Annotated in this window: 48 protein-coding genes and 1 pseudogene (2 of these 49 only partly in view); 18 read left to right on the top strand and 31 right to left on the bottom strand. The window is 69.4% G+C overall.

The window, feature by feature from the left end:
- The 4 genes from ACFWIW_RS20055 to ACFWIW_RS20070 form a co-directional block, all read left to right on the top strand.
- A protein-coding gene (locus ACFWIW_RS20055; RefSeq protein WP_378369803.1) for an alpha/beta fold hydrolase crosses the window boundary here: on the top strand, positions 1-16 show its end. The gene continues 854 nt to the left of window position 1, outside the view; only the last 16 of its 870 coding nucleotides appear in the window; the start codon falls outside the window, past its left edge; its stop codon occupies positions 14-16.
- A gap of 199 nt (positions 17-215) precedes the next feature.
- The gene (locus ACFWIW_RS20060) at positions 216-713 is read left to right on the top strand and encodes a hypothetical protein (protein WP_378369804.1); all 498 of its coding nucleotides are present in this window, start codon (positions 216-218) and stop codon (positions 711-713) included.
- Positions 714-860: 147 nt separating this feature from the next.
- Positions 861-1,550 carry a sigma-70 family RNA polymerase sigma factor gene (locus tag ACFWIW_RS20065; RefSeq protein WP_378369805.1) on the top strand — a complete coding sequence of 230 codons (690 nt, stop codon included), beginning with the start codon at positions 861-863 and terminating at the stop codon, positions 1,548-1,550.
- A gap of 95 nt (positions 1,551-1,645) precedes the next feature.
- A complete protein-coding gene (locus ACFWIW_RS20070; protein WP_378369806.1) occupies positions 1,646-2,416 on the top strand; it encodes an SH3 domain-containing protein in 771 nt (256 codons plus the stop codon).
- On the opposite strand, the gene ACFWIW_RS20075 is transcribed toward ACFWIW_RS20070, so the two are convergent.
- The gene (locus ACFWIW_RS20075) at positions 2,406-2,927 is read right to left on the bottom strand and encodes a hypothetical protein (protein ID WP_378369807.1); all 522 of its coding nucleotides are present in this window, start codon (positions 2,925-2,927) and stop codon (positions 2,406-2,408) included. The two genes, ACFWIW_RS20070 and ACFWIW_RS20075, sit on opposite strands and share 11 nt — an antisense overlap.
- A gap of 38 nt (positions 2,928-2,965) precedes the next feature.
- On the opposite strand from ACFWIW_RS20075, the gene ACFWIW_RS20080 reads away from it, so the two are divergent.
- Both ACFWIW_RS20080 and ACFWIW_RS20085 read left to right on the top strand, forming a co-directional pair.
- Positions 2,966-3,403 carry a MarR family winged helix-turn-helix transcriptional regulator gene (locus tag ACFWIW_RS20080; RefSeq protein WP_378369808.1) on the top strand — a complete coding sequence of 146 codons (438 nt, stop codon included), beginning with the start codon at positions 2,966-2,968 and terminating at the stop codon, positions 3,401-3,403.
- A gap of 60 nt (positions 3,404-3,463) precedes the next feature.
- Positions 3,464-4,636, top strand: coding sequence for a PucR family transcriptional regulator (locus ACFWIW_RS20085; RefSeq protein ID WP_378369809.1), 1,173 nt, complete (start codon positions 3,464-3,466; stop codon positions 4,634-4,636).
- Here ACFWIW_RS20085 and ACFWIW_RS20090 read toward each other — a convergent pair.
- Positions 4,633-5,016, bottom strand: coding sequence for a hypothetical protein (locus tag ACFWIW_RS20090; protein WP_378369810.1), 384 nt, complete (start codon positions 5,014-5,016; stop codon positions 4,633-4,635). The genes ACFWIW_RS20085 and ACFWIW_RS20090 overlap by 4 nt on opposite strands.
- A gap of 224 nt (positions 5,017-5,240) precedes the next feature.
- Here ACFWIW_RS20090 and ACFWIW_RS20095 point away from each other — a divergent pair, with 224 nt between their 5' ends.
- Positions 5,241-6,275: a DUF3068 domain-containing protein gene (locus ACFWIW_RS20095; RefSeq protein WP_378369811.1), complete on the top strand. Its 1,035-nt coding sequence runs from the start codon at positions 5,241-5,243 to the stop codon at positions 6,273-6,275.
- On the opposite strand, the gene ACFWIW_RS20100 is transcribed toward ACFWIW_RS20095, so the two are convergent.
- Complete coding sequence (locus ACFWIW_RS20100) at positions 6,269-6,967, bottom strand: methyltransferase domain-containing protein (protein ID WP_378369875.1); 699 nt, start codon at positions 6,965-6,967, stop codon at positions 6,269-6,271. The genes ACFWIW_RS20095 and ACFWIW_RS20100 overlap by 7 nt on opposite strands.
- Positions 6,968-7,130: 163 nt before the next feature.
- Between ACFWIW_RS20100 and ACFWIW_RS20105 the strand changes: the two genes are divergently transcribed.
- Complete coding sequence (locus ACFWIW_RS20105) at positions 7,131-8,363, top strand: glycosyltransferase family 4 protein (protein WP_378369876.1); 1,233 nt, start codon at positions 7,131-7,133, stop codon at positions 8,361-8,363.
- A 925-nt stretch (positions 8,364-9,288) separates the two neighbouring features.
- On the opposite strand, the gene ACFWIW_RS20110 is transcribed toward ACFWIW_RS20105, so the two are convergent.
- Entirely contained in the window at positions 9,289-9,468 is a 180-nt protein-coding gene (locus ACFWIW_RS20110) for a hypothetical protein (RefSeq protein WP_378369812.1), read from the bottom strand.
- A gap of 3 nt (positions 9,469-9,471) precedes the next feature.
- On the bottom strand, positions 9,472-11,163 hold the full coding sequence (locus tag ACFWIW_RS20115; protein WP_378369813.1) for a hypothetical protein: 1,692 nt from the start codon (positions 11,161-11,163) through the stop codon (positions 9,472-9,474).
- Positions 11,164-11,232: 69 nt separating this feature from the next.
- Here ACFWIW_RS20115 and ACFWIW_RS20120 point away from each other — a divergent pair, with 69 nt between their 5' ends.
- Both ACFWIW_RS20120 and ACFWIW_RS20125 read left to right on the top strand, forming a co-directional pair.
- Positions 11,233-12,444, top strand: a complete 1,212-nt coding sequence (locus ACFWIW_RS20120) for a lipopolysaccharide biosynthesis protein (RefSeq protein WP_378369814.1) — start codon at positions 11,233-11,235, stop codon at positions 12,442-12,444.
- Between the two features lie 121 nt (positions 12,445-12,565).
- Positions 12,566-13,507: a hypothetical protein gene (locus ACFWIW_RS20125; RefSeq protein WP_378369815.1), complete on the top strand. Its 942-nt coding sequence runs from the start codon at positions 12,566-12,568 to the stop codon at positions 13,505-13,507.
- Here ACFWIW_RS20125 and ACFWIW_RS20130 read toward each other — a convergent pair.
- The gene (locus tag ACFWIW_RS20130) at positions 13,475-17,401 is read right to left on the bottom strand and encodes an alpha-(1->3)-arabinofuranosyltransferase (protein ID WP_378369816.1); all 3,927 of its coding nucleotides are present in this window, start codon (positions 17,399-17,401) and stop codon (positions 13,475-13,477) included. The genes ACFWIW_RS20125 and ACFWIW_RS20130 overlap by 33 nt on opposite strands.
- Positions 17,402-17,441: 40 nt before the next feature.
- Here ACFWIW_RS20130 and ACFWIW_RS20135 point away from each other — a divergent pair, with 40 nt between their 5' ends.
- Positions 17,442-18,146: a class I SAM-dependent methyltransferase gene (locus ACFWIW_RS20135; RefSeq protein WP_378369817.1), complete on the top strand. Its 705-nt coding sequence runs from the start codon at positions 17,442-17,444 to the stop codon at positions 18,144-18,146.
- On the opposite strand, the gene ACFWIW_RS20140 is transcribed toward ACFWIW_RS20135, so the two are convergent.
- The 5 genes from ACFWIW_RS20140 to ACFWIW_RS20160 form a co-directional block, all read right to left on the bottom strand.
- The gene (locus ACFWIW_RS20140; RefSeq protein WP_378369818.1) at positions 18,140-19,885 is read right to left on the bottom strand and encodes a hypothetical protein; all 1,746 of its coding nucleotides are present in this window, start codon (positions 19,883-19,885) and stop codon (positions 18,140-18,142) included. The genes ACFWIW_RS20135 and ACFWIW_RS20140 overlap by 7 nt on opposite strands.
- 8 nt (positions 19,886-19,893) lie before the next feature.
- Positions 19,894-21,477, bottom strand: a complete 1,584-nt coding sequence (locus ACFWIW_RS20145; protein WP_378369819.1) for a substrate-binding domain-containing protein — start codon at positions 21,475-21,477, stop codon at positions 19,894-19,896.
- A gap of 203 nt (positions 21,478-21,680) precedes the next feature.
- On the bottom strand, positions 21,681-23,795 hold the full coding sequence (locus ACFWIW_RS20150) for an EAL domain-containing protein (RefSeq protein ID WP_378369820.1): 2,115 nt from the start codon (positions 23,793-23,795) through the stop codon (positions 21,681-21,683).
- A 100-nt stretch (positions 23,796-23,895) separates the two neighbouring features.
- Positions 23,896-24,639: a hypothetical protein gene (locus tag ACFWIW_RS20155; RefSeq protein WP_378369821.1), complete on the bottom strand. Its 744-nt coding sequence runs from the start codon at positions 24,637-24,639 to the stop codon at positions 23,896-23,898.
- Positions 24,640-24,899: 260 nt separating this feature from the next.
- The gene (locus ACFWIW_RS20160; RefSeq protein WP_378369822.1) at positions 24,900-25,388 is read right to left on the bottom strand and encodes a hypothetical protein; all 489 of its coding nucleotides are present in this window, start codon (positions 25,386-25,388) and stop codon (positions 24,900-24,902) included.
- A gap of 124 nt (positions 25,389-25,512) precedes the next feature.
- On the opposite strand from ACFWIW_RS20160, the gene ACFWIW_RS20165 reads away from it, so the two are divergent.
- Entirely contained in the window at positions 25,513-28,320 is a 2,808-nt protein-coding gene (locus ACFWIW_RS20165) for a BTAD domain-containing putative transcriptional regulator (protein WP_378369823.1), read from the top strand.
- A gap of 20 nt (positions 28,321-28,340) precedes the next feature.
- On the opposite strand, the pseudogene ACFWIW_RS20170 reads toward ACFWIW_RS20165, so the two are convergent.
- Positions 28,341-29,363: pseudogene (locus tag ACFWIW_RS20170) on the bottom strand (MFS transporter); the annotation flags it as partial.
- Positions 29,364-29,459: 96 nt separating this feature from the next.
- Here ACFWIW_RS20170 and ACFWIW_RS20175 point away from each other — a divergent pair.
- Positions 29,460-30,392 (top strand): LysR family transcriptional regulator, encoded by a 933-nt coding sequence (locus tag ACFWIW_RS20175; protein WP_378369824.1) that lies wholly within the window; start codon positions 29,460-29,462, stop codon positions 30,390-30,392.
- On the opposite strand, the gene ACFWIW_RS20180 is transcribed toward ACFWIW_RS20175, so the two are convergent.
- The 8 genes from ACFWIW_RS20180 to ACFWIW_RS20215 all read right to left on the bottom strand — a co-directional run bounded on the left by ACFWIW_RS20180 (position 30,373) and on the right by ACFWIW_RS20215 (position 41,446).
- Positions 30,373-31,170, bottom strand: coding sequence for an alpha/beta fold hydrolase (locus tag ACFWIW_RS20180; RefSeq protein WP_378369825.1), 798 nt, complete (start codon positions 31,168-31,170; stop codon positions 30,373-30,375). The genes ACFWIW_RS20175 and ACFWIW_RS20180 overlap by 20 nt on opposite strands.
- A 69-nt stretch (positions 31,171-31,239) precedes the next feature.
- Positions 31,240-32,388 carry an epoxide hydrolase family protein gene (locus tag ACFWIW_RS20185; RefSeq protein ID WP_378369826.1) on the bottom strand — a complete coding sequence of 383 codons (1,149 nt, stop codon included), beginning with the start codon at positions 32,386-32,388 and terminating at the stop codon, positions 31,240-31,242.
- Positions 32,389-32,610: 222 nt separating this feature from the next.
- Positions 32,611-34,953 (bottom strand): polysaccharide lyase 8 family protein, encoded by a 2,343-nt coding sequence (locus ACFWIW_RS20190; RefSeq protein WP_378369827.1) that lies wholly within the window; start codon positions 34,951-34,953, stop codon positions 32,611-32,613.
- Between the two features lie 106 nt (positions 34,954-35,059).
- Positions 35,060-36,520, bottom strand: a complete 1,461-nt coding sequence (locus ACFWIW_RS20195) for an aldehyde dehydrogenase (NADP(+)) (protein ID WP_378369828.1) — start codon at positions 36,518-36,520, stop codon at positions 35,060-35,062.
- Positions 36,521-36,534: 14 nt separating this feature from the next.
- Entirely contained in the window at positions 36,535-37,680 is a 1,146-nt protein-coding gene (locus ACFWIW_RS20200; protein WP_378369829.1) for a hypothetical protein, read from the bottom strand.
- Positions 37,681-37,684: 4 nt separating this feature from the next.
- A complete protein-coding gene (locus ACFWIW_RS20205) occupies positions 37,685-38,941 on the bottom strand; it encodes a glucarate dehydratase family protein (protein WP_378369830.1) in 1,257 nt (418 codons plus the stop codon).
- Positions 38,942-38,943: 2 nt separating this feature from the next.
- Positions 38,944-39,888 carry a 5-dehydro-4-deoxyglucarate dehydratase gene (locus tag ACFWIW_RS20210; RefSeq protein ID WP_378369831.1) on the bottom strand — a complete coding sequence of 315 codons (945 nt, stop codon included), beginning with the start codon at positions 39,886-39,888 and terminating at the stop codon, positions 38,944-38,946.
- A gap of 46 nt (positions 39,889-39,934) precedes the next feature.
- Positions 39,935-41,446 carry a sodium:solute symporter family protein gene (locus tag ACFWIW_RS20215; protein ID WP_378369832.1) on the bottom strand — a complete coding sequence of 504 codons (1,512 nt, stop codon included), beginning with the start codon at positions 41,444-41,446 and terminating at the stop codon, positions 39,935-39,937.
- A gap of 154 nt (positions 41,447-41,600) precedes the next feature.
- Here ACFWIW_RS20215 and ACFWIW_RS20220 point away from each other — a divergent pair, with 154 nt between their 5' ends.
- Together ACFWIW_RS20220 and ACFWIW_RS20225 are read left to right on the top strand one after the other, a co-directional pair.
- Positions 41,601-42,407: an IclR family transcriptional regulator gene (locus tag ACFWIW_RS20220; protein ID WP_378369833.1), complete on the top strand. Its 807-nt coding sequence runs from the start codon at positions 41,601-41,603 to the stop codon at positions 42,405-42,407.
- A 37-nt stretch (positions 42,408-42,444) separates the two neighbouring features.
- Positions 42,445-43,269 carry an NAD-dependent epimerase/dehydratase family protein gene (locus ACFWIW_RS20225; protein ID WP_378369834.1) on the top strand — a complete coding sequence of 275 codons (825 nt, stop codon included), beginning with the start codon at positions 42,445-42,447 and terminating at the stop codon, positions 43,267-43,269.
- A 99-nt stretch (positions 43,270-43,368) separates the two neighbouring features.
- Here the strand turns inward: ACFWIW_RS20225 and ACFWIW_RS20230 are convergent, their stop codons facing one another.
- The 3 genes from ACFWIW_RS20230 to ACFWIW_RS20240 are packed head-to-tail and all read right to left on the bottom strand — an operon-like array spanning position 43,369 to position 44,988.
- Complete coding sequence (locus tag ACFWIW_RS20230) at positions 43,369-43,857, bottom strand: HIT family protein (RefSeq protein ID WP_378369835.1); 489 nt, start codon at positions 43,855-43,857, stop codon at positions 43,369-43,371.
- Positions 43,854-44,459 (bottom strand): TMEM175 family protein, encoded by a 606-nt coding sequence (locus ACFWIW_RS20235; protein ID WP_378369836.1) that lies wholly within the window; start codon positions 44,457-44,459, stop codon positions 43,854-43,856. The genes ACFWIW_RS20230 and ACFWIW_RS20235 overlap by 4 nt, the downstream gene beginning before the upstream one ends.
- 22 nt (positions 44,460-44,481) lie before the next feature.
- A complete protein-coding gene (locus tag ACFWIW_RS20240; RefSeq protein ID WP_378369837.1) occupies positions 44,482-44,988 on the bottom strand; it encodes a DUF6790 family protein in 507 nt (168 codons plus the stop codon).
- Between the two features lie 57 nt (positions 44,989-45,045).
- Here ACFWIW_RS20240 and ACFWIW_RS20245 point away from each other — a divergent pair, with 57 nt between their 5' ends.
- The gene (locus ACFWIW_RS20245) at positions 45,046-45,480 is read left to right on the top strand and encodes a MarR family winged helix-turn-helix transcriptional regulator (protein WP_378369838.1); all 435 of its coding nucleotides are present in this window, start codon (positions 45,046-45,048) and stop codon (positions 45,478-45,480) included.
- Here ACFWIW_RS20245 and ACFWIW_RS20250 read toward each other — a convergent pair.
- The gene (locus ACFWIW_RS20250; RefSeq protein ID WP_378369839.1) at positions 45,462-46,175 is read right to left on the bottom strand and encodes a MerR family transcriptional regulator; all 714 of its coding nucleotides are present in this window, start codon (positions 46,173-46,175) and stop codon (positions 45,462-45,464) included. The genes ACFWIW_RS20245 and ACFWIW_RS20250 overlap by 19 nt on opposite strands.
- Positions 46,176-46,218: 43 nt before the next feature.
- Positions 46,219-46,827: a TetR family transcriptional regulator gene (locus ACFWIW_RS20255; RefSeq protein WP_378369840.1), complete on the bottom strand. Its 609-nt coding sequence runs from the start codon at positions 46,825-46,827 to the stop codon at positions 46,219-46,221.
- 92 nt (positions 46,828-46,919) lie between these two features.
- On the opposite strand from ACFWIW_RS20255, the gene ACFWIW_RS20260 reads away from it, so the two are divergent.
- Together ACFWIW_RS20260 and ACFWIW_RS20265 are read left to right on the top strand one after the other, a co-directional pair.
- Positions 46,920-47,996, top strand: a complete 1,077-nt coding sequence (locus ACFWIW_RS20260) for an FAD-dependent oxidoreductase (RefSeq protein WP_378369841.1) — start codon at positions 46,920-46,922, stop codon at positions 47,994-47,996.
- Positions 47,993-48,613 (top strand): DUF3159 domain-containing protein, encoded by a 621-nt coding sequence (locus tag ACFWIW_RS20265; RefSeq protein WP_378369842.1) that lies wholly within the window; start codon positions 47,993-47,995, stop codon positions 48,611-48,613. The genes ACFWIW_RS20260 and ACFWIW_RS20265 overlap by 4 nt, the downstream gene beginning before the upstream one ends.
- A gap of 40 nt (positions 48,614-48,653) precedes the next feature.
- Here the strand turns inward: ACFWIW_RS20265 and ACFWIW_RS20270 are convergent, their stop codons facing one another.
- The 6 genes from ACFWIW_RS20270 to ACFWIW_RS20295 form a co-directional block, all read right to left on the bottom strand.
- A complete protein-coding gene (locus ACFWIW_RS20270; RefSeq protein WP_378369843.1) occupies positions 48,654-49,625 on the bottom strand; it encodes a peptidylprolyl isomerase in 972 nt (323 codons plus the stop codon).
- Positions 49,626-49,685: 60 nt separating this feature from the next.
- Positions 49,686-51,977, bottom strand: coding sequence for a glycoside hydrolase family 95-like protein (locus ACFWIW_RS20275; protein ID WP_378369844.1), 2,292 nt, complete (start codon positions 51,975-51,977; stop codon positions 49,686-49,688).
- 2 nt (positions 51,978-51,979) lie between these two features.
- Entirely contained in the window at positions 51,980-54,259 is a 2,280-nt protein-coding gene (locus tag ACFWIW_RS20280; RefSeq protein ID WP_378369845.1) for a glycoside hydrolase family 95-like protein, read from the bottom strand.
- 135 nt (positions 54,260-54,394) lie between these two features.
- Complete coding sequence (locus tag ACFWIW_RS20285; RefSeq protein ID WP_378369846.1) at positions 54,395-55,057, bottom strand: tyrosine-protein phosphatase; 663 nt, start codon at positions 55,055-55,057, stop codon at positions 54,395-54,397.
- Positions 55,054-57,480, bottom strand: coding sequence for a PEP/pyruvate-binding domain-containing protein (locus ACFWIW_RS20290; RefSeq protein ID WP_378369847.1), 2,427 nt, complete (start codon positions 57,478-57,480; stop codon positions 55,054-55,056). Before ACFWIW_RS20290 ends, ACFWIW_RS20285 begins: the two co-directional genes overlap by 4 nt.
- A gap of 60 nt (positions 57,481-57,540) precedes the next feature.
- Positions 57,541-57,671, bottom strand: the 3' end of a protein-coding gene (locus ACFWIW_RS20295; protein WP_378369848.1) for a hypothetical protein. Its footprint extends 814 nt past the window's final position; only the last 131 of its 945 coding nucleotides appear in the window; the start codon falls outside the window, past its right edge — the gene reads right to left on this strand; the stop codon is at positions 57,541-57,543.

Below are 57,671 nucleotides of genomic sequence, written 5' to 3' on the forward strand. Positions count from 1 at the left end.
TCTGCTCACGCGCTAGAACGGTTTGGGCAAGGTCGTGAGTGACAATGATCGTTCTAACGGTCTTCCTCACTCACGACCCCCTCGTGGAATCCTTGCCATCGGCCTGAGCCGAACGGCCCAACTCACGCCCCCACTGGCGGCAATCGACCGCCGATCGGGTTTGGCCCTCACCCGGACGGGTATCGGGAGGCGGCACGACGAACGAGGGGCCCGACATGAAACCCACCGCCAAACGCGCGCACACCGTCGCACGCGATCTCCTTTCACTCACCAGATCGGGTGAGGCCGACCGGCTCGCCACCGCCCTGGTGTCCATCGCCACCTCCACCCGGCGAGAACCGGCGCTCGACGACGTCGTCGGGCGACTGGTCGACACGTTTTCCCTGGCGGCCAAGGATCGCCGCCGTTCGCTGCGGATCGGCGAACCGTTCACGCTGCGTCTGCGGGATCACGCGGGCATGACGGTCCGGCCCGACCGTCTCGATCCGGGAGTGGCCGCGATCGTGCGGGCCATCGCCGCCAGCGTCCGCGACGACCGGGACACCTGCGCCGACCAGATCGGGCAAGCGTGTGAGAACGCCGATCTCAACCAGCGGATCCGGGTGCTCGCGCACTGCGTGGTCTGGACGGCCGATCTCCTCGGCACCGACACGACCGCCTATCCCCCGGTGCTGTCCTGCCTCAAGGTATCGCAGCCAGGTAACAGTCCATAGTAGACATTGCGCGGTTCGGATGACTTCCGGCCCGTCGTATGGACATCCTCCGCACGGAACGGCAAGCTGGACAACCGCGCACGAAGTCCCGGCCCCCGATGACGGGCGCACCTTGGCGGCCAGTTCCCCCGAACCAGGAGTGCAGATTTGGACGAGGTAGCGCCCTCGACGGTACCCGCGGACTCCCGTGCCGCCGCCACGGCGGGGCGGCTGCCCAACCCGGACAGCAGGTTGGTCCGGGCGGCCGTGGCCGGTGACCCGGACGCGCTCCGCGACCTGACCCGTTTCCTTTCCCCGCACGTGTTCCGCTACTGCGCGAGCAGGCTGGGGACCGCCGGGACGGGCGCCTGCGACGCGCAGGACTGCGCGCAGGAGGTGTTGCAGGCGATGCTGATCGCCTTGCCCCGCTACCGATACCGGCCGGACCGGTTCCTCGCGTTCGTCCTCGGTATCGCCGGGCACAAGGTGGCCGATCTGCACCGGCGCCGTTCCCGCGAGCCGGTCGCCTCCGTACCGGAGATCGGCGACGGGCTGACGGCGTGGGCGCGCCGCGATCCGGACGAGATCGAACGGCTGGAGCACCGGTTGCAGGCCGGGGTCCTGCTGGCGAGGTTGCCGATGCCGCACCGGCAGGTGCTCGCGCTGCGGTTCGTGTTCGGGCTTTCGGCCGAGGAGACGGCGGAACGGCTCGGCCTGCCGAGCGCGGGGGCGGTCCGCGCGGCGCAGTTCCGGGCGCTCGCCCGGTTGCGGGTCCTGCTCACCGAGCGGAACGCCCGTTACGCGAACGATGTCCCGATCATCGGGCGAATCCCCGAACCGGAGCTCGTCCCGGTATAGAAAAGTCCACTTAGGACGTTGCCCTTCTTGTACGGCGCTTGTACGACGCTCCTCCATCCTGGCCCCCCAATCGGGGAAACCACTGGAGGACACAGATGAAGTTCCGATCGAGGATCGCCAGAGGCGCCGTGGGCACGATCGCGCTGGCCGGGGCGATCATGCTCGGCGGCGCGGGCGAGGCGCTCGCGGCGACGGGCACGGTGAACACCGACTCCGGGGCGGCGGTGACCGTGCGGTCGAGCCCGAGTACCAGCGCGAGTTCGGTCGGCACCGTCGCGAGCGGCACCGCCGTCACGATCGACTGCCAGACGAACGGCACGACGGTGACCGGGAAGTACGGCACCACCGACATCTGGGACTACGTGCCGTCGAAGGGCGGCTACATCAGCGACGCCTACGTCTACACCGGCTCGGACGGCCGGGTCGCCCCGGACTGCGCCGGCAGCACGCTCTCCTGTTCCACCGCCGGCACCGGCAACCCGAGGACCTGCGCCGAAGCCATCGCGTGGGCGAAGGCGCACGTGCACACCCACAACGACCCCGACTACTACCGCTGGTGCGACCGGATCAACGCGTGGGCCTACGGCTGGAACGCCAGCGGCTCGGAAACGGCCTACGTCCACTGGACCCAGATCCCCGGTTCGTTCAAGCACCCCGGTGACACCCAGGTCCCCGCGGGCGGGCTCGCCTTCTTCAGCAACGGCGGTACCGGGCACGCGATGTTCTCCATCGGCGGCGGCAAGTTCCTGTCGAACGACATCCACGGCCCCGGCAGCTTCACCGAGACCACGATCGCGGAGATCAAGAACACCTGGGGCTACACCTATCTCGGCTGGTCGCAGCCGTGGTTCAAGATCAACCACTGACCGCTCGAGTGGCTTCGAAACGCTGCCGGACGAAGGGGTCCTCGCCCGGCAGCGTTTCCTCCGCCCGCCAGGAGAAACTCGTGGCGGTCAGCTCGGAGAAGATCCACCGGCGCCGGACGCCGCCGGTGTCCGCCTCGATCTCGAAGCCGTCTTCGGTCCGTTTGCCGAGGAACGGGATCACCCAGCCGTTGCCGGGGCCGAGCCAGGTCGACCGGAACGCGTCGATCTTCTCGTCGTAGAAGCGCAGGCTCATCCCCCACTCCCCGTCCACGCCGCCGGTCCGGCTCGCCCTGGCGGGACTGATCCACACGTCGGCCACTGCACGGCCGTCCAGCGCCCAGCCGAAATGCCATTCCCCGTCGACGGTCCGGACGGTCCCGTCCTCGGCGTGGTTGTGCACCACGAGATCCCAGCTGCCGATCAGTGGCTCGAACACGCTCAGCCGTCCGGCGAGTTCGGGGCGTGGTCCGGCGGCGGTGAAAACGGCGGCGATCCGTTCGGTGACGTCCATGCGGCCAGAATGGGCACTTTGACAGTATGCTGTCAACCATGAGCGAGCTCGTCCACGACTACCGGTTGCTGATCGCCGACGTCTACGAGCTGGCGGGAGTGAGCCGCCGGATCAGCGAACGGGAAGCCGCCGGACAGGGCACGACGGTCGCCCGCTGGCACGTGCTGAGCGCGGTGTCCGAAGAACCGCTGGCCGTCCCCGCCATCGCGCGACGGCTCGGCCAGGTCCGCCAGGCCGTGCAGCGCGTCGTGGACGACCTCACCGAGGCCGGCGAACTGTGCGCGCGGCCCAATCCCGCCCATCGCCGCTCGGCCCTGTACGCCATCACCCCCGAGGGCGAACGGCTGCTGAAGCGGCTGTGGGACGCGAGCGAAACCCGGCGGCGGGACGTGCTCGACGGCAGCGGTGTCACGACCGAGGAGCTGCGCCGGGCCCGCGACACGCTGCGCAGGTTGTCAGCCGCGCTCAGCTCCTGAAAGCGCCCTTTCGTCGCATCGTGATAAAAAGCGGCCACTCCATCGGGTTAGAGTTGACGGATGGGCACCGAAGCTCTCGCTACTCCCGCACCCCGGGAGCAGCGTGTGCTCATGCAGGCGATGCTCACCCGGCTGCCCGAGTTCAGTGATCGCCTCGCCCAGCTGCTCAGCGACGAGGACGAGTTCTATCACCAGGTGGACAGCACCGCGCCGGACGAGTTGCGCAAGGTCTGCCGGGCGAATCTCGAACGGGCGCTGACCGCGCTCGTCGAGGGGCGGGGGCTGCCGCTCGACGCGGCACGCAAGACCGGACTGGCCCAAGCCAGGCAGGGCATCCCGCTGCCGTCCGTGCTCCGCGCGTTCCGCATCGGCGGGATCTTCGTCTACGAGCGGCTGCTGGAGCTGGCGGGCCCCGGCTTCATCAACCCGGCCCGCACGGTGGAGATCAATTCCAACGTGTGGAAGACCATCGACCTCTACTCCGACGCGCTGACCACCGCGTACAGCGAGGTCGCCGCCGAACTCTCCCAGGAGAAGCTCGCCCTGCTCGACGGTCTGCTGCAGGGCCGGTTCGCCACCCAGCCGGAGCTCGAAAACGCCGCGAAGGAACTCGACCTCCCGGCCGCGGGCACGTTCGTCGCCGTCGTGACCGAAGCCGTCGAGCCGGAGGAACGGCCCGGTGTCGAGGCGCTGCTGCGGGCACGGCGCTGGAAATCGGCCTGGCGGCCCGGCGCCGAGGTCGGACTCGTGGTGATCGACCGCGTCGAAGATGTCCGGCGGCTGCGTGACCTGCTGGGCACCCTGCCGCTGGCGGCGGGGATGAGCAGGCCGTTCAACGGATTCCTCGAGGTACCGGACGCGGTCCACCGGGCCCGGATCGCCCGTCGCTCACTGGCCGCGGGCGCCGCCGGTGTCGCCGTCTTCGGCGACTCGCCGGTCACCACGCTGGTCGCGAGCGCGCCGGAGATGTCGCGGGACGTGCTGCGTTCCGTGCTGACCGGGTTGCTGGTGCTGCCCAAACCCGAGCGGCAGGTCCTGCTCGACACCCTGATCGCGTGGTTCGCCGGGCACGGCTCGGCCAAGGAGGCCGCGGACCGGCTGATCGTCCACCCGAACACGGTCCGCTACCGGCTGCGCCGGGTGCAGGAGCTGACCAAACGCGACCTTTCCGACCCGGTCGACGTCGGCGAACTCTATGTCGCGCTGGAAGCGGTCCGGCTGACCGACATTTAGGCCTGCCGCTCCGGCGCCAAGTCGGCGTCGATGATCCTCGCCAGGTCCAGCAGCGTGTGCCCGAGACCGGGCCGCGCGATGAGCCGCACCGCGAGGGTGCGGCCGCGCGAGGTCGTGGCGACCGGCAGGGTCACCTCGGGATTCGCGGATCTCGTCCACTGTGGACGGCGCCCGGCGGCGGACAGGACGATGTCGGGATGCGGCGACCGCCGCCCGGGGCGCCACCGTGACCTCCTGGCGTCGAGATCACGGATCACGTTGCCGTGCAACGAAAGCAGCGCGGCCACGTCGGCGACGGCGTCCCGGAGCTCGACGTCGGTGATGGAATCCGAGTACGCGCCGATGTCCAGCGCGCGGCGATCGTTCGGGTCCTGCGGCACAGAGTTCCTTTCCACGCACCGGAAGTCGTCCGATGGTGGTCCCGATCACGTTGTTCCGGGGAACAAACATGTTTGGCTGACTGCGCCGAATGGGGGCGCCCGTACCACCTTCCGGTCGCACGGCGTGCCTGTGACCGTCGGTCACACCTTTGACGCCGACCGGTCCGCGGGCCAGTATCTGGCGACTGATTACCGATGGGTAATGTGTCTCACCAGGAGGACCGTTGCGTCGAGCGTTGAGCCTGATCTTCTTGGCCCTAGGGGTGTTCGCCGTCGCCGGCGCGGTGTTGCTGCCGACGTATGTGAAACCCGAACTCGCCAAGGTGCCGCTGAACCAGGAATCGACGTCGATCCTCGAAGGCACCGCGTCGAAGGTGCTGGCGGTGAAGACCGTGGGCGGCAAGACCGTCACGGAGATCCGTGACGACGCCAAACTGAAGGCGACCGCTCGCGTGGTGGCGAACTTCGCGCCGCCGGAGATGCGGGAGGGCACGGACGTCGCCGTCTGGCTGATGGCCGTCTCGGTCGTCGACACCAGCGACCAGACCGTCGTCAGCGCGAGCAAACGCCAGGTCTGCTTCGATCGCCGCACCGCCGAGGGCTACGTGCCGCCGGGTGGCGACCAGGAGGCGAAGTGCTCGGCCAACAGCAGCTTCGTCACCAAACTCAAGGAGAAGCCGGAAAAAGAGGGCGAGAAGCCCGAGGAAGTCCAGGAGTACAAGGCGCAGCCCGGCCTGAACTTCAAGTTCCCCTTCGGCACCGAGCAGAAGGACTACCAGGTCTACGACGACAACACCGGCCGCGCGGTGCAGGCCAGGTTCAAGGGCGTCGAAGACATCAAGGGCGTCGAGGTCTACAAGTTCGTCCAGGAGATCCCCGACACGAAGATCTCGACGAAGAAGGTTCCGGGCTCGCTCATCGGCGCCACCGGGGACTCCGTCGAAGCGGGGCAGTTCTACAAGGGCACCATCACGAGCTGGATCGAGCCGGTGACCGGGATCCAGGTCAGGCAGGAACAGCAGTCGCACCAGGAACTGCGGTCGGCCGCGAATCCCACCCCCACGGTGGTCTTCGACGGCAAGCTGGCCTTCACCGACGCGACCGTCGACGCGATGGTCAAGCAGGTCGACGAGAACAAGGGGAAGCTGGACTTCATCGGGAGCACCGGGCCGATCGTGCTCGGGATCGCCGGCGCGGCCTTCCTCGCTCTCGGGGTCTTCCTCCTGGTGAAGCGCCGCCCCGCCCCTTCCCGTCACTGACGCTTGCGCAGCACCATCACCAGATTCCACGACGCGACCTCCCGGACACCCGGGACACGCGCGATCCACTGGGCCCAGGAGGGGTGGTATCGCGGATAGACCTCCTGGAGATCGGCGAGCGGCGCGGCCTTCCCCCACCGGATGGCCGCGCCGGCCGAAAAGGCGAAAAGGCTCTCGCCGAATTTGTTCTTCGGCTCCTTCCCGTTCTTTTCGAGATAACGCCGACGGGCGTAGTGGCCACCGAGGAAATGCCACGGTGCCGTCTCGTGCCCGCCCCACGGCGAATACCACGGCGTGAACGAGGCGAAAACCGTTCCGCCGGGTTTGGTCACCCGGCACATCTCGGCCAGCATGACCTCGGGTTCGGAAACGTGTTCGAGGACGTTCGACGAATAGCAGACGTCGACGGACGCGGTGCGCACGGGCAGTTTCGTCCCGCTGCCACGCACCATGTTCTCACCGGCCTCGCCCCGTGCCGTCAGCTCGCCGACGTCGGGATCTATGCCAAGGTACGTGGCTCCGGCGGCACGGAACGCGTCGGAGAAATAGCCGGGACCGCCGCCGACGTCGACGACGGTTCGGCCGTTCAACGGAGTGTGCTGCGCCAATTGCCGGACCGAGTCCTCGGCGAGCACCGAGTAGAAACCGTCCGGATCCGTCTGTTCGGTGAGAAAAGCCCGGAACAACGTCACCGATCTGCGCAAGGTGGCGCGATGAGGCATCGTCACTGGAGCCACCGACCGATTACCGACCATCGAACCATCGCTTTCCGAGAATGATTCATCTACCGTGTACGCACCGGTAACCTAGCATTGTCGCTAACAGGTTGGGAGAACCACGATGGAAAGGCCACGTGTGCTGCTCGTCAACTGGCGCGACACCGGGCATCCGGAGGGCGGCGGCTCCGAGCGGTACGTCGAGCGGATGGCCGAGGGGCTCGCCAAGGCCGGATACCGGGTGGAGATCCAGTGCGCGGCGTACCCGGGCGCGAACGCCGGGGAATGGCGCGACGGCGTCCGCTATCGCCGCCGTGGCAACAAGTTCGGCGTGTACCTTCACGCGCTCCGGGCGATCCGGAAGGCGCACGCCGACCTCGTCGTCGACGTCCAGAACGGGATGCCGTTCTTCGCCAGGCTCGTCGCGGGCTGCCCGGTTCTCGTGCTCGTGCACCACGTCCACAAGGAGCAGTGGATCAGCGCGCTCGGCGAGACGCTGGGCCGCATCGGCTGGTGGATCGAGTCGCGGCTGGCACCGTGGCTGTTCCGCCACTGCCGCTACGTCACGGTTTCCGAGATCACCAAGGGCGAATTGGCGGGTCTGGGGATCGAAGGCTCGCGGATCACCGTGGTCCCCAACGGTTTGGACACTCCCCCGCGCGGCAAGGCCGTCCGGGAGACCGAACCGACGCTGGTCGCGGTCAGCAGGCTGGTGCCGCACAAGCGGATCGAGCACGCGATCGACGTCGTCGCCGAACTTTCCCGGCGCTGGCCGACGCTGAAGCTGGAGATCGTGGGCCAGGGGCCTTGGGAAGAGGTCTTGCGCAAGCACGCCCGCGACCGGGGCGTCGAAGACCGGGTGCGGCTGCACGGCTGGGTGGACGAGAACGAGAAACACGAGATCCTGGAACGGTCCTGGCTGCACCTGTGCCCGTCGGTCAAGGAGGGCTGGGGAATCGTCATCATGGAGGCCGCCGCGCACGGCGTGCCGTCGGTGGCCTACCGGGCGGCTGGCGGGGTGGCCGAGTCCATTGTGGAGGGTAAGACCGGTCTGCTGGCAGACGACTTCGCCGATTTCACCGCCCACGTCGGCGGGCTGCTCGCCGACCGGGTACGGCGGACCGAAATGGGCAAGGCAGGCGTCACCTGGGCGGGCCTGTTCGACTGGGAGCACAGCGTGAGCCGCTTCGAATCACTCGTGCGCGACGTGGCCGGGGTGGCCATCCCGCAGCCCAGGGTATTGACGTCGCAAGGCTTCCACGATCCCGTCGGCCAGGTCGGCCGTGGCGGCGTCGTCGAAGTCCTTGCGGCGTGCGCGCACGGTGACGGTGCTCGTCTCGCCGACGGTCACCGCGCCGAACGCCACGCCTGAGCGGCCGCTGGCGGCGGGATAGAACGCGATCGAGGTGACCGCGTCCGCCGCCGAAACGACGCCGAGATTGGAAACCAGATAGGTCGAACCGAGTCTGCCCGCCAGCAGCCGGGTGCCCAGCCGGGCGATCCGGCTGCTGCGAGCGGGGAAATCGGGCTCCGGCGGCTGTGTGGCCAGCAGCGCGCCGACTTCGGCGACCGCGGGCTTCCTGCCGAGCCGCAACCGGAAGAACGCGCTGTCGTGCAGGGGTTCCGGCGCGGCTCCGCCCCGCCACGAGGCCCCGACCGCGGCCACCACCCGTGCGGTTTCCTCGCCGTGCCGGGCGTTCCACGTCTCGGTCAGGTCCGCGGCGGCCGCGGCGAAGGCTGCGGACCCGAATCGTGAGCGAGGGAGGATCCTGGCGCTGAACACGTCACCGGGGCCGCTTTCTGCGCGTTCCGGGGTGATTCTCGCCGGAGGCGCGAAAACGGCTTCAGCAAGCCTTTGGAAGGCGGAGACGAGAAACGAGCGGTCCGCCGTGCGGGTACCGATTCCCTTGGCGGCGGACGAGATCGGGACGTCGAGGGCCAGTCCGAGGACGGCGAGCAGGCCGAGACCGTCGAGCGCGCCGTGGTGCGCGGCGATCAGCACGACCGGTTCGTCGACGCCGACCGCGACCCGGAGCAGCGGCGCGCCGCGTTCGTACGCCGCCTCGGCGAACCGATCGCGGACCGACGGAAGTTCTTCGCTCCGAACGGCTTCGACGTCCGGAGCGGCGCCGAGCCAAGGCCGTTCCTCGACCGCGACCGCCAGCCGCATGCGAGCCTTTTCCGGTGTCAGTGCCGAAGACAGCCTCGCTTCCAGGAGGATGCTCCAGGAAACGGTGGGGTCGCCGTAGAGCCCGACGACCCGGCCGGCGTGGTCGGAAGCGAGCTCGGACACCGGCTCAGCGGTTGCCGTAAATGACGTGCTCGGGGCTCGAGTTCGGGTTGAACTGCTCCTTGATCTTCGCCTGCACCTGGGGTGCGGTGTCCGGGTCGGCGGTGTTCGTCAGCGCGTAACTCCCGCCCGCGGCCGTTGCGAGCCCGATGATGACGGCGGCGGCCGCGCCGATGAGGGTGCCCAAGACCTACTCCTTCCGCGACAGGGAATTCCTGCGTCGGCTCAATGTACGCACCGGTAACTTGAGGCACAACAGTGCGGCCGCGATCGTCACCAGCGCTACTCCGTTTGCCAGCACCACGAAGACCGGTGATCGCGTCCCGGTCACGGCGGGCTCACCGGGAGTGCGGTAAAGCGTGAGCCACTCACCGGACCACACCGGTTCCGCGCCAGTCAGCAACCGCGGATCGACGCGCCCCGGCGTCCCGTGTTCGACGAGGATCCAGCCGATTCCCGCCGCCGACAGGTCTTCCGGCGACTTCGCCGCGCGGACACGGTCCATTCTGGAATCCTCGCCGGAGATCTCCTCGCCGCCGACGCGCAGTGTGTCGTCGGCGAGCACGGTCTCGGGCAACGCGCGCGGTGCCGGGTCCAGCTGGGTCCGGTGGTCGTTCCAGGCGAAACTCCGGAACGTGGACAGCGGCAGCGCGACCACGTCGCCGGGCCGGTCGTCTTCGGCGAGAACGCGGTGGACGGCGTTCCAGTCGTCCGGGTAGCGCACCGCTTCGAGCCTTCCCCAGCCGCCCCAGGCGAGATCAGGCATGGTGAGCAAGGGAAACAGCGCGGCGGCCACGACGAGCGCTCCACGCGCGGCCCCGGTCCGCAGACGCGCGGCGGCGGCCTCGACCGCGAGCGCGAAGCCGAGCGCGACCGGAAGCGCCCACCAGGCCACCCATTTCTGCGCGTCCCGCAGCAGTCCCGCGCCGGGCACGTGTCCCATCGCCCAGGACAGCACGGGTTCGCCGAACGGCAGGGTCGCGAGCGAGGCGAGCACGACACCTAGAACTCCCAGCAGCAGCAATGCTCTCGCGGGCGGTGTGCCCCACTTTCGCGCCAGCGGGCGGAGCCCGGCCAAGGCCACGGCGACCGTGACGAGGATCAGCACCGGTGCCATCGGCGCGCCCCTGCTGCCGGGGACGACGTCGCCGTTCCAGATCCCGCCGAGCCCGAGCACGCTCAGGATGGCCGGGCCCCAGCTCTCCGCACGGGCGCTGAACGCGGCCACCCCGGCGGGGTCGGACAGCGTGCCGCCGTCGTGCAGGAACGTCGGGACGAGCCACGGCAGGTTGAGCACCACCGCGAGACCGACGGTGTGGCCGAGTTTTCGCGGTCCGGCCAGCGCGATCGCGGTGAGTGCGGCCAGCACTCCGCCAGGCGGGGTGAGCATCGCGAGGGCGCAGGCGAGCACCAGCCGCGCGAACGCCCTCGGTTCGTTCCGGCGCAGGGAAAGCGCGGCGCGCACGATCCACGGGAGGCAGGCGTAGGTGAGCAGGAGCGGCCAATGCCCGATGAACAACCGCTCCGCGAAATACGCCGTCCACGCGTAAGCGGTGGCGGCGACGATCCGCGTACCGGGTTGCTCCGTCGGGACCAGCCGCGCTGCGCCGTATGCCGCCACGAACAGCGAGAGGAACAGAATGATTTTCTGGACGATATCGCCGGGGACGACGGTGGTCGCGAGCGCGATCACGGCGTCGGCGGGAACCGATCGCGGCAGCGCGGAACCGAGCCCGAGCGCGTCCGGGATCAGCGACTGACGCTGGGCGAACACCATGTCGTAGCTCAGGACGAAACCGCGGCCGAGCACCGGCAGGAACACCAGCAGCGTCAGCCCGGCCGACACCGCGGCCAAGACCAGACGTTCGCGCCGTGCGTCCAAGTGCTCTTCCCTTTCCGCCTCGATCGCGGTTATGGTCGCGGAGATTACTCGCCGGTAATGGGAGCTCCGTTGAGCGTAGACGCCGAGGTCGGGCAGACCAGGACCGACAAGCGTGTCGCGGCGATCCTCGTCTCGCTCGCGCTGGCCGCGAACAACGCCGGCGCGTACGCGCTGAGCATCGTCGCCGCCCGGCTGCTCGCGCCGAGCGCGTTCGGTGAGCTGAGCTCGCTGCTGGCGGTGCTGGTGATCGGCGTCGTGCCCGCGATGGGGCTGCAAACCGTGGTCGCGCTGCGGGTGGCCCGGCTGCGTTCATCAAAGGAGTCGCAGGACAGCGGGACACTGCTCGCGCTCGGCCTCACGACGAGCGCCATCGTCGCGACGATCGGCCTGATCCTGGCGCCGGTGCTGGTCTTCGTGCTGCACCTGGATTCGGTGGTGCCCGCGCTGCTGCTCGCCGTCACGCTCGGCCCGCTCACGCTGCTCGGCCTCTTCCACGGCCTGCTGCAGGGCGGTGGCCGCTTCGCGCTGCTGGCCGGGCTCATGTCGCTCGAAGGCGTGGGCAAGGTCGGCGGTTCGCTGCTCGGCCTGCTGATCGGCGGCGACGCCACCGGCGCGCTGGCCGGGACCGCGATCGGCTCGTACCTGGTGATCTTCTGCGGCTGGGTCCTCTGTGGACGGCCGCGGCCCCGCAAGGCGGGCTGGCACGCGGGCGAGGTCCTGCACGCGGCCCAGGCGATGCTGGCGCTGGTCCTGCTGGTGAACCTCGATCTCGTGCTGGCGCGCCACACCCTCCCCGCTGCGGAAGCAGGCGAGTACGCACTCGGCGCGATCGTCACGAAAATCGCCTACTGGCTCCCCCAAGCCGTCGGTGTCCTGGTGCTTCCCCGCTTCGCGAACGGCGCCGACCGCCGCCGCATCCTGCCCGCCGCCCTGGCCGTCTGTGCCGCTCTCGACGCCTTCGTGCTGTTGGTCTCTTTCGCTTTCGGGCCGCGTCTGCTCTCGTTCATCGGCGGCTCCGGCTACGCCGCCAGCACCATGCCGGTCTGGCCGTTCGCCCTCGCCGGCTCGATGCTCGCGCTGGTGCAGATCCTGCTGTTCTCGCGCCTCGCCGCCGGTGACCGGCGGGTGACCGTGCTGATGTGGACGACCGTGGTGGTGGAGACGGTGCTGGTGACCACTTGGCTGCACTCGTCGGCCGTCCAGGTGGTTACTGTCGCCGCTTGCTGTGCTGGCGGGTTGGCGCTCTCTGGCGCGGTGTTGGAGCTGCGGTCGCGACGATGAGCCGCGACTGTGTGGATTTTGGGACGTCAGATGTCCCAAAATCCACACGGTCACGTATGAAAGGTCCGGTCACGATCCCAGGCTGGCAGGTTCTGTCGGTGATCGGCTCCATGCTGCTCGAGTGCGAAGAGGAGACTGGGCACGCCACCCTTTGATCACCAACGGCTCGAAGGTGATCGCGGCGAAACAGCTCGAAGCCATCGGCATGCCGCGCCGGACGATCTCGCGCCGGTGTGGGCCCGGCGGAACGTGGCGAATGCTGCTCCCCGGCGTGGTGCTGCTCCAGAACGGCGACCCGACGGGCGAGCAGAAGATCCACGCCGCGCTCCTGCATTCCGGCACCGACTCGATCCTGACCGGCGTGCGGGCATTGGAGCGCTACGGGCTGCGTAACCTCCCGGACACCGAGGAGGTCCACGTGCTCGTCCCCGCGAACCGGTCGGTCGCGAACTGCGGGTTCGTCCACATCGAACGGTCACGACGTCTCCCCAATCCCAGACCGCGGTCCGGAGTCCCGACAGCTCCAGTACCCCGCGCGGTGATCGACGCGGCACGAAGGACACCGCACAAGGACGCGATCACGGCGATGCTGGCCGAGTCCGTCCAGCGAGGGTTCTGCCTGCCTCGATCCCTTGCCGACGAGCTCGACGAGGGCCGCCGGACGGGCAAGGAGCTCCTGCGAAGCGCGCTCCTCCCGATCCTGGGTGGCGCCCGATCGGTCGCCGAAGCCGATGCCTGGCGTCTCTGGCAGCGGTCGGACCTTCCCGAATGCCAGTGGAACGTCAAGATCTTCGACGCGGACGGCACCTACATCGCGCAGCCCGACGGCTGGTGCGACGAACTGGGCTTCGCCTGGGAAATCGATTCCCTCGGGCATCACGCGGGAGACACCGGCTTCCGCGAAACCCTCGCCCGCAACGCCCGCTACGCCGCTGCCGGGATCGTCGTCGTCCAAACGCTGCCATCACGACTGCGTTCGGAGCCCAGCGGGGTCGTGGCCGAGCTCCGGGCGGCGCTGGACAGCGCCCGGCTACGACCCCGGCCCGACGTCCGGCTCGGGTGACCGCCCCGCGAACCAAGGCACACACATCGCCACCATCGCCGCCGCCGCCAACAGCAGCGAAGCCTGGGTCACCGGACCATAGGCCCACTCCTGTCCGTGCCCCAGCAGCCGCCCCACCACCGCGACGAGCGTTCCCGCGACCATCCCGCCGAAGGCGAGATACCGCGGCGCGCGTTCGCTGAACTGGCGGGCGAGCAGGACGGCGATCAGCAGCACGATCGGCAGCATCCCGCCAAGGACGGCCAGCAGTCCGATCAGCACCACCGGCACCACCCGCCCGGAGCCCGCTTCCACCGAAACATGGCGCCGGCGGACCGGCCACAGGGCGCCGATCAGCACGAGCAGGATCGCGACCGCCCCGATCAGCAGTCCGGACCGGTACTTCCAGTCCGGCGTGAACTCCAATTGCACGACACCGCCGGAGCCCGCGGGCAGGATCCACGCCTGCTGCCAGCCGTCGACGCGCGTCTTCACCAGCGGAGTCCCGTTCAGCGAAGCGGTCCAGCCCGCGTTCGCGTTCTCCGGAACGGCCAAAATGGACTCGTCACCACCGGCCACGGTGACCGAGCGGGACGTCGCGTCCCAGGATTCCACCGTGACCGCGCGATGTGTAGCGGGCGCGACAGCGCGGCCGGCGGGTTTGAGCCACAGGTCTTGGACCACAAAGGACTCGGACCGGTCGGTCCGCAGTTCGTGCCCGCCGGCCGCCAGGTCCACCCCGCCCGCCGAATCGGGACAAGCGGACAGCGTCAGCGGCCGGTGCGCGACGAAGTCGGCGAGCGTGCCGCGCACGGACGTGTCGTAGTCGAAGCCGTCCAGACGCACGTTCGGACCCGATCCGCAGGGCAGGGCGAATTCCGCGGCCGGAGCGGGAAGTTCCGCGCCGGTCAGGGAAAGGCTCCCGATTCCGAGCGAGTTCCGGGTCCGCTGGTCGTCGTCGAGACCCGCGAACGCGATCTTCAGCTGCGAGGTCTCCAGGGGCGGGAACGTCGCCGCCCCGGAAGCGTCGAGTTCGACGGAACGGCTCGACGTCGGAGTGGTCAGTTCCAACCGCCTCGGCGCCCGCGCGTCTGCGGCGACGCGGATTCCGGAGATCGTCTGCGGTTTCGCCCAGTCCAGCGTCATCGTCGGCCGCAGGTCGGTGATGTCGGGTTGCCAGGCGGTGGCGGGATTCCCGTCCACCGCGGCGAACGCGCTCGCGGACGGATCCCCGCCCAGTTGCGACGTCGCCGAAACCCGCAGGCCCGGCAGCGTCACCGGGACCCGGCCACCGCCCGCGGGCAGCACGGTGCCGCCGAACTCGTACGCGCTCCGCGACGTCGTCGAGAACAGCCGCCGGATCCCGTCCGGTTCCTCCCCGTCGCGGCCCGCGTTGGCGTCACAGCGCCCGGGCACGCACGCGTACCTCGGCTGCGGCCCGCGCGTGAACGCGAACCCCGGAGCCGCACCCGCCCCGAGATCGGCGGGGACTTCCAGCGCGCGCTGCGGTTCCACGCCGGGGATCTTTAGCTCCGAGATCCCGACGTTCCCGTCCTGCCTGCCGACCACGAGCGACAGCAACGTGATCCGCACCTTGCGGGTCACCCCCGCCGGCACCGGATAGGTGTGCGCCCCCGCACCCCGGACGACCTGGTGATCGACGGAACCGTTGTCCGTGGTGATCCGGATCTTGGTCGGCGGCCAGCCGACCCGGATGTCGTCGACCATCGCGAGATCGACCGAGTTCACCAGCCTCGGGGTGTCGAGTTCGACTTCGAGCCATTCCCCGATCGGCCCGGTGAAACTCGACGAATGCCAGGCGGTGCGCGGATCCCCGTCCAGCGCGGCGAACGGCTGATGGCTCGGATCCGAGCCGCCGAAGGCGTCCGCGAACGAGGCCGCCGTCGACGCGGTGACCGAACGGATCCCCCGGTACGCCGCCACGGTCTGGTGCTGCTCACCCGGAAACGGCAGGACGTCCAGCGCGGCTCGTTGCTGGCGCGGGGATTCACCGGCGGTCAGCGTCTGGCTCAGGTTGTCCCGCACGCCGCCGACGTTGCGTTCGGCGCGGCGCAGCCCGTCGGTGACCAGCCTCGGCCCCGTCGGCGAGCCGCCGTCTCCGGTCAGCACCGTCGGCGTGCCGGGGTCGAGCTGTCCGGAGTTCATCAGCGGCAACAGGTTCTCCGGTCCGCCGCTCACCGTCGGGACGTCCTTCGTGGACGTCGCGGTGACAAGCGGCACCGGGCGTTTCACCTCGAAGACCTCCAGCGGCCCGAACTGGGCCGACTTCTCGATCCCCGGCGATCCCGCCAGTCCGGCGCGCAATGTCGTGAAATCGGGCGCGCCGACCTTGGCGCGGTCGACGTCGCCGCGCAGCAGCAGGAACCGGTAGCCCGACCGCGCGAGCAGCGCCGCGAGCCCGGGATCCCCTCTGCCGTCGGCCAACGCCGCGTCGACCGAGTCCATCAGGCGGGTGTTGCCCTCCGAGCCCAACGGGACCTGGTTGCGCACTGCCCACGGGCTGTCCGCGATGGCCTGCGCCGGTTCGTCCACCGTGCGGCCCCAGTCGTACTCGCCGAACCCGGTCGCGGGCAGCAGCAACGTTCGCGCCGTCGCGTCGGTCTTGGCGACGTATCCCATGGCGTCGTACCAATATCCCGGTACCTCGTCCCAGCCCGGCCCCGGCCGCAGCGTCAGCAGCCACACCGGCGCGGCCATCGCCACGACCAGCAGCGCTCCCAGCGCGGGACGCAGATTCCGCCGTAACGCCGGCGCGGCGCTCGTGATGCCGTGGACGAACGCGAGCATCAGCGGCATCCGCAGCACCGGTTCGAATTTGTGCACGTTCCGCAGGGGCGCGAGCGGTCCGTCGAGCAGATGCCGCACGGGTTCGGCCAGCGGGCTGTCGAGCGTCCCGACGTAGCCGACGGTCAGCAGCGTCAGCCCGGTCAGCACACCGAGCACCAGGAAGCGCCGTTCGGGCAGCCCGCGCCGCGCGAGGCCGAACAGCCCGACCGCGGCCACCAGCCCGGTCGCCGCCATCAGCACCGGATTGTCGATCAGCGCCCAGCCCGAAGGCCACCATGGCGTGCCCTGCACGACGTAGGCGACCCATTGGTTCGTGCCGCGCAGCACCTCGAACAACGACATCGGCGCCGTGGTGTTCGTCGCGGATTCGATGTAGTCGAGGAACGGCAGGCTGTACTGGCCGAGCAGCACCAGTGGCAGGAACCACCACAGCACCACGCCGACGACGAAAACGAACCACCAGATCACCAGCGCGACATGGGTGCTCCGCCACTTCCGGGTCAGCAACCACAAGCCCGGGAGCACGAGCGCCATCACGACCATCGCGCCGTTGATCCCGCCCATGCACAGCACGGCGAGCGCGGACAACCCGGCGGCACGGCGCGGCGAGCCGATGCGATCGGCGAGGATCAAGGGCAGCAGCACCCACGGCAGCAGGACCGCGGGCAGCATTTCCGAGGACAGCGAACCGATTTCGGTGACCATCCTCGGCGCGAGGGCGTAACCGACTGCTCCGATCAGCCGAGTCCGTTCGTTCCCGATTTTCAGCGCGCGGGCCACGAGCAAGGCGCCGCCGAACGCGACCGACAGCAGGATCGCGCACCACAGCCGCTGTGCGATCCACACCGGCATGCCGACGGCCTGGCACACCGCGAAGAACGGCCCCATCGGGAACAGATAGCCGTACGCCTGGTTCTGCAGCTCCCCCGCCGTCGCCTGGGGATTCCACAGATGCAGCGCCCTGCCGAGGAAGGCCAGCGGATCCACGGCGAGGTCGAGTTTCGTGTCGAAGGTCGTCCTGCCGGGACGCTGCACAAAGGACAGCACGGTGAATGCCAGCACGATCCACGTGCTCGGCCTCTTCACGAGCGCGCCGGGGGTTACCATCCGGTAGATACTAGGCGGAAACGTGGCTACTATGCGCCCTATGACAGACGGTTTCGCAGAAGCGTGGTCGCTCGCCGAACCCGTCAAGGGCTGGATGACCAGGGATCAGGGCCTCGCCTTGTGGAACGCCGCGTGCCGGCTGGACAAGGGCGATCTCATCGTCGAGATCGGCAGCCACCAGGGCCGTTCGACGATCGTGCTGGCGAGTGCCGCCCGCACGGTCGGGGCGCGGGTGGTCGCCGTCGACCCGTTCGTCGACGGACGGCTGTTCGGCGGATCGCCCACACGCCAACGGTTCGAGGCGAACCTGCGCAAGGCGGGCGTCGAGGACGTCGTGGAACTCGTGGCCGAGTACAGCACGAAACTCCGCCCGCGCTGGGACCGTCCGATCCAGCTGCTCTACATCGACGGCAAACACGACTACTGGACCTACACCGACGACCTGCGCTGGTCGGCGAACCTGGACGACGGCGCGGAAATCCTGGTCCACGACTGCTTTTCCTCCATCGGCGTCACACTGGGCACGATCGCGAAAGTCCTCTTCGGACGGCGCTACACCTATCTCGACCGCGCGACGTCGCTGGCCCGGTTCCGGCTCGCCCCGCCGTCGGCGAAGGACAGGCTGCGCGTGCTCGCCCAGCTGCCGTGGTTCGCGCGCAACGTCGGGATCAAGATCCTGCTGCGGCTCCGGCTGGCGCCCGTGGCGCGGGTCTTCGGCCACGACAGCCCGTACGACCCCTACTGAGTGAGCGGCTTGCCGACCTCGACCTTCGCGAGACAGACCGGAGCACCCTTGGCGGACAACTGAAAGCCGATCTTGTCGAACAGGCCCTCGATCGGCAGGTACATCGTGTGCAGCCCGGGCTGGAACCACACGGGCACGCGTGCGCCGTCGCGGTCCACGAACCCTTCGCCGCCGTCCGAGGTGAAGTAGTCGATCCGGAGCAGGTACCGGCCGAGAACGGGCGCGTCCAACGGAATCCGCACCAGTTGCTCACCGACGGTGTACCCACAGCCCGTCACCGGGCCGGGCAAGCCGCGGGACACCGGTTCCACGCCGGTGATCGTCCTCGCGGTGCCCGAATCGTCCAAAAGGGACATCCGGCTGGTCGGCTGGTCGAACTGGAAACCCGGGATCAGGCCCACCACCCGTGAGGTGCGGGCGTTCTCGCCGAACCAGCCGTGCAGGACGTCGTTCGGCACGGCCGTGTCGTACAGGACGAGGCCGGGATCCCGTTCGATCGACGCCCGCGCGTTGGCGAGGAACTCCCGCGAGTGGTCGAACCGTAGCCCTGGTGCCAGCCGGGAGAATCCCACGGCGGAACTCACGAGGAGCACAAGACACAACGCCAAGGAGACCGCGCGTTTCGCCGAGGACGGCGCAGGATCCGATGACCGGTCGAGCGGTTTGGGCTCCAGGAAGGCGAAAGCGAGACACAGCGCGACGACGAGCGCCAGATCGGCGACGTAGCGGGGATCGCTGCCCAGTTCCGGACCGACCTCGGTGAGCCTGGTGGCCGCCGACAGCCCGATATCCGCCACGAACACCAGGCCCAGCAGGAGCCACGCCTTCCTGGCCCGGAGCCCGCCGACGCGGATCCCGGTCACCAGCACGGCGACGGCCACGAGCAGCAGCACGATCCGCACCACCGTGGGGGAAGCGGCGAAAGTCGCGCCGGGGCCCGGGCCCGACCAGGGTCCGCCGACCAGTCCGGGGATCAGGGTGTCGCCGAGCATCCGGCCCGTCATGTCCGCGACCGTGCCGACGGTGACCGGGCCGCCGCCCTGCCCGACCTGACTCGTGGTCAACACCAGGAAAACGGCGGCATAGCCCGCGAGGACAGCCGCGAGGACACCCATCAGCACGAGGTGGCGGCGCAAGGAAATCCCGAGCAGCACGGTGATCCCGGCGATCAGCACCGGGATGAACACCGCCTTTTCGTAGAACGCCAGCCCGAACACGGTCCAGGCCACCGTGGCGATCGCCCAGCGGCCGCCGTCGGCGAGATAGCGGACATGCGCGTGCAGGGCGGCGGTGGCGGCCAGCAGCACGGGCGCGATCTGGATCGCGTACGCCCACCACAACGTCGGGACGAGGAGCAACGTCGACGTCGTGAACATCGTGAACGGGACGAGAATCCCCCACCGGCGCCCGAAACAGCGCACCAGTACCGCCCACAGCAGCACCGACGCCGCTCCTTGCATCAGCAGGACCGGCGCCATCAGGACGGCGAAGTTCAGCGGTGCCCATGCGGTCAGCACATCGGCGAGCAGGAATCCGCCGGGCGCGAGATGGCCGTGGTAATCCTGGAAGAAGTAGCCGAAGTCGAACGGGCCCGACTTCGCGGCGTGATAGGTGATGACGAAGTCGTCCTGCGCGAGGCTGCCGCGCAGCGCGGCCCACACGTGCAGGACGAACGGGAGCACGCCGGCGGCGAACGCGGCGAGCGCGACCGGCGAAGGTCTTTTCCCCCGGAGAGCCACGGGTCGCCTCAATTCTTGCAGGTCGGCGGCTGGCACATGATCTTGCTCAGCGCCTGGTAGAAGACGTCCGAGATCTTCCTCGGATCGGGGGTGGTGAACGATTCCCCGCCGGTGGCGGTGGAAACCTGCCGCAGTTCGGAGGCGTCGATATCCGGCCCGATACCGATCCCGATGACCGGCAACGGTTTCCGCGGATCCTGCAGTTTGCCCAGTTCCTCCAGCAACCGCGGCAGCCCGATCGTCTCGTTGTCCTCGTTGCGCCCGTCGGTGAGGACGACGACCAGGTTGATCCGGCCGGGTTTCCAGTTCTGCCTGGCGTTCTGGTACGCCGCGAGGATCGAGTCGTAAAGCCCGGTCGCGCCACCGGCTTTCGGCCGCACGGCTTGGAGCCGCGCGACGCCGCCCGATGCCGTCTGCTCGGCGATCGTCTTCATCGGCAGCAGGACACGATGGTCCTTGTCACCGTCCAATTTGGTCGAGAACAGCCACAAACCCAGTTCCGTGGTGGGTTTGAACAGGCCGAGCCCCTGCGTCGCGGCCTGCAGGGTGAGTTCCATCCGGCTCTTGCCCGTACCCGGAACCGCGGCGGCCATCGAACCGGAGACGTCAAGCAGCACCTGGACCCGGGCGCTCAGGTTCGTCCCCGCCCAGGCCTGCAGTACGGCGTACAACTCCGTCACCGGCGGGGCTCCCGGCGGACGCGGTGCCGGGTCGGTCCGGCTGTCCTGCGCCCGCGGCACGGCGAACTGACCGCCGGGCGCCCGGAATCCCGCGTCGGCGAAGATGGCGCCGGCGACCGGATCGAGCAGCAGCCGCAGGAAGCGTTCCGCCGCGGCCCTCGACGCTTCGGATGCCTTGGGCAGCACGACATACGGGTAGTCGAACCCGTGCACCGGGACGCCCGGGTAAGCCGCCACCAGGTTCCGCGCGAGGACGGATTGTTCGGTCGTGGGAAAGGCGCCTGGGAACTGGCTCGGCGCCGGATTCAGTTTCCGCATGGCGGCGGTGAACGCCGCGGCCGGGTCGGGCTCCTTCTCGGTCAGCTTCCGCAGGGCGAGCAGCGTTCCGACGCCGAGCGGATCGCGTGCCGGATCCGGGATCCCGATCGGTGAGCCGTCGAGGATCTCTTGCCATGAGGGGGTTTTCCCCGGCCAGCCGAACCGCCGCGCGGTTTCGTCCGTAAGTCCCAGCACCACCGGGGAATTCGCCACCGACTGACCGGATTCCGGCAGGTTCCACGCGCCGGCGTCCCTGGCCTGCGACAACATCGTGCTCGACTCGGGGATCCAGACGTCGGGCCCACCGGAGGCCGTGGTCCCGAGCAGGTCGGCCACCTTGGCCGACTCGCTCGCGGTCACGTTGACACTGAAGCATTCTTCCTGCGGCACGGTCTTCGCGAGCCGCGTGAGCACGGGCGCCACGTCGGGCGCCGCGGTGATCTCGACCGGCGTCAGCGCGTCACAACCGTTGCCCGCCAACCGGGCGCGCAGGTAGTCCACACCCCACCAAGCGCCGAGCGCGATCACCAGCAACAGGCTCAAGACGACCACGGGCGCGTCGAACCGCCCGCCACGCCTCGGGCCGTCCTGCATGTGCGTGCCTCCGAGGTGCGGGGTGAGGACCTGGGATGTTGCCCAATCCGCCCGCGAACGTCAACCCTCGGGTAACTTGGCGCCTTCCGTTGCGGCAAACGGTCTAACCGAACCCGGAACTCGCGTGATCGAAGGCGGAACTGCAAGTTACGGCTTCAATCACGCGAGTTCCGGCTCCGATCACGCGTGATCGGCCGAACGGTCTAGCCGAAATACCGTCCGGCGCCGATGTGGGCACCGGCGGACTGCCACCAGCCGGCGTCGCCGGTCGAGTCGATGCCGTCCGCGATCACCGTCACGCCCGCCATGGTCGCGGTGTCGATGAGGTTCCGCAGCGCACGTTCCGCCAGTGGTTCCGTGCGCCGCTCCGCCAGGCCGGGAGCGATCCGGACCGCCCGGACGGGCACGTCGACCAGGCACACGACATCACTGCCCGCGCCGAAACCCTGCAGTTCCGCGTCCACGCCGATCTCGGCGAGCAGGTGCAGGTTGTCGACGGTCTCGCCGAGATCCGCGAGCACGGCGTCGGCGGGGAAGCCCAGCCTCAGCCGTGACGGCCCGAGCCCGGTCGCGGTCAGGATGTTCCGTACCGACCCGACGAGATCGGGGTCGGCGGCCTGATGCGAGGTCAGTCCCACGACCATCGGGAGCCTGTCGTCCGATTCCTCGCAGGCGGTGCGGATGAGCCATTCGCCGAGCGGCACGATCAGGCCGGTCTCGTTGGCGAAGCGGACGCAGGTGTCGTGACCGATCCGGCCGTGACGCGGATGGTTCCACGCGAGCCTCGCCTCGATACCCGCCGGCCTGCTGTCCGCGAGCCACGTCAGCGGCCGGAATTCGATCTCGATCTCACCGGTCTCCCACGCACCCGCCATCGCCACGGCGAGGCCGAACTCGTGCCGTTCCCTGCTGTCGAGCACGGAATCCGACAGCGCCCACTGCCGGTAGCCGTTGGCCTGCGCCCGGCGCAGCGTCATGTCCGAGACGCGTAACAGCTCGTTCGGCGCGATATCCCTCGGCGGCCGGTGCACGACGCCGACACAGGCCGAAACCGCGACGCCGCTGCCGCTCTCGAGGTAGACCGGTTCGGACAGCTCCTGGTTGATCATGCCGATGACGGTGGCGACGTCCGGGCTGGTCGCGGTGTTCTGGATGAGGATGCCGAATTCGTCGCCACCGATCCTGGCGACGAGCGCGTCCTCGCCGCCGACGACGGTCCGCAGCTTCGCGGCGACGTTCTTCAACAGGTCGTCGCTCTGCTTCTGGCCGAGGCCGCCCGCGATCAGCGAGAAACCGTCCAGATCGAGGTGGTACACCGTGACGCCGAAGGACGGGTCGGCGTGCCGTAACGCCTTCTCCAGGCGAGTGCCGAAGCACTGCCGGTTCGGCAGGCCGGTCAGCGGATCGTGCAGGGCCTGACGGCTCAGCTGCCGCTGCAGCAACGAGACGTCCGTATCGCCGTCGACCAGGGTGATCAGTTGCTGGGCTTCGCCCGCCGGGTCGCGGATGACGGCGCCGGTGAAGCCCGCCCACGGCGGTTCCTCGTCCTCGGTCACGAGTCTTCGCGACAGCTCGAGCCGCTGGCTCTCGCCTTCGAGCAGCTTCCGGTAGCCCTCGCGCAGGCCGTCGGCGTCGTCCGGGTGCACGAGGTCGTAGAGGTTGAGCCCGATCAGGTCCGCGACGGGCCGGTTCAGCATTTCGGCGAACGCCGGGTTCACCCGCTGGACGCGGCCGTCGACCCTGGTCACGGCCACACCGGTCGCCGAGCCGGTGAACAACTGCTCGAACCGGGCCTGTGTCAGCACCAGCTCACGCCGGGTCTCGCGTTCGAGCGTGACCAACGTGCGGCTCAGATCCTCTTGCTGCCTCTGGATGCTCTCGCGCAACGCCTCGCCGTAGCCGGACGCGAGCGCGCCGAGCACCTGCAACACCCGTTCAGGGAGCGACTTGACGCCCCGCAACTCCGGTTCGTGCAAGAGCCCCTTGCCGAGTACGTCCATCGTGCGACGCAGGCTGTCCGGCCCGACGCATCTGAGCGCGACGAGCCGCGCGCCGGCCTCGGTGGCCTGCGCGGGCTCGGCGTCCTCACTCAGCACCGCCTCGAAGACCTGGTCGAGCAGAGCGGCGAAATGCTCTTCGATCTGGGCGTGGGTATACGGCAGATACGCCGTACCGGTGACCAGGTAAGCCCATTTGCGAGCCAGCGTGGCACGGGTCGGCGCGGCGTTCCTCCGCTTCGGTGCCGCGGAGGAAGAAGGTCTCTTGGGGGCGTCCGGCGATACGGGGAACTCATCGCCGTCCGGAAGTGGAGCAGTCACGTCCGCCGGTCCTGGGGTCGCTTTCGTATTCCGTGGTGGAGGAACATCCTCCACGATTCTGAAGCCGTACTCACCGTTTAACGGTCATCCATTCGGGTGGTCACCCTACGGTACTGCAACACCGGCCTTTTCCCTCAACCATGCGGGTGGCGTCCCGATACCGGGACGCGTTGCGATGTAACGCCGGCGAATGTCCGGCACCGGACAGAACATACGTGGAAAGCCCGGCCTCGGGCCGGTAGAACGGTGCTTCCGCCCGGCGCAGCGTCTCGCCGCTCGAACAGTCGCGAAGCGGGAAAAGACCGCAGAACAGGATGTCCCCCGATCCGACGGCCTGGAGAACCGGCACCCGGATCTCGTTAGTCGCGGGCAGCCCGATGCCGAACACGGCGACCGTCCCCATTCCCGGGACCGAAACCTGATCCTTGGCCGCCTCATCCGCTTCGACGACCTTGGGGTCGGTATTTTCCGTCGCGGAGAACAGTCCGGCACGCGCTCCCGGTTTCGTCGAGGAATGGAGCGGTTCGCTGCCCAGCGAGCCGAACTGGTCCGCCGCGAAGGTCGCGTAGCCGTGTTTCGCCATGTCCCGCCGGCAGGAACAGCGATCCGGGTCGTAGGGCAGGTCCCAGTCGGCGCTGTCGTAGGTACCGCCGTGCACCAGCAGCCGGACAGCCTCGGGCAGGCAGAACCGGCCGTGCACCGCGGCGGGTTCGCCGAGCGGGCCGGTGGCCGGCAGATCCCGATCGGAGCAGCGGACGTCGACGGCCCCGGCGGGGGCCGCGACCAGGAAACCATAGAGAAGCACGCAGCAGGCGGCCACCGCGGTGACCAGTTCGAGCGGCATTCTCACAGAACCCTCTCCGGAATCGGGACGCTCGGAAGAAGCATGAACCCTACACCTGGTGATCGACCGTTCACCGTCAGCCTTGAGTTCGCGGCCGCGCGATCACCGGCATGGCGCTCGATGTCCGGCCTCGCCCCGATCTCGTGGAGGAACCACGCGAGCGCTACGGCCGTGGCCTCGGCGCCGGTGGCAGGTCCGAAGCCCCGGAGCCTCGTGAGTGGCAAGGACGGTTAGAACCGTCCTTGCCACTCACGAGCTCCTCAGGGCAGCACGTCGGTCACGGTGTCCTTGATGACCTGCCACTTACCGTGCTCGCGAACCAGCGTCAGGCTGATCGTGTAGTGCCGGTTGATGTTCTGCGACGGCACCTTGTAGTACGCGTCGAGGATCGCGTAGCCCATCTTGCAGCCCTCGACGACGGTGTGGGTCACCGTCCACGGCATGCTGTATTCGTAAGGGAGCTTGAACTGCACGTCGACCACAGGCTCCACGTTGTCGGCATAGCCGATGATCGTCTGACCCTTGCGGCCGATGGTCACCATGTTCTGGTGGATGATCGCCCGGTAGCGGGCCTCGTCGCGTTTGTTGAAGCTGTCCATGTCCTCCCAGACCGCGCGGTCGAACGCGCGCTGACAGGCCTGCCGTTCCGACTCGGCCCGCTGGTCGCTGGCCGCCGCCGCGGCGGGCACGCCGATTCCCGCGGCGGCCACGATCAGCCCGGCCAACGCCGCGTAATACCGCTTGCGCATGGGGTTCTCCTCATCACGTCCCGTATTCCGTCCACCAGCAGGTTCGCCGGGCGGCGCATCACAGCTGCATCACTTCCGCACCGGCGCGGGCGGGTGGCCGGTTAACCTCGCGGTAGGGGGTGCGATGGAGTTCCGGATCTTGGGCCCGGTGCAGTGCCGGAACGGGGCGCGGCCGGTGAAACTGGCAGGCCCGCGGCAGGAGCGGATCCTCGCCGCGCTGCTGCTCGGCGCCGATCGGGTCGTCTCGGTCTCGCGGCTGGTGGACGTCGTCTGGGACGAGGATCCGCCCGCCACCGCCACGCGCCAGATCCGTAATCTCACCACCGCGTTGAAGCGCACGCTCGTCGCCGAGGGTGCCGCCGACGACGTTTTGACCGCCGAAGGGCCGGGCTTCGTCCTTCGTCCAAGCTCCTTCGACCTCCGCACGTTCGAGGAGCGCGTCTCGCGTGGCGAGTTCCGCGAAGCGCTCGCGTGCTGGAGCGGACCGGCTCTGTCCGGTGTGGACAGTGCGGCGCTGCGTGGTGAAGCCGAAGAGCTCGACGAGCGTCGTCTGTCCGTTGTGGAACGTTGTCTCGACGAAGAGATCTCCGCCGGGGAAGACTCCGTCGCGGAGCTGACGGCGCTGGTCGCCGAACACCCGCTACGGGAACCGTTCGCCGGCTTGCTCATGCGCGCGCTGCACCAGCAGGGCAGGCAGGCCGACGCGCTGAACGTCTACCGGCAGGCGCGAACGCGGCTGGTGGAGGAACTCGGGATCGACCCCGGCCCGAAGCTGCGCGAACTCTACGAGCGGATCCTGCGCGACGAGCCGGAGTACGGCAAGACCCGCTGCTTCCTTCCTTACGACGTCCCGGATTTCACCGGGCGCGAAGCCGAGATCGGCCGTCTGGCCGACGCCGTCCGGCTCGGCCGCCCCGTCGTCGTCGACGGTATGGCCGGTGTAGGCAAGACCTCGCTCGCCGTCCACGCCGCGCATCGGCTCGCCGCCGATTTCCCCGACGGGCAGCTGTTCGTGGATCTGCACGGCCACTCCCCCGCCCGCGAACCGCTTCCGCCCGAGGCCGCGCTCGAAGCCCTGCTCGGGCAGCTGGACATCCCGGCTTCGCGGCTTCCCGGCGGCGTGGACCGGAGGGCCGAACTGTGGCGGACCCGAACGGCGGGCCGGTCGCTGCTCGTGGTGCTCGACAACGCCGCGAGCGCGGAACAGCTGCGGCCGCTGGTGCCGGGTTCGGCGACGGTCGCCCTCCTGGTCACCGGGAGGCGCCGGCTGGCCGCGATCGACGGTGCCGCGTCGATCAGTCTCGAAGTGCTGCCGGACGAAGAGGCAGGCGCCCTGTTCGCGGCGGCCTCCGGACGACCGGACACCGGGGTGGCCGCGTTGTGCGGGAACCTGCCGCTCGCGATCCGCATCGCGGCCGCCCGGCTGCAGAATCGTCCACAGTGGACCGTCGAGGCCCTGGCCGAACGGCTGGGCTCCGAACACGACCGGCTGGCCGAGCTGAAGGTCGCCGGACGCGACGTGGCCGCGGCCTTCGCACTGTCCTATCGGGAGCTCGATGCCGCCCAACAACGTATGTTCCGTTTGCTGGGGCGTAATCCCGGTGCCGACATCGGCGTGCCCGCGGCCGCCGCGCTGGCAGGCACCGGCGAGCGCGAGGCCGAACGCCTATTGGAGGACCTGCTCGACGCCCATCTGCTCAGGCAGCGGGCGCTGGGCCGCTACGCGTTCCACGACCTGATCGCCGAGCACGCCCGGAACGCCGCACGCGACGAGGAATCCGGCCCCGCCGTGCGCCGGCTCCTCGACCACTACCGCGAAGGCGGCGGCCCCGGCTGGTACCGGACGGAACGGGCGAATCTCGTCGCGGTGACCCGGCACGCGCTCGACGCCGGTCTCGACGAGTACGCCTGGCGGATCGCCGCGGACACCGCCGAACACCTCCGGGAACGCGGGCACCTCGACGAACTCCTCGCCGTGACCCGGACCGGGATCGCCGCCGCCCGCCGGATCGGCGACCCGCACGCGATCCAGCTGAGCCTGGCGAGCCTCACCCTGGCGTTCTGGGAGAACGGGCGGCTCACCGAGGGAATGGACTGCGCGCTGGAACGGCTGGCCGTCGTCCGCGCGTCCGGCGACCGCGCGGCCGAGGCGATCGCGCTCTCCAGGGTGGGGGCGCTGCACGGCATGCTCGGCCGTTACCCCGAGGCGATCCGGTTCTATCGTGACGGCCTTGCCATCGCGGACGAGTCCGCCGCCGCCACGCTGTGGACCAATCTCAGCAACGCCCAGGAGGTCCTCGGCAGGCTGGACGACGCGCTGGTCTCCGCCCGGCGGGCGGTGGAACTGGGCGACGACGAGCGCGGCACGATCCTGAGTTCGGCCCAGCTCGGCCTCGTCCTGTCCCGGCTCGGCCGTTTCGACGAAGCCTTCGAGGTCATCGAACGGTCGATCACCGCCTCGCGGGATCTCGGCTACCTGTTCGGCGAGGCATGGAGCCGGATCGACCTCGCCGACGCCCTGTTGCGCGCCGATCGCCCGGGCGACGCGCGCGAGCAGGCCGGACGCGCGTGCGCGATCCTCACCCGGCTCAACCATCCGCTGTTGCTGGCGATGGCGGCCAACAGCCTTGGCACCGCCTGCCTCGCGCTCGGCGAGACGGCGACGGGTCTCAGGCGGCATCGGCTCGCGCTCGAAACGGCGAAGCGGATCGGCTACCGGCTGCAGGAAGCCCGCGCGCTGGCCGGGCTGGGGCAGGCCGGAGCCGCGCGGGACCACTACGCCGCGATGGGCCTGCCCATCGAACCCACCAGCAGGGAGACCATGGCGAGCGCGGCCGTACTCCACAGCAACAGCACGACACCAGCCCCCTCGACGACCAAGCCGCCGACGAAAGCGCCCAGGGCTATCGAACCGGTGAACACGCCGACGTAGAGACCGGTGACGTGCTCGACGCGATCCGGCGCGAGTGCGGTCATCCACAGCTGCGCGCCGACCGACAGTCCGCCGTAGGCCAGCCCCCACAGGGCGATCGCGGCCCAGGCGACGAGCGCGGAGGCGCCGGACAGCGCCAGCAGCCCGAGCGCGACCGCGATACCGGACGCCAGCAGCAGCACGGTCGGCCGAGGCCTGCGCCCGGCCGCGGCTCCGGCCACGAAGTTGCCGACCAGCCCGGACACGCCGTAGACGAGCAACAGCGACGCGATCGCGCCCGCCGTCATCCGGGGCAGCTCTTCGAGGACCGGACGCACGTAGGTGTACGCGGCGAAGTGCGCGGTCACCAGCAGCACCACCACGGCGAGGCCGGTGACCACGGCGGGACGGAACAACGAGCGGCGCCGTCCGGTGCCGGTCTGTTCGACGACCGCTGGACGGCGCAACACAGGCAAGGCCAGCAGCAAGGCGGGAACGAGCACCGACGCGCACACCACGAGCGACCAGAAGGCCGCTCGCCAGCCGAAAGCGTTCCCCACGAACGTGCCGAACGGCACCCCGAGCACCGAGGCGGCGGCGACACCCCCGACGGTGAACGAAACCGCCAGTGCGCGGTCGCGAGCCGCGACCAGCCTGACGGCCACGGCCGAAGCCATCCCCCAGACCGCGCCCATCCCGGCACCGAGCACGATCCGCGCGACCATGAGCAGCCCGAAATCGACGGCGATCGCGGTCAGCCCGTTGCCGGCGGCCAGCACCGCCACGGCCGCGGCCAGCACCCGGCGCCGGTCGAGGTCGCCGAGCAGCCGCGGCACCACGGGAGCGGTGACCGCCGAAACCAGACCGGTGACGGTCAGGCTGAGACCGGCCGCGCCCGCGGAGACACCGAGACCGTCCGCCATCGGGGTGAGCATCCCGACCGGCAGCATCTCGGAGGTCACCACCAGGAACGTGCTCAGCGTCAGCACGCCGACGGCGGCCCATCGCCGCGGGGATGTCCGCTCCAGACGGACCGGATCCGGGTGAGAGACAGAGGAACTCATGCCGTCCAGCCCATCACCGCGCGGCACCGGCGAACAACGACGTCTTCCTCATCGATCGATGAGCCAGGCTCATCGATCCGGTGTTATCGTCCGAGGATGGGTGACGCGCTTCCGACCATGCACCAAGCGCATCTGCAGCAGATCGAATGCCTGCTCACGCTGGCGGAGGAACTGCATTTCGGGCATACGGCAGAGCGGCTCGGCTACTCGCAATCGCGAGTGAGCCAGCTCGTCGCCACGCTGGAGGCACGGGTCGGCGCGCGGCTGGTCGAGCGCACCAGCCGCAAGGTCGGGCTCACCCGCGCCGGCGCGCAGTTCGTCAAGGAGATCCGGCCCGCTTATCGCGCGCTGCTCCGCACCTTCGAGCGCGCGCGTGAGCGGGCGATGCGCGGCGCTGTCGAGGAACTGCGGGTCGGGTTCACCGGCATGGTCTACGAGGAGGTCACTTCGATCTTCCGCGCGCTGCGCGATCGGCACGGCGTGGCCGTGCACACCCACGACGTCCCGCTCGGCTCACCGTTCACCGCCGTGCTCGACGGCGAGATCGACGCCGTCATCGCCGAACTCCCGGTCCACGAACCCGAGCTCACGGTCGGCTTCCTGTTCCCGCCGCAAGACCAGTACGTGATGGTCGGGACCGGTCACCCCATCGCGGAGCGCGAGTCGATCGATCGGGAAGATCTCGCGGAACTCGACCTGCTCCACCGCGCCGGTGACGGCCCCGGCTACTGGAAGGCCGCGCGTACGCCGCCCGCCACTCCGTCGGGAACGCCGATTCCCTCGACCGCGGGGATCACGACCGTCCAGCAGGGAATGGCGCTGGCGGCGTCCGGGATGCACGCGATGCTGGTATGCCGTCCGCTGACGGAACAGCACACCCGCACCGATCTGCGCTACGTCCCCGTCCGCGGCCTGGAAGCGTCCAGTCAGCTCGGCCTCGTCTGGCGGACCGGCCACGTGAACCCGCCGCTGACCGCGCTGGCCGAACTGCTCGAACAGGCCGGGTCCGTCAGCCGAAAAACCCGGTGAGCAGGCCGCGCAAGGTGTCCGGCTGGTGGAGGACGCCGTGGTCCTGTCCCTCGACGGTGACGTACCGCGCGCCGGGGATCGCGTCGGCGACCGCGCGGGTGCCCGCCCGCATCCAGGCGTCGCTCTCCCCGCCGTCGATCACCAGCGTGGGCACCGGGATCTTGGCCAGCCTGTCCGCGGGCAGCACGTTTCCGGGACCGCAGAGCGCGAGGTCGTAGGGCAGCGTGTGGGCGAGCCCGGTGAACCACGCCCAGAACGGGTCGTCCCGCATGCCCTTGACGACCTCTTCCGGCGTCGCCGTCCCCTCGACCAGGAACAGCTCCGCCGCGCCGTCGCGGTCGCCGTCGGCGATCAAGGCACGGACGCGGTCGAAGAGGTCGGCCGCGGGCCTCTCCCGGCTGTCGTCGACGACGTACGGCGGCTCGTAGACGGCGAGGCCGGTCATGGCGACGCCTCTGGCGGCCGCCTCCAGCCCCAGCACCGCGCCCGACGAGTGCCCGAACACCGCCGCCGAACCACCCACGTGCTCGATCAGCGCGGCGAGATCCTCGACCTCACGCTCGACCGAATAGACCGCGCCGGCGCCGCTGTCACCCCGGCCACGCCGGTCGTAGGCGATCACGCTGTACTCCGGCGCCAGGGTCGCGGCCAGGCCGGCGACGGTCGTCCGGTCGTTGAACGCGCCGCCGACCAGGATCACCGGCGCGCCCTCACCGGTGCGGTCGAAGGCGATCGGGGTGCCGTCGGCCGAGATCACGGTCTCGAACGAGGTGGTCATCAGGTCCTCCACAGGGTCGCTTCACTCTAGCTTCGGCACTGGGTCGGAGCCGATGACCACCGCTCGACATCACTTCCGGAGTTTTCCGAAGAATTCGCGGAGTTCGGCCACGACGTCGTCCGGCACGGCCATCGCGACCATGTGACTGGGGCTTTCGTGCTCGGCCCAGCGCACGACGTCGTTCTTGCGCGAGGCGATCGCGCGCAACGCGGACGGCCCGCCGTGGGAGACGCCGGTCGGCACCGCCGTCTGGTCCATCGGCATCGCGGCCTGCCCCTCGTAGTAGGGCCACAGCGAGGTGCCGCCGGTCCCGGTCAGCCAGTACAAGGTCGCGTTGGTGAGGAGCAGGTCGCGGTCGATCGGCTCGGCGGGCGCCGTGCCGTCGGGCCAGCCGTCGAACTCCTTGAACCGTTCCACCAGGTACGCCAGCTGCGCGACCGGCGAATCGAGGAAGCCGAAACTCAGCGTCTGCGGCCGGTTCGTCAGGTACGGCGCGTATCCGCTGCCGCCCGCGAAACGCTCCAGCAGCCCCGCGAGATCGGCCTGGTCCTGCGGCGTGAGCCCCTCGAAGTCGGCCGGATCGCCGGTCGGCACCCCGAGCCCGGACGTGATGTGCGAGCCGATGACGTGCTCGGGCGCCTGCACCGCGAGGCAGGGCGTCACCAGCGCGCCGGCGTCGTTCCCGTGCGCGCCATAGCGTTCGTAACCGAGGCGGCTCATCAGTTCCGCCCAGGCCCGCGCCACCCGGGCGATGTCCCACGGTCGTTCGTCGGCCGGCTCCGGGAACGGCGAGAAACCGAAGCCAGGCAAGGACGGCGCGACGACGTGGAAGGCGCACGACGGGTCGAGACCGTGGGCTCGCGGGTCGGTGAGCGGGCCGAGGACATTCAGGAACTCGGCGATCGAGCTGGGCCAGCTGTGCGTCATGATCAGCGGGATCGCGCCGGGTTCCGGCGACCGGACGTGCAGGAAGTGCACGCGCTGGCCGTCGATCTCGGTGGTGTACTGCGGGAATTCGTTGAGCTGCTTCTCCAACGCGCGCCAGTCGTAGCCGTCTCGCCAGTACTCGGCCAGGTCCTTGAGGTACGCGACCGGGACGCCCCGGCTCCACTCGGCACCGGGCAGCGCCGACGGCCAGCGCGTGCGGGCCAGCCGGTCGGTCAGGTCGTCCAGATCGGACTGCGGGATGTCGATGCGGAACTGCTCGATGTCGGTCATGAGGTGACCGTAGGGGCCATTCAGGCCAGATCCTGACCTGAATGATCGGCCGTAGTCAGCGGGCGCGATCCGCCTGAAGGCCCTGGCGGCCGCCGTTCATGGCGGGCTCGTGGTCCAGACGTGTCCCCTGGCGAGCATTGAGGGGCGAAGGGGCTTTCCCCGCATCCGATGCGATGAAAGCCCCCGTCACAACGGCCCGGCGACCGACCCGCGTTCAGTCGGCTAAACGCGGACGATCTGTGTGGCGCCGAAGGTGTCCTTCACCGGGACCTCGACGGTCTTCCGTCGCACGGTCACGCGCAGGACTTCCTGTCGCTGCGTCGGATCCGAAACCGCCAGCTGCCAACCGTTCGAGGTCCGCCCGAGCGCCACCGAAGCCGGACCGGACACCGACACCTCGTCGACCGAGCCGGCGGCGAAGAAGTTCGCCAGCAGGGTCGCGTCCCAGAGCCGGACGGCCTGCACGGTCGCGGTGTTGGACCGCACGCGCCACGACCAGGCCGAAGCGATCGTCTGCAGCACCGACGCGGTGGGAAGGACGGCGTACGCGTAGCTCGCGTTCGACGGCTTGGCACCGTGTTCGATGACCAGATTCTGATAGCGCCGGGTGTAGGGCACCGTGGTGCCCTTGGTGTTGGCGCCCTTGTCGATGTCGCGCCAGGTCCCTGTCCGGTCCTCGCGCAGCGCGGTGACCTCGGCGTCGTCGAGCAGGACGTACCCGCCGACCCGTTCGAGATGCAGCCATCGCTTGCGCCGCAAGGACTCCGAGCCGCCGACGAGATGGCCGTCGGCCAGCAGGACACCGCTGCCGTTCTCGCCGAGGTTGCGGTTCTCGATCGTGGTGCGGACCCGCTCGCCGGAGGAGTCGGTGATCCCGGCACCGAGGCACACCACACCGGACGGCGTGAAGAACCACGACTTCTTCGCGGTCAGCGTGCCGTCCTGCGAGACGAAGTCGAGGGCGTGCGCGCCGTGCCGAGCGTCCCAGCGGACGCCGCCGCAGTGATCCTTGCTCGTCAGCGGCACCGACTCCAGTTTGGGGGCCGGGCCGCTCTTGGTGGTCGTGCCCGGCAGCAGCAGCGGGTCGACCGTCGGCCAGTAGGCGTCGGTGAAATGCCCCTTCGCCTTGGGCAGGAACAGATACAGCGAACCGTCGCCGACGTACCAGCCGTGCAGGTTCATCGAGTTGATCGACTCGTACCGCGAGATCCGCGTCGAGGCGACGCCGAGCGAGGCCGACCAGCCTTCGGTGATGTGCACCATCCGGTCCTGCTGGCCGAACACGCGATGTGTCGCGACCGTCGGCGTCGCCCGCACCTTGGTCGCCAGCAGCTCCTGCGCGAACTCGATACCGGGGATGCCGACGAGGTCCGGCCCCGGCGCGAACCGCTCGGGGTCGGGGATCTCGAGGTACGGCGCGAAGGTGTCCTCGGTGATCCACTTCGCGGCGAGACCGCCGAGCGCCTCCTTGCGCTTCCCGCTCGCCGACCGCGCCAGCAACACCACCGCGCCGGTGAGCTGGTGCCCGATGTCATGCGCGGACTCCCCTTGCCGGGAAAGGAACCGGCCGCGGACCGACTCCATCAGCGCGCCCGCGTACACGAACGGCGCGAACGTGTCGGAGACCAGCGCGTACGCCGCGTCGCGGACGTCGGCGGGCAGTTCGAACTCCGTGCCCTTGGTGACATGGATGGCCGACGCGACGGCGGTGAGCAGGATGATCCCGTAATGCCCGGGATACGGCACCGAATCGTGCTGCAGGAACGATCCGTCGGTGTGGAAACCGTCGCCCGCCGAGCGATGGAGCTTGGCGATGACGCTCGCCGCTCCCCCGCCTTCGACGTCGGTGAAGGCGCCGACGCCGCGTTTGATCCGCTCGGCGTCGCCCAGCATCGCGCCGGAGACGATGGAGATCGTCGACTTGTCCGCGCGGTTGGCGCCGGTCTCGACGACGCTGGGGTTGTTGGTGCGGCGGTTCGGGTCGCCGGAGAATTTCAGCACCGGCTTCAGGTACCTGGCGAGCTCGTCCTGGGTGAGCTCGTCGGCGACCGTCGCGAGGATGTGCAGCAGGTAGAGCGGGATGCCGATCTCGTAGGTGTACCAGTTGCCGATCTCGGCGGTCTTCTCGCTGTACTGATCGCTGGTGTACAGCAGTTCCAGCGCGCCCTTGATCCGCGCGAGGACCGCGGGATCGCCCGCGAGCGCGCCGCCGGGAGTACCCCAGTTGACCGCGATCGCGCGGAGCCGGGCGTACATCGACGTCGTGAATTCGCTGCCGGGGCCGAGCGGGAGATCCTTCCACAGTGGACCGTCGCCGACCGTCATGCTGTCGTGATAGGCCTTCGCGACCCTGTCGAGGTTCGCCAGCGCGGCCGTGCGCTCCGCCGACGGCCGGTCGATGCCGGTCTGCAGTTCGCGATAGCCCCTCACGATGGAAGACGTCCCCGGAGCGGCGGGCTGCGCGGACGAAGTGCCCGCGAGAGCGGATGTCAGCGCCATCGAAGCGGCCGCTGCCGCGCCTCCCCGCAAGGCCGTTCTCCTGTCGAAGTAACCGAAACCGGGCATGACAGTGCCTCCCAAAGGGCGTCGAGACGGGTTCAAGGGCGGCGGCGGGTGCTGGGGCCTCGTGAGTGGTAAGGACGGTTAGAACCGTCCTTACCACTCACGAGGTTTACTGGCGTTTCCCGTCGGTCCTGCGGGGCAGGTCCCACGGGTTGTTCTCCTGCAACGGTTCCGGCAGCAGCGCGTCGGGGAAGCCCTGCCAGGCGATCGGTCGCAGGAACCGCTCGATCGCGGCGGTGCCGACCGAGGTACTGGTCGGCGCGGTGGTCGCCGGGTAGGGACCACCGTGTTCCTGTGCCCAGGTGACGGTGACGCCGGTCGGCCAGTCGTTCCACAGCAGACGACCGGCGACGCGGGTCAGCGACGGGAGGACCGGGCGGATCCAGTCCACATCGGACTCTTCACCCTGGATGGTCGCGGTGAGCCCGGGTTCCATCACGCCGAGCAGGCTGATCAGCTCGGCCTGGTCGGCGTAGGTGACGATCAGCGACGCCGGGCCGAAGCATTCCTCGCGGACCGTGCCGGCGTCGGCGAGGAAGGCCTTCGCGGTGGTGGCGAGCAGCGTCGCGCCATGCGAGATCCCTTCCGCGCCACCGGATTCCGACAGCACCTCGACACCGTCGACCTCGCTGAGCTTCGCCAGTCCGTCGGCGAAGCCCGCCGCGATACGCTCGTTGAGCATCGGCTGCGCCGGGACCGCCGCGACGGCTTCGCGCAGCGTGTCTTCGAGGCCGTGGCCCTCGGGCAGGAACAGCAGTCCCGGCTTGGTGCAGAACTGCCCGGCACCGAGGGTGAACGAACCCGCGTAACCCTTGGCGATCGCCTCACCGCGCGCGTCGATCGCGGCCCGCGTGACGACGACCGGGTTGACGCTGCCGAGTTCGCCGTAGAACGGGATCGGCGACGGCCGCGAGGTCGCGATGTCGAACAGCGCGCGCCCGCCCGGCAGGGAGCCGGTGAACGACGCCGCCTGGATCCGCGGGTCCTTCAGCGCCGTGACGCCGTTCTGCTGGCCGTGGATGACCGCGAAGATCCCTTCCGGCGCACCGGCGCCGACCAGCGCCTCACGCAGGACCTCGCCGGTGCGGGCGGACAGCTCCGGGTGTCCCGAGTGTGCCTTGAGCACGACCGGGCACCCGGCGGCCAGCGCCGAAGCGGTGTCCCCGCCCGCGACGCTGAACGCGAACGGGAAGTTGCTGGCGGCGAACACCAGCACCGGCCCGATCGGGGTGAGCAGCCGCCGGATGTCCGGCCGCGGCCCCATCGGCCAGGCCGCGTCCGCGTGGTCGACGGTGGCGCCGAGGAACTCGCCGTCGGCCAGCACCTCGCCGAACAGGCGGAGCTGGAACGTCGTGCGCTTCAGCTCGCCCTGCAGCCGCGGGGACGCCGGGAGATGCGTCTCCCGGTTGGCCAGCGCGATCAGCTCTTCGGCCGCCGCGTCCAGGGCGTCCGCGGCCGCGTGCAGCCAGCCGGCGCGCTGGGCTGGGGTCGCGGCCGCCGCCGTGCCTGCCGCATCGGCGGCGGCCGCGAGGATCTGGTCGAGCGTGGCGGGATCCGTTGCCTGGCTCATGGTTCTTGCTTCTCCTAGAGTTCTTGCGCGGCGCTGACCGCGGCGATGAGATCCGCCCAGCGCCCCGGGCCGGCGAGGCCGAGGTGATACAGGTGCAGTTCGGTGGCGCCTGCCTTGCCGAGTTCGGTGGTGTATGCCTCGATGTCGGGCACCGGGCTCGCCGCCACCGCGGTGATGTAGCTGCCGATGGCGACCTTCTCCGGCAGTTTCGCCCGTGCCGCCGCGACGGCGTTCACACTGGGGTGACCGGGTGCCCAGTTCTGCAGCACCACCGCGTCGACGTCGTCCGGGGCCGACGGCGTCAGGCCCGGCAGCGCGCCGGTGACCCACGGGTCCATCGCGCCGTGCAGCACGATCCTGGGCCCGGACGGGATCTTCTCGAGCACCGCGCGCCGCAGGGCGTCGGTCGCGTTCTGCCGGGTGTCGAGCAGGACCTGTCGGAGCGTGGGCAGGATCTTGTCCTCGGTGGCCCGCAGGTCACCGCTGTCGATCAGCCGCCGGACCTCGGCCCGCAGCTTGCCCAGCGCCTTCGCCGGATCCTGACCGGCCGCGGCCCAGGCGTCGAGACAGTCGTCGCAGCAGCAGATCGACAGCAGCCGGGCCACCGCGGGCGACCAGACGCCGTCGGTCTTCTCGTGCTGGTGCTGGTGCACGGCGCCGAGCGGACCGCAGGCTTCGAGGATCACCGTCGCGAAGTCGAGCCCGGCGAGGCTTTCCGCCGTCACGTTCGCCGCGTACTCGCGCACCGCCCGCTGGCCGGGGCACAGCGCCCACGGGTACCGCTCGCCGAAACAGTTGCGCACGGTGAAATCCGGGAATTCCGTGCCCAGCTGCGAATTGTGGGTCAGCACGAGCCACGCCGCGGCCGGGATGCCCGCCTCGGTCAGCGCACGGACGGCGTCGCCCGCGCTGTCTCGGCTTTCGACCCAGTCCGGCTCGGCGGGCTTCAGCTCACCCCAGGCCTCGTCGCGCACCGGCCGGTACAGCGCCGCGTGGCGCGCGACGACCGAGGTGCGCTCGGGCGACCAGGGTGTCGCCGCGCGGGCACTGTGGTACGACACGGCGACGGCGACCTCGTCGACGCCGAGCTCGCGTACGCGCTCGACGAAGCCGGGATCGTCGACGACGTCCCAGGGGTAGGCGTATCCGGTGACCTTCACGCTGTCACCACCGTGCCGTGTTCGGTTCGAAACTTCCGACGAACTTCCGCATATAGGTCACGTCATCCCGTTTGGTCTGTCCACTTCGGACATAGTCTTCATGGGCCCGCGCCAGCGCGTCGGGGTCGAGCTCGACCCCCAGCCCCGGCTTGTCGGGCACCGCGACCGCACCGTCGACGAACTCCAGCGCACCCGGGGCGATGACGTCGGCCGTCTTCCACGGCCAGTGGGTGTCGCAGGCGTAGGTCAGATGCGGCGTCGCCGCGGCCACGTGCACCATAGCGGCCAGACTGATCCCGAGATGACTGTTCGAATGCATGGACAGCCCCACGTCGAAGCATTCCGCCGTGGTGGACAGCGCCTGGGTGTCCCGCAGACCACCCCAGTAATGATGGTCCGAAAGTATGACCCCGACCGCTCGCTGCCGGAACGCGGGCTCGATGTCCGCGAAGCGCACCACGCACATGTTCGTGGCCAGCGGCATGTTCGCCTTCTCCGCGACCCGCGCCATGCCCTCGATACCCGGCGTCGGGTCTTCGAGGTACTCCAGGACGCCGTCGAGCTCTTCGGCGACCCGGATCCCCGTCTCGACCGTCCATGCCGCGTTCGGGTCGATGCGGAGCGGGTGGCCGGGGAAGGCGTCCGCGAGCGCGCGGATCCCGTCCATCTCCTGGTCGGGGTCGAAGGCGCCGCCCTTGAGCTTGATGGAGCCGAAGCCGTACTCCTCCACCATGCGGCGCGCCTCGCCGACGAGCGCTTCCGGCGTGGTCACCTCGCCCCACGAGTCCTCCTCGGCGCCGATGTGGGCACCGAACTTGTAGAACAGGTACGCGGAGAAGTCGACGGCGTCGCGTGCCTTGCCGCCGAGCAGGTCCACGACCGGCCTGCCGAGGTAGTGGCCTTGAGCGTCGAGCGCCGCCACCTCGAACAGCGAGTACACGCTGGCCACGGTCTTGCTGACGGAGAAACCGCCGGTGAGCCCGTGCGCGTCGGCGAAGACGACCTCGCCCAGCGTGGTCGCGACCTTCCGGCGGAGGCCGGGCAGGTCGAACACGTCGTGTCCCTTGAGTTCCGGCAGCACCTTCCGGACCTGCTCGAGGAACGCGAGGTCACCGTAGGACTCGCCGAGGCCGACCACCCCGTCCTCGCAGATCAGCTGGACGACCCCGCGCAGCGCGAACGGCTCGTGCACGCCCATCGCGTTGAGCAGCGGGGGGTCGGCGAAGGCGACCGGGGTCAGGACGACGTCGAGAACCTTCATCGTCAGGCACCGGCCTCGACGGACTTGAGGACGGCGAACCCGTCGTCGACGATCTTCTCCAGGCGGGCGATCTGGTCCGCGGTGGGCTCGACCAGCGGCGGCCGGACCGAGCCGACCTTGTCACCCCGAAGACGCGCGGCGGCCTTGACCAGCGACACGGCGAAACCCTGTCCCTCGTCCCGCAACGCGACCAGCGGGAGGTAGAAGCCGGCGAGCAGCGCCTCCATGACGGCGTCGTCGTTCTCCGCGAGCGCACGGTGGAACCGGGCCGCGATCTCGGGGGCGAAGCAGTGCACGGCCGAGGAGTACCGCGCCACGCCGACCGCGGAGTAGGCGCGCGCGGAGACCTCCGCCGTCGGGAGACCGTTGAAGAACAGGAAATCCCGGGCCCGGTCGGTGCCGGTGGAGCGGATCGTGGTGATGATCCGGCTCATGAGTTCGACGTCGCCGAAACCGTCCTTGATACCGACCACCGACGGGATGCCGAGCAGGTCCACGGCCGAATCGGGGGTGAGCACGCCGGTGGAACGGTGGTAGACGATCACCGGGATCGAGGAATCCCCGACGGCGTACCGGACGTGGTCGACCAGCCCGGACGGCGGACCGGTCACCAGGTACGGCGGCAGGAGGAGGACGCCGTCCGCGCCGCCCGCCTCCGCCGCCGCGATCCCGGCGCGGGCCGACGCCGCACCTCCGCCCGCGCCGACCCATACGGGCACGCGCCCGGAAACGACCTCACGAGCCTTGCGCAGGATCGCTGCGTGCTCGTCCGGGGACAGCGAGCTGAATTCGCCCGTACCGCAGGCGACGAACAGCGCGCCGGCTCCGGCGGCCACGTGGCTCTCGACGGTTTCCGCGAACGCGTCGAGGTTCAGTTCCAGACCCTCGGTGAAGGGGGTCAAGGGGAACGCCAGTAGGCCGTCGAGTTCGATCTTGCGCTCTGCCATGGATTTCTCTTTCGTTCTTTGTGGATGGTCCCGGGTACGGGCCCGGTCAGGCGGGCACGGTGGTGCCGTCCTGCGACTTGCTGGGTGTGACTTCGTCGTCACGGTCGATCGTGTCGATGATCTCGTCGGTGGAGGCCTTGCGCTCGGGCATGAGGTAGCCGAGCCCGATGAACAGCCCCAGTGAGACCAGGATCGGGGTGGACACGGTGACCGCGAGGGTGGCGTTGTAGCCGTAGTAAGCGATCGCGTAGGCGATGAGACCGCCCGCCCACGAGATCAGCGCCGCGCGGGAGCCGGACCGGCGGAACCACGGGAGCATGCCGAGCAGCAGCGGCACCGAGATCGGGCCCATCAGGGCCGCGACCCAGAGCACCACGATGCCGAGCACGCCGCCGAGTTTGGGTGCCTGCGTGGCGACCGCCATGGTCAGCACGATGAAGATCGCGGTCGTGATGCGGGCGGCCAGCAGCCCCTGCGCTTCGGTCCACCGCCGGGTCTTCTTGATCAGCACCGGCAGCATGTCACGGGTGATGACCGCGGAGATCGCGTTCGCGTCGGACGACACCATCGCCATCGTGTGGGAGAAGATGCCTGCCAGCACCAGCCCGATCAGGCCCGGCGGCAGGAACGTCGTCGTCATGATCGCGTAGGCGTTGTCCGGGTTCTCGATGTTCGGGATCAGCAGCGGTGCCGCGAACATCGGGAACATCATGAACAGGGGCCACACCAGGTACAGGATCGAGGAGAGCCGCGCGCCCCGGCGTGCCGCGTGCGTGTCCGGCGCGGCCATGTAGCGCTGCGCCAGGTTCCACATACCGCCGTTGTACTCCAGGGTTTTCACCAGCACGTAGACGAGCAGCACCACGGTGGTGAACTTCGACGTGGTCGGGTTGAGGTGGCTCGGCGGGAGGTCGCCCCACATCGTCCACAGACCGGAGACGCCGCCGAGTTTGCCCAGCACCACCCAGAGCATGGCGATGGCCGCGATGGCCTGGATCACGAACTGGCCGAAGTCGGTGAGCGCGTCGGCCCAGAGACCGCCGACGGTGCAGTAGACCAGCGTGACCGAACCGGTGATGATGATGCCCCAGGTGTAGTCCACCCCGGCGAAGACGTTGAGGATCGTCGCGATGGCGAACCACTTCGCCGCGATGTCGAAGATCTTCAGCAGGCTGCCGCTCCACGCGAGCGCCTGCTGCGTCGGGACGTTGAACCGCCGCGCGAGGTACTCGAGCGGGGAGGCCACCCCCAGCCTCGACCGGAGCCTGTTCCACCGTGCGGCGAACAGCCAGCTGCCGATACCGACGCCGATGCCGATGCTGGCCATGCCCCAGAAGTAGACGGTGATCCCGCTCGTATAGGCCACCCCCGCGTAGGCGACGAACAGCACCGCGCTGTAGCCGGACATGTGATGCGAGATCCCGGTCAGCCACCAGGGCATCCGGCCCCCGGCGGTGAAGAAGTCCTTCACATCGTGGATCCGCTTGTGCGACCACCAGCCGATCACGACCATCAACGCGAAATACGCGCAGACCATCGCCCAGTCGAGTACGTGCACCGCTGACTCCTTTCCGCGTTCACGAAGGCCCAGCCCGACCTGTTCACATCCATGAACGGAGTCTGTTATAGTGATTATGTTCATCCATAAGAACGCTGTTCGGGACGCTAATATGGCCGGAGTCACAAGTCAACGGCCGGATGGAGGAGCGCGGATGCCGCAGCAGGAAGCCGCTGTCACGGTGGCGAACGGCGCGCCTGAACCCGCCGGGGTGAAGTCGGCCAGGCGGGCGATCGACCTGATCGAGACCTTCGCCGCGAACGACGTCTGGCTTTCGCTGTCGGACCTGCACGCGCGCACCGGTTTCCCCAGGTCGAGCCTGCACGGCCTGCTCCGCACCCTGCTCGAAGCCGGCTGGCTGGAAGTGGACACCAACACCGCCCGCTACCGACTCGGCGTCCGCGCGCTGATCTGCGGCACGGCTTACCTGGACCGCGACCCGGTCGTCCCGTACGCGACCGAGGCGCTGGAGCGGATCCGGGAGAAGACCGGTTACACGGCGCATTTCGCGCGCCGCGAGGGCACCGACGTCGTGTACCTGGAGACGCGCGAGTCCCGGCACTCGACGCATCTCGTGTCCCGCGTCGGCCGCACGCTGCCCACCCACGCGACCGCGCTGGGGAAGGCACTGCTGGCCGAACTGACGCACGACGAGATCGACGGCCTCCTGACCGGGGAGCTGTCGGCGCTCACCCCGAACACCATCACCACCGCCGAGGCGCTGCACGCCGAATGCGCGAAGACCCGCGAACGGGGCTATGCCTCGGAAATCGAGGAAGGCAGCCTCGGCGTCCGGTGCGTCGCGGCCGTGATCCCGTACCGCATCCCCGGCACCGACGCGATCAGTTGCTCCATGCCGGTCACCGAGGTCACCGACGCCGACGCTCAGCGCGTCGGCGAGCTCCTCGCCGAAATCACCGCGGAGCTCGGCCAGCAGCTGCGCCGCGCCGGCATCCGCTGACCTGTTTCGTACTTTCCTTCACTGACAAGGGGTTCACATGGCAGACCAGCGCGTCCTGATCACCGGTTCGGCGGGTATCGTCGGCACCCTGATGCGGCCGCGGCTGCGCCGTTCCGGACGGGTGTTGCGCCTGCTGGACCTGGCCGCGCAGCCCGAGGCGGCGGGCGGCGAGGACGTCGAGCTGATCACCGCTTCGGTGACCGACCCGGACGCGATGGCGCAGGCCTGCGCCGGTGTCGACGCGGTGATCCACCTCGGCGGGCACAGCCGCGAGAACTCGTGGGAAGCCACGCTCGACGTGAACATCAACGGCACCCACACCGTCCTCGAAGCCGCGCGCGCCGCCGGTGTGCCGCGCGTGATCCTGGCTTCCAGCAACCATTCCGTCGGCTTCCGGCGCAACGACGAAGCGGGTGAGAACGGCCTCCCCGCCGACTCCACCCCCCGGCCCGACACCTACTACGGGGTCAGCAAGGCGGCCATCGAAGCACTCGGCAGCCTGTACCACTCGCGGTTCGGCATGGACGTGATCGTCATCCGGATCGGCTCCTGTTTCGAAAGCCCGCTCGTCCTCGGCCCGCGCGGCCTGACGACGTGGCTCTCCCCCGACGACGGCGCCCGGTTGTTCGAGGCCTGCCTCAGCTACCCCTCCCCCGGCTACCGGCTGATCTGGGGCGTCTCCGACAACACGCGCCGGATCTACTCGCTCGCCGAGGCCGAGGAGCTGGGCTACAAATCCCTCGACGACGCGGAGACCTACGCCGCCCAGCTGGCGGACATGCCCGCGCCGACCGGGGTGGCGGCGGAGTACGTCGGCGGGCCGTTCTGCACCGCGCCGCTGGGGGCGCACAACCCGCTCTGAGGTCTTTCGGTGACGCGAAGCCAACATGGTGACGCCGGGTGAGGACTGTGTGGAAATAGGGACACTCAACGTCCCTATTTCCACACAGTGCCGGCCCCCTCAGCCGGTCATGCGATCGCCGAGCCGTCGCGCGAGATCGGCCAATTCGTCGTCGGGGACGTCCAAGTAGCCGCGCGCGGGGTCGAACACCGCCGTCTGCTGCTGTTCGTAGGGGATGCCGGGCGGCAAAGGCGCGAGGTGCCAGTGGACATGGCGATTACCCTGCCGGCTCCCCAAGGACAGCACGTAAAGCCGTTCGACGGTCAACAAGTCGCTCAACGCGCTGCCCGCACGGTGCACGACCCGCTGGATGGCCAGGTACTCGTCGGCGGTGAAGTCGCCGATCGCGTGCTCTCGATGCTTGATCGGGGCGACGAGAAAATGCCCGAGCACGGACGGAAAGCGGCTGGCGAAGACCACCGCGTCGGCATCCCGATAGGCGATGTGATGCGGGTAGTCGGGGTTGCCGTCGAGAAGTTCACAGACGAAGCACGCTCGGCGGGCGAGATCGAGATAAGCGTCGGCCTGCCACGGGACACGGTCGGTCATACCCCATGCCTACCCTGGACCCGCCCGGCCACCGCGAGCACGAGCGGCGCCGCCAGCCAGCACAAGTACGCCCAAGTGCCCCCGGTCAGGAACGAAACAGGCACGGAAACCCCGAACACCGCCGCCAGGCACACACTGCGCACCAGGTTCTGTACGAACGCCCGCGGCGGCGCGTCCGTGCGGTAAAGATGTTCGCGGCGGATCTCCCGGATGATCAGCGCGAACGTCGAGGACGCCAGCACCTGCACGATGGCGTACAGGCTGAACCGGGGCGGGAAGGCGCCGTCCGCGGTGATCACCCGGGTCGCGAACGGCGTCAGGACCTGCATGAACAGCCAGGCCAGGGTAAGGCTGATCAGGCGGCTGTTCAGTGAGCGGACATATCCGAAGATCTCGTGGTGCGCGCGCCAGTGTGCGGCGATCACCACGAAGCTGACCGCGAAGGCCAGGTACTCCTTTCCGTGGTCCCACACCGAACTCAGCATCGCCTCGGTGGTGTCGCCGGCGGGGACGTGGAGTTCCAGCGCCAGCAGGGTGAGCGCGATCGCGATCACCGCGTCGATGAACATGGTGAGCCGCTCGGGAGGGGCCTGAGTCGCCATGATGAAGAAATCTCCCTCTGGGTCAGGCGACGGTTGCCGGACGGAGCTTCCGGGACCGCACGGCCAAGATGATCATCACGGCGGGGATGAGCAGGTCATTGGCGAGGACACCGCCGGTGTTGCCGGGGCTGTGGACACCGTTGGCGAACCATTGGTAGACGTGGCCGGCCAAGGCTCCCCACAGGAACATCCCGGCCCCGAGCCCGATGGTGACGCGTTCGCGCGCGGAGGCCGAGGCGGCGCGGAATCCCATGACGGCCAGCCCGAGGTTGGCGAAGGCGATCTCGAACAGGAAGGGCGTCCGGTCGAAGCCGATGGCGGTGGCCATGACGTCGGGGAAGGCGAGGAACGCGACCGTCATCCACAGGCTGCCGAAGCCCAGGGCGCCGATCGCCCACCAGCGCTGCCAGATCTCCAGCCGTTCCCGCGCCGACGGGGCGTGGCGGGCCCGCAGGAACGCGCCGATGGCCGGCACCAGCATCCAGACCAGGGGGAAGGCGGATTGGGCAAGGTAAGAGAAGTTGCTCATGCCTTCAGTCTTACCTAGTTAATATTAACTCGTCAACAATGAGGTATAGTGACCCTCGTGGATGACGGACTCGCAGACCTGTTGCATCGCGTGGTCATGCTGCTGGGCGAGAACGCCCGGCGGCGCACCGAAGACGCCGACGGCCTGACCTACAGCCAGATACGGCTTCTGGGCACGCTGGAGGAGATCGAGCCGGCGACGCAGCATCGGCTCGCACAGGCGCTTTCGGTGTCCGACCCGGCGATCAGCCGGGCGCTACGCCCACTCGAAGCGGACGGCCTGGTACTGATCACCGTCGACCCCGAACACGCGCGCCGACGGCTGGTCCGCCTCACCGAGGCCGGCCGGAAAGCCTTCCACGCCGCCGGAAAACCGCTCTACGACGAGTTCCGCACCGCCCTCGTCGCGGCGGGCTTCCCCTACGAGCGCTACCTCGAAGACACCCTCCGGCTGGCCGAGCTCCTCTCGCCGGATCAGCGCACGCGGCGCTGATCGGGAGCCGCCCACCCGTTGATCACGGCGAGCAGTTCGAGATAGCGAACCCGCCGGGGATCGTCGGCGCTGTCCAGCCAGGGCAGATCTCGCCGCGGGGCAGCTTCGTAGCCTTCGGCGAGACGTCGCATGAGGGCACGGAAATCCGGATCCCTGGCCAGCTCGGCCAGTTCCACCCAGGCGTCGACCTGTTCGGCCGCGGGACTTTCGGGCAGTTCTGGCGTCAGCGTGCGGGCGATCCCGGCGAATCCGGGATGCTCGAGACCGCCGAAGACGGCGTCGAGGAAGTCGCCGATCAGTCGGCGGCGTTCCTCCTCGGTCAGCTTGGCCAGGTCGTGCATGAGAGTGATCTCCTCGGGAGTGGCTCCGCGCCGGGTCACGGCTTTCAGCACCGCGTGACGGAGACGCAGCACGTGGATCTGCGCTTCCAGCGCCCGCATATGCGCCTCGGCGACGTCGGGAAGGGCGGCTTCGCTTTCGGCGACCTTCCGGATCGTGGCCAGGTCGAGTCCCAGCTCACGCAGGGTGCGCACGAGCTCCAGGCGGGCGAGCGCGTCGACGTCATAGCGGCGATGCCCGGACGCGGTGCGGCCGGACGGGGCCACGATGCCCCGGTCGGAGTAGAAGCGGATGGCCTTGACCGTCAGCCCGGTCCGCCGGGACAGCTCGCCGATCGAGTACCGGGGGTCGTCCATTCGCCTACCCTCGCACCTCCCCTCGGGGGAGATACAAGAGCGATCACGACGAGGGCGCGGGTCCCGTCAGGCAGTGCTGCACGAGCGGGCCGAACGTGGCGACCAGCTCGTCGACGGACGACGACGCGATCGGCTCGATCCGCACCAGATACCGGGCGACCGCGAGCCCGAGGATCTGCACGTTGACCATGCCCGCCCGGATCGCGGCGTCCGGGGTGTCCAGCAGCGCCGCGAGTCTGCCGGTGATCTCCCGGTCGATGAACTCGCGCAACAGCGCCTCGGACCGCGGGTCGGCGGGGGCCGACCTCGTCAGCATCATCAACGGCGTGCGGTCGGACTTGTCGAGGTTCTCCACCAGGGTCCGGACGACACGCTCGCCGATGGTGCCGAGATCGCCGTCGAACAGCGCTTCGACGGCGGGCGGAACGTCGCCGGACATCTCGATCGCGGCGCTGAACAGGCCCTGTTTGGTACCGAAGAAGTAGAACACCATCGCCGGGTCGACCTCCGCCGCGGTGGCGATCATCCGCACGGTGGTGCCGCCGTAGCCGTGCTCATGGAACAGCTCGCGGGCGACCCGCAGGATCCGCTGCTTGCTCTCCACACCGGACCGCCAGCGCCCGGGACGGCGGTTGTTCTCGTCTTCTGTCATGACGGCCGAAGCCTAACACCGATTTCTTCACCACTCGATGAAGTTTGCCGGTACCGTGTTCTTCATCAGGCGGTGAAGAATGGGGTGGCGCGATGAAGGTGATCGTGATCGGTGCCGGTCTCGGCGGGCTGACGCTCGCTCACGGGTTACGCCGGGCGGGCGTCGACGTCGTGGTGTACGAGCGGGACGCCGCGTCCGGACGTCCACAGGGCGTGAGCCTGCACGTCGACGAGCGCGGCATGTCGGCTCTACGCGCATGCCTGCCACCGGCCCATTTCGCGATGGTCGAGGCCACCACGGGAGGACCGCGTGAGCAGACCTTGGAACTGTCCTGTTCGGACGGAGAGCTCGCGGTCACGGGCGCTCGGCCGTGCGACGGCGCGGCGGGCCGGGCCAGACCTGGCAGGCAGGTCCATCGGCCACTGCTGAAAGCGGTGCTGCTGACGGATCTCGACGACGTGGTCCGGTTCGGGGCGGAGTTCACGCGGTTCGAGCGGCGTGCCGACGGCACGGTCCGGGCGTGGTTCGCCGACGGCCGCACCGATACCGCGGACGTCCTGGTCGGCGCGGACGGGATCGGCTCGGCGGTCCGCCGCCGGTATCTGCCCGACGTGCGGGTGGTGGACACGGGACGCCGGATGATCATGGGCGCGACCCCGTTGCGCGCCGTACTCGGCACCGGCTTGCCCGGCCTGATCGGAGACAGCCCCGCCCGGGTCCACCTCCACGGCACGACGATGGTGCTGGGCGTGCTGCGGTTCACCGAGGCTCCCCCGGCCGCGCGAAAACGATGGCTGCCCGCCTTGCGTCGCACCGCGGCCGAAATCGAGGACTACGTGATGTGGGCCTTGCCCGCCACACGGGAGCCGGCCATGGAGCTGCCTCCAGCATTGCGGACGATCGTCGGCGAAGCCTGGCCGGACTTCACGGTCGCGCTGCGCGGCGGCATGATTCCGCCACCGCCGGTCTGGCCCGCACGTCCGGTGACGCTCCTCGGCGACGCCATCCACCTGGCGCCGGGATTCGGCGGCAATCTGGCGATGCGGGACGCGCGCCGTCTCTGCGAGGCGCTGGCCGAAGCACACCAAGGACGGCTCGGCCTGCTCGACGCGATCGGCCGGTACGAGGACACGATGCGCCGCGACGGTTTCACGAAGGTGAGCGCATGAGTCTCGGCATGCTGACCCAGAAGTCGCTGTCGTTGTTCAGCGCGGTGGGCGGCTGGCGCACGGTCGCCGAAGGTGTCGCGTCGCGGGTGCTGTTCCTCGTCGCGTACCTGGTGACCGGGCAGGTGCTGACGTCGGCACTGATCACCGTCGGCGGCGTGGTCGTGCTGGCCGTCGTGCGGTTGTTCACCGACCGCAAGGTCTGGCAACCGGCGATCGGGGTGATCGTGGTCGGGGTGTCCGCGCTGCTGGCCGGGAATTCCGGGCACGCGGCCGACTTCTACCTGAGCACGGTCCTCTGGCAGGCGGGCGGCGGCGTGCTGTTCGGAGTATCCATCCTGGTACGACGGCCGGTCGTCGGCCTGGTGCTGGGCAGGCTCCGCGGCGAACGCCGTACCTGGCGGCGTGATCGACGGCAGCGGCGGCGGTATTACCTGTGCACGGCGGTGTTCCTCGCGAAGTTCGCGATCGCCACGGCGGCGCTGGTGCCGCTGTACCTTGCCGGGACGGTGATCCCGCTCGGCATCGCCGCCACCCTGCTCGGCGGTGCGCCCGCGGCGGGCGTCTGCCTCTACCTGTGCTGGCGGATCCTGCGCGTGGAGCCGCGGACCGCCGGCTGACCCGGTTGCCAGGAAAGGTCCTTTCCTGGCAACCGCGCGCTCAGCCCACCGCGATCGACTGGAACTTCACCTCGATCCGCGGCGGTCCCGTCCCGTCGCCGGGGCCCTTCTCGTCGTCCACGCCACCGCGCGCGACCTTGTCCAGTGTCTGCAGACCGGCGTCCGAGATGCTGCCGAACACCGTGTAGTCCGGCGGCAGTTCCGCTTCACCGAAGACCATGAAGAACTGGCTGCCGCCCGAGTCCGGCGCCTGCTTCTTCGCCATGGCGAGGATGCCCCGGCCGTACCTGGCCTCGGGGAAGGCCTCGTCCGGAATGGTGTACCCCGGTCCGCCCATCCCGGAGCCTTCCGGGTCGCCGCACTGGAGCATTTGCAGCTCCGAGACGCCGAGCCGGTGGCACGAGGTGCCGTCGTAGTACCCCTGCTGCGCCAGCGAAAGGAAGTTCGCCACGGTGCACGGCGCGAGCCCGCGGTCCAGCGTCAGCCCGATGTCACCCGCCGTCGTCTTGAGTGTGACCGCCATCGTGCCGGACGCCGGGGTCGGGCCCGCCGCTGGTGGGTTCGCCTTCTTCGGTACCGGACCGGTGGAATCCGCCGGGTACGCGCAGTCCGTCGGATCCGCGAGCGGCGTCGAGCGTTTAGGCAGCTCGGTGCGGGCGGAGGGGATGTTCACCGGGCTCCGCGTCGCCGTGTCCTCCTGGGAGCTGGACGTCGGAGCCGACGATGACGACGCCACCGCGCTGTCGCCCTTCGAATCCGGCAGGAAGAACCCAGGCGCCACGAACCCGAGGATCGCCACGACGGCGACCACCACGACGAGTCCCAGCACCCCGAGCCCGACCCAGAGCGCCGTCTTGTTCGAAGACGGCGGCGGCTGTTGCGGCGCGCCGTACCAGCCTTGTTGCTGGTACGGCTGCTGCGGATAGGGCTGCTGCGGGTACGGCTGCCCCGGCTGAGGGCCGGGGTCGGGCGCCTGGCCTTCGGGCTCGCCCGGCTGCGGCGGCTGGGACATCGGTGCTCCTGTCGTCCGGAGGAAGTACAGGAACACTCTCGCGTATCGCCGTTCAGCAGGTCACGGCATCCCCCACGGCGCGCCGTCCCCGTTCGCCGGGACGGGCCGGATCTCGAAGTCCGGCCGGTCGCCCGCACGGTGCACGACGACCTCTTCACCGCGCCGCAGCTCGATCCGGACGTCCCCGTTCGGCAGCCGCCGCCAGCGTTTCGACCTCCCCCACCGGTCACGGACGGTCAGCTCCCCGTCGAGGTCCGTCCGCAGCACGCACGGCGCCCCCGCCTCACTGGTGATCTTGACCCACCGCGTCTTCCCGCCCTGCCGGGAGGCGCTGAGCAGGAACGCGCCCTCCGTGCGGAAGTCGCGCAGCGCGGCGTCCGCCCATTTCGCCGGTACGGCCGGGAAGAGCCGGATCACGCCGCCCCAGCTCTGCACGAGCATGTCGTGCAGCGACTGCGCGGCCGAGAGCGGCGTCTCGATCACCGGGCCGGATTCCTTGTACATCGTGTTCGGCTGGATGTAGCGCCGCTGCAGTTCGCCGAGGTAGAACTCCGCCTTCTCGCCGCGCAGCATCTGCGCCGACATCGACGCGGCACCGGTGAACGTGTATCCCTGCAACGCCCCCTCGAAGCCCACCCAGTGGTCGAGCGAGGTCTCGATGATCCGCCGGTGCTCCGGCCGCTCCCAGGTGATCTCGTACAGCGGGTAGATCTGCAGCAGATGCGAGTAGTGCCGATGCGACTTCGCGAACGGCACCCCCGCGCCGATCATGTAGCCGTTGGCATCGGCGGGATACGGGACGAGCGTGGCCAGGACCTCCCGCCACCGTCGCGCGAGCGGATCGTCGACGCGCAGTTCCGCCGCCGACTCCAGCAGGGTCTTGCAGCCCCACCGGATCAGCGCGAGGTCGTAGTTGCAGTCGGGCGCGTTGACCCCGTACTCCGGGGAGAACGTCGCCGGAAGGTGCAGCTTCCCGTCCGCCCCGGGGGCCAGGAAATGGAGGTAGTAGTTGATCGCCTTGCGCAGCAACGGGAACAGGGTGTCCCGCAGGAGACGCCGGTCCATCGTGTGCCGATAGGACAGCCAGACGTTGTGCAGCGCCCAGGTGAGGTTCCCGACCTCCGGTGTCGGCGTCGCCTTGCCCGGGATGCCGACCGGGAACCCCGCGTTCGTCCCGACGGCGCCGTTGAGCAGGTTCATGTCCGTCGTACGCGGGATGCCCGCCGAGTCGTGCTGGTACGGCTCGGCGACCTGGCTGGTCAGGTTCGCCCGGTACTTGCCGAGCGCGTGGCCGACGGCGTCCAGTTCGAGGTGGTTGGATCCGTGGATGAGCCAGTACTCGAGCTGGACGTTGAGGTTCCACCACGTCGCGGGCCACGGGGTCGGTTCCAGCCACGGCCCGCAGGTCGCCATCACCGGCGCCTCCCGGCGCGCGGCGGAGGCGATCTTGTACAGCTGGATCCAGTAGAAGCTCTGGAGCCGGGTGTCCGGAATGGACAGGAAGCCGTGCCGGTAGTAGTCGTGCCACCAGCGACGGTGTCCGGCCACCAGCACCGGGAACGGCTCGGCGTGACGGATCGTCTTCAACGCCTCCCGCGCGGCGGTCCTCTTCGGATACGACCAGGCCACGGACGTGTACAGCGTCCGCTTCGAGCCCTGGGCGACCTCGCGCCACGCCGTGACATGCTCACCGCCCGCCAGCAGGCCCTGCACGGAAAGCCTGCTGTCACCACTGCTTTCCAGGCTCGCGGGCGGGTTGGCGACATACCCGGCGGGCGGCGGCTTCCCGAACTTCGGATCCGTTCTCGGGCTCACTGCCTCTGCCGGATGGAAGACCCATCCGAATCCGCGCTCCCCCTCGGTCGGCTCGACCTCGACGGCCAGCAGCGACCGTCCGGTGTGGACGATAGCCCGCAGCGACAGGCTGCCCGCGGCCGTGGTGATCGTGCCACTGAGTTCGGCGTTCCAGAGGTCCATCCGCCAGTCGATCCCGGTGATGGCGCCGACCGGTTCGAGGGTGAAATACCCGATCGGCAGCCGCGCGAGCCCGAACAGGGAGCCGAACTCCGGCCGGTGGTCCTGCACCTCGCTGTGCTGGACGTTGAACCGGACGGCGTTCCGGCCGGGTTCGGCGTAGATGCCCGAGCCGAGGAAACCATTGCCCAGAAAGGGGCCTTCGTACCAGGTCTTCGGCATCCGGCGCCAGATCAGGTCGGCCGTGCCGAGGAAACCGGGCCAGTCGAGGCCGCCGAGCGCGAAGTCGTTCTCCACCGCCGACGCGGACGGCGCGAATCCGGCCGCGGCCACACCGGCCAACGCCCCGCCGAGCACAGTCCTGCGAGTGATGTCCATGCTCATACTCCCCATGCCGGAGTTCCACGGTCACCAGGTACGTCACGCGGCTCCAGGTCCGGACGCGCGCCGCGCCGCGCGACGACCGCCGTCCCGCCGCGGCGGAGCGGGATCGAGATCGTGCCTGGGCCCGTGTGACGCCAAGGAATCCGCCGTCCGCGCGCGTCACGGACCTCGATGTCGCCCGGTATCCCGTGCCGCAGGGTGAGCGGCTCCCCCGCCTCGCTGCGGACGCGGATCCATTCGGTCGCGCCGTTCCGGCGGGAGGCGTCCACGAGGAACGCCCCTTCCGTGCGCAGGCTTTCGAAGGACGCGTCCGGCCACGCCGACGAGACCGACGGGAAGACCTTGAGCACGCCGTGGTCACCTTGCAGGAGCATGTCCACAATGGACTGCGCGGCGGTGATCGGGCTCTCGATCGCGAGGTTCGCCCCCTCGCGGTACATCGTGTTCGGTGTCAGCTGGGTGTTGTCGACGACGGTGCCGTCGAGGAAGATCTTCAGGTAGCGCAACGCTTCCTCGGGCTCGTCCATCACGGAACTCATCGACGACGCCGCCGCGAAGCTGTAGCCGTGCCATTTCTCCTGCGCGCCCGCCCAATGCGCGAACGTGCGGCGCATGACATCCCGGTCGCCGGGACGGTCCCAGAGTTTCTCACGCAGCGGATAGAGCCAGAGCAGATGCGAGAAGTGCCGATGCGAGCCGGCCAGTGGGACACCGTCGCCGATCATCACGCCTTGGGCGGGATCCTGGTGGTACGGCACCAGTTTCTCGCCGATCTCCCGCCACGCCGGCACCCGCGGATCGTCGATCCGCAGCTTCGCCGCCGATTCGACCAGGGCGCGCGCGGCCCAGCGGATCAACGACAGGTCGTAGGTGCAGTCGGCCGCGTCGGCGTACTCGGGCGACCGCGTCATCGGCAGATGCAGGGCACCGTCCGGGCCGGTCGCGAGGAAATGCCGGTAGTAGTTGAGCGCTTTGGCCAGTGTCGGATAAAGGACGTCGCGCAGGACCTTCTGGTCCATGCTGTGCCGGTACGCGAGCCAGACGTTGTGCAGGCCCCAGATGAGGTTCCCGGTCTGGTCGTTCTTGGTGGCGGGCCCGGGGATCCCGACCGCGCGGGTGCCGCCGGGCCGCAGCCGCCAGTCACCAGGATGCGAAAGCGCGTACGTGTCGCCGTCCCGGTAGGCGGGAGGCACCGAGAGTTCGAGGTTGGCGTGGTCGCGGCGGAAGGTCGCGGTGACGGCGTCGAGTTCGGGATGGTTGCTGCTGTTGACGATCGGATACGTGACCTGGACGTTCAAGTTCCACCACACCGCCGTCCAGCTGTTGCCGACCTCCGGGAACCACGGCCCCCATTCGGCGACCACCGGCCCGTTCGCGCGGGTGGCGCACGCGGTCTTGTACAGCTGGATCCAGTAGAACCGCTGGATCCGTTTGTCCGGAATGGACACGAAGCTGCGGCGATAGAAGGCGTTCCACCAGCGCCGATGGCCGGCGACGAGCAGGTCCGGGATCGTCGCCGACGCCCGATCGACCCTGGTGATCGCCTCCGCTGTGTGCGTCGGCTCGGGGAACCCGTACGCGACCGTCGCCGCCAGGAGCCGTCGCGTGCCGATGGTCCGCTCACGCCAGGCCGTCGTGTACCCACCTCCCGCGTGGAGCGGCTGCTCGCAGTACCGGACGGCGCCCGCACTGGCGAGCTTCGGATCGGGATTGGCCGTGTACTCGGGCGGTTTGCGGATCGTCCTGGTCGTCGCCGACTCGAGCGGTGTGAACCCCCACTCCGCTGCCGCCTCCCCGGTGAGCGAGACGAGGAGGAGGTCCTGGTCGTTGTGGACCAGCGCGGAGAAGCGCACCGAGCCGCGGGTGGTGGTGATCGTGCCGCCGAGTTCGGCGTTGTACAGGTCGAGGTGCCAGTCCACCGCCGTGATCGCGCCCTCGAAGGTGAGGGTGAGGTAGCCGATCGGGAGGCGCGAATACCCGATGGCCGCTTCCCACTGCCCGCGCTGGTCCTGGACGCGGGAATGGCTGAGCATCACCTTGAGGACGTTCGGCCGCGCCCCCGCGTAGAACTGGACGCCGAGGAAGCCGTTGGCGAGGAACGGACCCTCTTGCCAGCCCGTCGGCAGCCGCTTCCAGACCATGCGCGCGTCGTCGACGATCCGGCGATGGACGTCTTGCCCGGCGAGTGCCGGTGGCGCCCCCTGCGCCCAGAGCCCGCCGAGCGCCGCCGCCCCCGCCGCGACCCTCAGCATCGATCGCCTGGACAGCTCGGCCATGGGTCGCCTCCAGATTCATACTACGTTTACCGCAGATCAAGTCCTGGCGACCGGCATGTTTCCAGAAATAGTCGAGCTTTGGCCACCCCTTTCACTCGCGCAGCGGTACAGACATCCGATGTCTCATCGGACAATTCATGTACCGTTGAGTAAATTCGCCTTCAGTGCCCGGACCGCCGCGCCGGACACGCCGCGCTGCCGTGCCCAGCCGGCGAAGCCTCCGAAATCGTCCTCGACGCTGTCCAGCAAGGCGTTGATCGTGCTCTCGGTGCACCGGAACAGTTCCTCCGGCAACCGGAGCGAACGGAAGCGCTCGATCACCCGGGGAAGGCTGTACGCGCTGCGCAGGTAGTCCTGGACGATCAGTTCCCGCGGTGCCCCGGCGAGGCCGAGCGCGAGGGCCGTGACGATCCCGGTCCGGTCCTTGCCCGACGCGCAATGCACCACGACGGGCCGGGCCAGCAGGACCGCCAGGATCTCGATGGCGACCGAAAGGTTGTCGTCGTGCCGGAGATGGTCCGCGTAGATCTCCTCCAGCGCGTTCGACTGTCCGCTTTGGACGGTCCGCAACGGCACGTTGACGTAGCGGACGCCAGGCAACTCCGCCCGGCCCGCGCCGACCGTCTCGGCACTGGAACGAAGGTCGAGGACGCCCTCGATACCGAACCGGTCGAGCAGGAGCTCTTCGTCCGTCCCGGTCAGGGCCTGCAAGGTGTCGCTGCGGAACAGCCGTCCCCGCCGGATCGGCCCGCCGCCCGCGTCGCGGAAGTTGAACGCGCCGGTGAGCGCGGAAGTCACCGGGACTCCTCGCCGAACGTGATCGTCCCCGCCGAGCCGTCGACGGTGATCACCCGGCCGGTGGTGATCAGCACGGTCGCGCCGGGCACGCCGACCACGGCCGGGATCCCGTGTTCCCTGGCCACGGTGGTGCCGTGGGAGACCATCCCGCCCGTTTCGGTCACGAGCGCGGCCGCGGTCAGGAACAGCGGCGTCCAGCCGGGGTCCGTCGTCGCGGCGACCAGGATCTCGCCCGGTTCGATCCGCGCCCCCTCGGGATCGTGGATCACCCTCGCCCGGCCGGTCGCCGTCCCGGCCGCCGCGGCCAGCCCGGTGAGGTCACCTTCGCCCGCGTCGGATTCGAGGGCGGGCACGGTTCCGTCGGAAAGCAGGACCGACGGCACCCGCGGCCTCCGCGCTTCCCGCTCCCAGATCTCCCGCCGTCGCGCCACGGTCGCCCGGAAATCCCTGCCGTCCAAGGCTTCCCGAACCTCGGCGAGGTCGAGGAACATCACGTCATCGGCCTGTTCGAGCCCGACGATCTCCTCGCCGACGAGGAGCAACTGCTTCCGGAGCGCGGCGAAACCGCGCATGAGACAGAACTTCGGGAACTCGCGCAGTCCGCGCAATCGCCTCGACCTGCGGAGCAGGAAGCGACCCAAGATCGCGCGGTGCGCTTTGGTCACCGGAAGCCGCCCGGTGAGTTCGACGATCCGCGCCTCGGCCGCCGCGGCCGCGTGCTCGAAGCGGGTTTCCGCGTTCTGCTCTTCACCTTCCGCACGCAGCAGATTCGCCAGCATCGCGAAAACCGGCTCGGGATCTTCGGCCCAGCGAAGTACGCCGAAGTCGATCTCCGAGGTGGCACGGCAACCGTACTCCGCCAGGAACGCCGCGACGCCGTGCTGGACGACGTCCGGCAGGGTTCCCGCGACCTGTTTGGCGGCCAACTCGCCGGGCGCGGTGTCCAGCAGCAGCCCGGACGCCTCGTCGTCACGCCGGATCGTCTCCGCCGTGCGCCACAACGCCAGATCCATCTCGGTGGTCGGATTGTGCGGGACACCACGGAAAACGGTGGCGATCTCCTCCTCGTCCACATAGCCACGAAGCAACCGCCCGGCCAACTGCCCGCCGGACCCGCCCGCGGTATTGGCGTCACGAGGGAGATCCGCCTCGATCCGGCAGACGTCGCGCCGGACGGAATCCACAAAGGACAGTCGTTCCGAGGCCGTCGCTTCGGCCGGCCCCGCGAAAGCGGCGAGCCGTCGCTCGGCGTCGCGGACGACCTTGGCGCGGGCCTGATCCGGCCACAGCCACGCGAAGAGCATCCGTCCCCAGCGGCGTCGCGGCTTCTTGGGCGGTGTGTCCGGGACGGAAGGGAACCGCTGGTCACGGCCGAGCTGCTCGACCAGCTTGCCCGACGGCGCCGCGAGATTGTCCATGAACGCGGCCATCTGCGGCCGCTTCGCCGGGCTCCGCACGCCGTCGGTGATGTCCCAGAACAGCCACCCGTCCACGTCGATGATCTCGTCGGAGAAGCCGAGCGCGCTCATGTACGTCGCCATCCCACGCTGGCGCTCCCGGATCATGGACGCGCCCATCGGCGTGAAGGGGCGATCGATCCCCTGGTAGACGTTGACCGACCAGTACGCGCGCGGCTCCCCCTCGCTCTCCGGGACCGGGAACAGGGTGGTGATGTGCCGCGACTGGGTCAACCACAGTTCACCGTCGCCGTCGAACGCCCACTCGACGTCCTGCGGCGCGCCGAAATGCTTCTCCAGCCTTCTGCCGACCGCCGCGAGCTCACCCAGCTGTGACGGCGTCAGGCAGCCCTCGCCCGTTGCGCCTTCGGAACTCAGCAGGTAGTGGTCCGGCTTCACCGCACCGGAAACCACCGCCTCACCCAATCCGGGCGCGGCGTCGACGACGATTTCGGTCCGGTTGCCCGAAACCGGATTCGCCGTGTACAACACCCCGGCGCACTCTGCGTCGACCATTCGCTGAACGATCACCGCGATCGCGGGAGCGCGATCGGCGTCGTGCGCCGCGCGGTACCTGACCGCCCGGCCGGACCACAACGAAGCCCAGCACCGGCGCACGGCCGCGAGCACCTCGTCCGCACCCCGGACGCCGAGGAAAGTGTCGTACTGCCCGGCGAAACTCGCGTCCGGCAGATCCTCGGCGGTCGACGACGACCGCACCGCGACCGGACCGTCCCGCGAAAGCCGTTCGTACGCCTCGACGATCCCGGTTTCGAGCCAGGCCGGGAGCGGCACGTCCGGCCGTCCCTCCATATCGTCCGCGAGCACCTGCCGGTACGCGGCGGTCGTGACGCAGAAGCCCTCCGGCACCGGGAAACCCGCCGAGATCATTGCCGCCAGATTCGCCGCCTTGCCGCCGACGAGGTCCCGCGGACAGCCGTCCGCCTCGACGAGCTGGAGAATCACTTTCGTTACCTCCCAGGGAGTTCGCTTGGCCTGAGCTTGCCTCCTCAACCTGGGTTGAGTTCAAGTACGTTCATCGAATTCGCGGCGTCGAGCCTCATACGCCTGGCGAAGCTCCCGAGCGACTGCCTCGGGCTCCGACCTGAGACGGCTGGGCAGCGTTTGCAGGACGGCGATCCCTGCTGCGGCGTATC

The organism is Amycolatopsis sp. NPDC058340, assembly GCF_042723975.1.
Classification (GTDB): Bacteria; Actinomycetota; Actinomycetes; order Mycobacteriales; family Pseudonocardiaceae; genus Amycolatopsis.

What these genes read in the sequence shown, in the direction of transcription:
- ACFWIW_RS20060 (WP_378369804.1), top strand. Translation starts at nt 216, where the DNA reads ATGAAACCCACCGCCAAACGCGCGCACACCGTCGCACGCGATCTCCTT.
- ACFWIW_RS20070 (WP_378369806.1), top strand. Translation starts at nt 1,646, where the DNA reads ATGAAGTTCCGATCGAGGATCGCCAGAGGCGCCGTGGGCACGATCGCG.
- ACFWIW_RS20075 (WP_378369807.1), bottom strand. Translation starts at nt 2,927, where the DNA reads ATGGACGTCACCGAACGGATCGCCGCCGTTTTCACCGCCGCCGGACCA.
- ACFWIW_RS20080 (WP_378369808.1), top strand. Translation starts at nt 2,966, where the DNA reads ATGAGCGAGCTCGTCCACGACTACCGGTTGCTGATCGCCGACGTCTAC.
- ACFWIW_RS20085 (WP_378369809.1), top strand. Translation starts at nt 3,464, where the DNA reads ATGGGCACCGAAGCTCTCGCTACTCCCGCACCCCGGGAGCAGCGTGTG.
- ACFWIW_RS20130 (WP_378369816.1), bottom strand. Translation starts at nt 17,401, where the DNA reads ATGGTAACCCCCGGCGCGCTCGTGAAGAGGCCGAGCACGTGGATCGTG.
- ACFWIW_RS20135 (WP_378369817.1), top strand. Translation starts at nt 17,442, where the DNA reads ATGACAGACGGTTTCGCAGAAGCGTGGTCGCTCGCCGAACCCGTCAAG.
- ACFWIW_RS20145 (WP_378369819.1), bottom strand. Translation starts at nt 21,477, where the DNA reads ATGCAGGACGGCCCGAGGCGTGGCGGGCGGTTCGACGCGCCCGTGGTC.
- ACFWIW_RS20155 (WP_378369821.1), bottom strand. Translation starts at nt 24,639, where the DNA reads ATGCCGCTCGAACTGGTCACCGCGGTGGCCGCCTGCTGCGTGCTTCTC.
- ACFWIW_RS20160 (WP_378369822.1), bottom strand. Translation starts at nt 25,388, where the DNA reads ATGCGCAAGCGGTATTACGCGGCGTTGGCCGGGCTGATCGTGGCCGCC.
- ACFWIW_RS20165 (WP_378369823.1), top strand. Translation starts at nt 25,513, where the DNA reads ATGGAGTTCCGGATCTTGGGCCCGGTGCAGTGCCGGAACGGGGCGCGG.
- ACFWIW_RS20175 (WP_378369824.1), top strand. Translation starts at nt 29,460, where the DNA reads ATGGGTGACGCGCTTCCGACCATGCACCAAGCGCATCTGCAGCAGATC.
- ACFWIW_RS20180 (WP_378369825.1), bottom strand. Translation starts at nt 31,170, where the DNA reads ATGACCACCTCGTTCGAGACCGTGATCTCGGCCGACGGCACCCCGATC.
- ACFWIW_RS20185 (WP_378369826.1), bottom strand. Translation starts at nt 32,388, where the DNA reads ATGACCGACATCGAGCAGTTCCGCATCGACATCCCGCAGTCCGATCTG.
- ACFWIW_RS20190 (WP_378369827.1), bottom strand. Translation starts at nt 34,953, where the DNA reads ATGCCCGGTTTCGGTTACTTCGACAGGAGAACGGCCTTGCGGGGAGGC.
- ACFWIW_RS20195 (WP_378369828.1), bottom strand. Translation starts at nt 36,520, where the DNA reads ATGAGCCAGGCAACGGATCCCGCCACGCTCGACCAGATCCTCGCGGCC.
- ACFWIW_RS20205 (WP_378369830.1), bottom strand. Translation starts at nt 38,941, where the DNA reads ATGAAGGTTCTCGACGTCGTCCTGACCCCGGTCGCCTTCGCCGACCCC.
- ACFWIW_RS20210 (WP_378369831.1), bottom strand. Translation starts at nt 39,888, where the DNA reads ATGGCAGAGCGCAAGATCGAACTCGACGGCCTACTGGCGTTCCCCTTG.
- ACFWIW_RS20220 (WP_378369833.1), top strand. Translation starts at nt 41,601, where the DNA reads ATGCCGCAGCAGGAAGCCGCTGTCACGGTGGCGAACGGCGCGCCTGAA.
- ACFWIW_RS20225 (WP_378369834.1), top strand. Translation starts at nt 42,445, where the DNA reads ATGGCAGACCAGCGCGTCCTGATCACCGGTTCGGCGGGTATCGTCGGC.
- ACFWIW_RS20230 (WP_378369835.1), bottom strand. Translation starts at nt 43,857, where the DNA reads ATGACCGACCGTGTCCCGTGGCAGGCCGACGCTTATCTCGATCTCGCC.
- ACFWIW_RS20235 (WP_378369836.1), bottom strand. Translation starts at nt 44,459, where the DNA reads ATGGCGACTCAGGCCCCTCCCGAGCGGCTCACCATGTTCATCGACGCG.
- ACFWIW_RS20240 (WP_378369837.1), bottom strand. Translation starts at nt 44,988, where the DNA reads ATGAGCAACTTCTCTTACCTTGCCCAATCCGCCTTCCCCCTGGTCTGG.
- ACFWIW_RS20250 (WP_378369839.1), bottom strand. Translation starts at nt 46,175, where the DNA reads ATGGACGACCCCCGGTACTCGATCGGCGAGCTGTCCCGGCGGACCGGG.
- ACFWIW_RS20255 (WP_378369840.1), bottom strand. Translation starts at nt 46,827, where the DNA reads ATGACAGAAGACGAGAACAACCGCCGTCCCGGGCGCTGGCGGTCCGGT.
- ACFWIW_RS20260 (WP_378369841.1), top strand. Translation starts at nt 46,920, where the DNA reads ATGAAGGTGATCGTGATCGGTGCCGGTCTCGGCGGGCTGACGCTCGCT.
- ACFWIW_RS20265 (WP_378369842.1), top strand. Translation starts at nt 47,993, where the DNA reads ATGAGTCTCGGCATGCTGACCCAGAAGTCGCTGTCGTTGTTCAGCGCG.
- ACFWIW_RS20270 (WP_378369843.1), bottom strand. Translation starts at nt 49,625, where the DNA reads ATGTCCCAGCCGCCGCAGCCGGGCGAGCCCGAAGGCCAGGCGCCCGAC.
- ACFWIW_RS20275 (WP_378369844.1), bottom strand. Translation starts at nt 51,977, where the DNA reads ATGGACATCACTCGCAGGACTGTGCTCGGCGGGGCGTTGGCCGGTGTG.
- ACFWIW_RS20280 (WP_378369845.1), bottom strand. Translation starts at nt 54,259, where the DNA reads ATGGCCGAGCTGTCCAGGCGATCGATGCTGAGGGTCGCGGCGGGGGCG.